We start from the raw sequence: 57671 nt of genomic DNA, 5'->3' as shown, positions 1-57671 counted from the left end.
ACAGCACGGCCAGCGCGCCCAGATACGCGACGCCCAGCCAGAGCAGGGGCGCCGAGAGCAGGGCGGCCAGCTGCCACCGCCGGCGTCCTAACCCTTGATCGTCGTCCACGCCTGGGTCCAGGCCGCGTAGTCCTTGCAGGTGACATCCGTACGCCCGTCGACGCACTGGGCGAGCGGGGTGGTCCAGTACCAGACCTGGTCGAAGTAGGCCTCGTCCTCGGCGTGGAACGTCTGGCAGTGGTTCTTGTCCGCGGTCTGCGCGCACGAGAGCTTGTTGGCCGGCGCCTCGCCGAACCACTCGGCCACCCCGGCGTTGGCCTTGGGCGAGATGATGTGGTTCATCCACAGGTAGCCGCAGTTCGGGTGCTTGGCCTTGGACGAGATCATCCAGGTGTCGGACCAGCCGGTCGCGCCCTCGGTGGGCAGAATCGCCTCGACCGGGGCCTTGTCGGCCGTGGCCAGGTTGGCGATGACCTGCCAGGTGGTGCCGAGCACGGAGTCGCCGCTCTTGAAGGCCTGCACCTCTTTGGTGTAGTCCGACCAGTACTCGCCGATGAGCTTGTTCTGCTCGGTGAGCAGGTCGGTGGCCGCCTTGAACTGCGTGTCGTCCAGCGCGTACGGGTTCTTGATGTTCAGATCCGGCTTGGTCTTCATGAGATAGAGCGCCGCGTCGGCGATGTAGATCGGCGAGTCGTACGCGGTGATCTTGCCCTTGTACGGCGAGTTCGGATCGAAGACCGCGCCCCAGGACGTCGGGGCCGGCTTCACCGTGTCGGTGCGGTACATGAGCAGGTTGGCCCCGCGGCCGTGCGGCACGCCGTACGCGACGTTGTCGACCGAGTTCCACTGCTTGTTCTTGAGCCCGTCGAAGACGTCCTTGTAGTTGGCGATCAGGTCGGTGTTGACCGGGGCCACGTCGCCGCCGTAGATCAGCCGCAGCGAGGCGTCGCCCGAGGCCGACACCACGTCGTACTCGCCGGTCTTCATCAGCGCGACCATCTCGTCCGAGGTTCCCGCGACCTTCGTGTTGACCTGGCAGCCGGTCTCTTTCTCGAAGCCGGACACCCAGTCGACCTTGGGGTCGGTCGAGCCGTCCTCGACGTACCCGGCCCAGGCGATCACGTTGACCGTGCCCTCGCCCGCGCCGATCGCCGCCAGTTTGTCGATCTTCGGGACGCTCAGGCCGCCGGGACCGGAACCGCTGCCGCTGCCGCCGTCGTCGCCACCGCACCCGGCGAGCGCGAGCACGCCCGCCGCCAGAACCGCTGTCAGAGATTTACGCCGCACGGTCTCCTCCGATCTCGATGACGTGTTCCTGCTGCCAGGTGAGCTGGACTCGGTCCCCCCGCTGGGCTTTGCCGGCACGGCGATTCTGTTCGACCACGACCATCCGGGCCCCGGCGTCGAGGTCGACGACGAAGCGCGTGACCGGGCCGGCGTAGATGACCTCGCTGACGGTGCCCGGCGCCCCCTCGGCCCCGATGGTGATCTTCTCCGGGCGTACCGAGAAGGTGCCGTCCCGGCCGACGACGGTGCGCGCGGCCGCGCCGGTGAGCAAGTTGGACGTACCGACGAAGCCGGCCACGAACGGGGACGCCGGACGCTCGTAGACCTCTTCCGGCGTACCGACCTGGGCGATGCGCCCGGCCTCGAACACGGCCACCCGGTCGCTCATGGTCAGCGCCTCGTCCTGGTCGTGGGTGACGAAGACGAAGGTGATGCCGACGTCGCGCTGGATCTGCTTGAGCTCCACCTGCATCTGCTCGCGCAGCTTGAGGTCGAGCGCGCCCAGCGGCTCGTCGAGCAGCAGCACCTTGGGCCGGTTGACCAGGGCCCGGGCCAGCGCCACCCGCTGCCGCTGACCACCGGACATGGCGCGGGGCCGGCGGGCGCCGAAGTCAGCCAACCGGACGGCGGCGAGGGCTTGCTCGGCACGCTCACGGCGTTGCTTGCGCGGCACCTTGCGCACCTTCAAGCCGTACTCGACGTTCTCGATCACGCTCAGGTGCGGGAACAGCGCGTAGTCCTGAAAGACCGTGTTGACATCCCGCTCGTACGGGGGAAGCTTGGTCACCTCACGGCCGCTCAACGACACCGTGCCGGCCGTCGGCCGGTCGAAGCCGGCGATCAGGCGGAGCACAGTGGTCTTGCCGGAACCGGACGGGCCCAGCATCGAGAAGAACTCGCCGTCGTCGATCTCGAGGTCGATCCCGGCCACCGCCTCGACCGCGCCGAAGCTCTTGCGCAGCCCGGAGAGGTGGATCGCGGGGGTCCTCATAGCAGGACCGTAGAGGCGGAACTGATCGTGGTAAATAGATCCCGGAGCCGATTCTGTACGCGGCCTGGGAGCGGGCGGGTCAGCCGGTGCTCAGCCGATGCGCGCGCGGGTCGATCGTCGTGGTGCCGGCGGCGGTGTGCAGCTCCAACTTGGAGCCCACCGGGTCGCCCTTGTCGCTGGGCCACCAGGCGCCCCAGATGCCGTGGCCGAGGCTAGCCGTGATGCGCAGGCCGTTGGTCAGCACCACGTCCACACCGGTCACGGCGGAGCCGCTCAGGCCGTACAGCTGCAACGGTTGCAGACCGGGGTTGCCGGCCGGTGGCTCCTCGAGGTCGCCGCCCAGCACCAGCACCTCGGTGGGCTTCGGCCGGGTGAACGGCTTGTCGCGGACGGTGGCCCACGAACCGTTCAGGCCGTCGTCGGCGTCCGGTTTGACGCCGGAGAGCGCGATCAGCGGATCGGTCGCGGTGCCGCTGCCGAGCGAGACGTCCACGCAGTACGTGAAACTGCCGCGGCGGTCGACCAGAACCTCGCGCTTGGCGGCGGCCTCGGGACGCGACGGGACGCCCTCGATGCCCACGCCTCCGACCCCGAGGTCGCTGCACTTCGACGACCACTGGTCGATGTCCTTCCTGGGCGCGGTCAGCGGCGGCGCGGCCTGCGGGATCGCGGTCCACGGGGCGTGTTCCGGCGGAGGCGCGGGATAGACGCTCAGCGCGACGCCGGCGGTGGCGACCACCGCGGCGGCGACGGCGATCAAGGTGCGACGGCGGCGAGGTGGCGGCGGCGAAGCGGCGGTTATCAGGGTGCGGCGGATGTCCTCGTGGCGCTGAGGGTCGAGGCGGGTGCGCAAGGAGGTCATGGCGTCTCCAGTTGCTGAGTCAGCAGGGTTTCCGCTCCCAGGCGGGCGCGGGCGCGAGCCAACCGGGATCGGACGGTGCCCACCGGCACGCCGAGCGCCACCGCGGCCTCGGCGTAGGTCAAGCCCTGCCAGACGCAGAGCACCAGGACGTCACGGTCGGCGGGTCGCAGGCGTTGCAGCGCTTCGCGCAGGTGGGCGAGCTCGCGCTCGTCGTCGAGGCGGTGCGCCACCTCGTCGGCGTGGTCGGGCGAGGGCGCCGGCGGGGGCAGCCGGTCGAGGGCGCGGCGGTGGCGCAGGGCCGTGCGCCACCGATTCTGCAGGGTGCGGCGAGCAATGCCGTACAGCCAGGGAAGGGCGTTGCCGTCGACCAGCTCGACGTCGCCGCGGCGGCGCCAGGCCTCCAGGAACACGATGGACACGAGGTCGTCGGCGGCGTCGAGCGAGCCGGACCGACGCGCGCAGAAGCCCCGCACCGCCTCGGCGTGCCGGTCGAAGAGCACGCCGAAGCATTCGGGCTCCCCCTCGCGGGCCCGCCGCCACAACTCGCCGTCGTCGCTCACGTCTCCTATATGACCGCGGAGCCGGCCGAGTTCCCCAGTTTTTCAGGCGGCCTCGCGGGGGAGGCGGACGGTGACCGTCGTGCCGTTCGACTCCTGGGAGGCCAGGGTGATCGAGCCGTGGTGGCGTTCGACGACCACGCGGCACAGGGCCAGGCCGAGGCCGGCGCCCGGGATGCCGGTGTGGCGGGCGTTGCCGGCCCGGTAGAGGCGGCGGAACAGGCGGGGCTGCTCGGCCGGGGCGACTCCGCTGCCGCTGTCGGTGACCGTGAGGACGGCGGCCTCGCCGTGGTCGTCGGAGAGGGTCACAGCGACGGTCGAGTCGGGGCGGCTGAACTTGATCGCGTTGCCCAGCAGGGCGTCGGCCACCTGGCGCAGGCGCACGGGGTCGCCGGGCACGATCAGTTCGTCGGGCAGGTCGGTCCGGATCTTGACGTCGCGGCCGGCCGCCTCGGCCGCGGCCGCGTCGACGGCCTCCTCGACCAGTTCGGTCAGGTCCACCGGCTCGACCGAGAGCTGGGCGTGGCCGGATTCCAGCGCGGCCAGATCGAGCAGCTTCTCGACCAGGTCGCGCAGCCGGGTGTTGTTGCGCTGCACCACGTCCAGCAGCTCGCGCACCTCGCCCAGCGTGACGTCGTCGCTCGACTCGGCGATCAGGTCGACGTACGCGCCGATCGAGGTCAGCGGCGTGCGCAGCTCGTGGCCGACCAGGGCGATGTACTCGTCGGTGGCGGCGGCCAGGTGCAGGGCCAGCACCTCGCTGCGGCGCTGCTCCAGGAACGCACCGATCAGCCCGGCCAGCCCGGTCAGCAGCACCCCGAGGGCGGCGTCGGGCTCCTGACGTTCGTACGCGAAAAAGGTCATCACCCCGACGACGCGGTCGCCGCTGCGGACCGGAACGGCGCCGGCCGACCGGAAGTCGCTGCCGGCCGAGATGCTCGGCAGCACCGGCGAGTCGGGGCCGTGCAGGTCGGGCACCCAGATCAGGTCGGCCCGCTGCCAGCACGAACCGGCCAGCCCGTCGCCGCGGGCCATGCTCACCGGCACCGGCAACGGGCGGGACTGCGGGTCGGCGTACACCCCGGCCGGGCGCAGCAGGTCGGTCACCTCGTCGACCAGCCACAACCGCAGGTACGGCCAGCCCAGCGTCACCCCGATCGCCTCGAGGATGCGGTCGGTGGCGTCCGAGGCGTGCGGATGGTCGGCGATGACCTTCAGGACCTCGTTCTCGCAGTGCTGGTACTGCCGGTTGCGGTGCTGCGTCGTCACGTCGTGCATCGCGGCGACCGCCCCGGTGATGCGGCCCGACTCGTCGCGGACGGGCCGGGCGTTCACCGCGAACCAGCGGGGGCGGCCGGCGTCGTCGTGCGCCAGCAGTTCGGCCTGCTCCACGTTCTCGCCGGCCAAGGCCCGAGACAGAGCCAATTCGTGCGTACGCAGTGGCGTGCCGTCCGGGTGAAGCAGGACGAACTTGCGGGTGGCGTCGCCGACCGGCACGTCGCCCACGCCGCGGCCGATGAACTCGTGCATCTTGCGGTTGGCCAGCACCACGCGCCCCGTGGTGTCGCAGGCGGCCACCCCGGCGTCCAGGCAGTCCAGCATCGCCTCGAAGGCGGCCAGGTGGTCGGCGGTGGGGGTGCCGATCGGCTCGGGCTCGTCGGCCGGCGGCGCGGTGCCCAGGTAGGTGCGCAGCGACTCGGTCAGCTCGGGCACGCCGAACGGCTTGCCGATCACCGCCAGCGCGCCCGTCGCGGCCAGCCGTGGGTCGCCCGGCAGCATGTACGCGGTGATGAGCACGACCGGCGTGCCGGCGATCTCGGGGTCGTGGCGGATCGCGTGGCACAGTTCGATGCCGTCCAGGTGCGGCATGTCGACGTCGGCCACGACCAGCGTGGGCCGGTGCTCGGCGATGGCCTTGAGCGCGGCCCGCCCGTCGCTGGTCACGACCACCTGGTGCCCGAGCCGGCGGACGACCTCCGCGATCACCCGCTGATGGTCAAGGTTGTCCTCCGCCACCACCACGCACGCCACAACTCAGGCTAGGACGGGAAAGTTGCCGCCCGGGGCCGGTTCGGCCGATCATCCCCGCATAGGGGTGATCTCCGACTCTTGACCCCGCCCCGGGCGAGTGTGGCCTGATCCACAGGGGTAGGTGAACAGGGTGCCGGATACAAAAGTCGGACTTCGGTCCGAGCGCGGGCCCGTCCTCGCCGCCGTGATGCTGTCGACCGCCCTGATCGCGATCGACTCCACGATCATCGCCACCGCGGTCCCCTCGATCGTCAAGGACATCGGCGGTTTCACCGAGTTCCCGTGGCTGTTCTCGGTCTATCTGCTGGCCCAGGCCGTGTCGGTGCCGATCTACGGCAAGCTCAACGACCTGTTCGGGCGCAAGCCGGTGGTGCTGTGGGGCATCGGGCTGTTCCTGCTCGGCTCGATCCTGTGCGGCCTGGCCTGGAACATGCTCTCGCTGATCATCTTCCGGGTGGTGCAGGGTCTGGGGGCCGGGGCCATCGCGCCGACCACGATCACGATCGTCGGCGACCTCTACACGGTGCGTGAGCGGGCCAAGGTGCAGGGCTACGTGGCCAGCGTGTGGGGCATCTCGTCGGTGGTCGGGCCGACGCTGGGCGGCGTGTTCAGCGAGTACGTGGACTGGCGCTGGATCTTCCTGATCAACATTCCGCTGTGCCTGCTGGCCGGCGGCATGATCGTGACCAAGTTCCAGGAGCGGGCCGAGCGTCAGCGGCCGGTGATCGACTACCGCGGGGCGGCGCTGCTCTCGGTCGGCCTCACGCTGGTGATCCTGGGCGTGCTCGAGGGCGGCCAGGCGTGGGCCTGGACCTCGCCGGCCAGCCTGCTCACGCTCGGCGGCGGGCTCGTCCTGCTGGTGATCTTCGGTTTCGCCGAGCGCGGCGCGCGCGAGCCGGTGCTGCCGCTGTGGGTGTTCCGGCGGCGGCTCCTGGTGACCAGCGGGCAGCTGGCGGTGGGGGTCGGGGCGATCCTGCTCGGGCTGAGCTCGTACGTGCCGATCTATGTGCAGGACGTTCTCGGGTACGGGCCACTGGTGGCCGGGTTCGCTCTGGCCGCACTGACGCTGGGCTGGCCGATCACGGCGAGCCAGGCCGGACGGGTGTACCTGCGGGTGGGCTTCCGGGTGACCGCGCTGATCGGCACGGCGCTCGTGACGGCCGGCACGGCGTTGCTGCTCCTGCTCGGCGAGGGGTCGTCGGTGTGGGCGGTGGGCGGCTACTGCCTGGTCATCGGGCTCGGCATGGGGCTGACGGCGGCGCCCACGCTGATCGCGGCGCAGTCGAGCGTCGGGTGGTCGGAGCGGGGCGTGGTGACCGCCAACAACATCTTCCTGCGGTCGCTGGGCAGCGCGCTGGGCGCGGCGGTGTTCGGGGCGATCGCCAACGCCATCATCGGCGGCGACTCGGTCGATCCCGGCCTGCTGACGACGGCGGTGCACCGGATCTTCATCGGAATGCTGCTGGTCGCGGTGGTGATGGTCGGGCTGGCGTCGTTGATCCCGCGCTCGGCCGACGCGGCTCTGGAGCCGGCCAGCTAAACAACATTCGCGTGGGCACGTTGGTGTAATCCGTTGCCATAGTGTGTGAGACACAGTATGGTGTTGGACATGACAACGGACGCGACACTAGCCAGCCACCTGCAGGAGCTGCGCCGCGGCACGGTGGTCGTCGCCAGCCTCACCGTGCTGCGCACGCCGGGCTACGGCTACTCGTTGCTGGAAACGCTGAGCGAGGCCGGCTTCGAGGTCGAGGCCAACACGCTCTATCCCCTGCTGCGCCGCCTCGAGTCGCAGGGCCTGCTGACCAGCGCCTGGAACACCGACGAGGCCCGGCCGCGAAAGTTCTACACCACCACCGATCAGGGCAACGCGGTCGCCGACGCCCTGCGCACCGAGTGGTCCCGTCTCGACGAGGCCATGACCGACCTCTCCGCCGACTCCGTCACGACCCCCGGGAGCGACAAATGACCACCCTCGTCGACCGTTACGTCTTCACCGCCCTGCGCCGCGTGCCCGAGCAGCAGCGCTCCGACATCGACCGCGAGCTGCGCGCCTCCATCGACGACGCGGTCGACGCCCGGGTCGAGGCGGGCGAGGCCCGCGACGCCGCGATCGAGCGCACGCTGCTCGAGCTGGGCGATCCCGACCGCCTGGCCGACAGCTACGCGGGCAGATCGAACTATCTGATCGGTCCCGAGCTGTACGGGGTGTGGCGCCGCTCGCTGCTGATGCTGCTCACCACGGTGCTGCCGATCGTGGTCGTGGTGGTCGCCGTCATCGAGGTCTTCCAGGACGACGCCACCGTGGGCACCGTCATCGGCGCGGCGATCGGTGCGATCCTGACCGTCGGCGTCCACATGTGCTTCTGGACGACACTCGGCTTCTGGATCGTCGAGCGCACCGGCGCCGGCAAGGACGACCTCAACGTCCCGTGGACCCTCGCCAAGCTCCCCCGTTACGAGGCGGGCGCCCTGTCGCGGGTCGAGCTGGGGGCCAACCTGCTCTGGCCGGTGCTGGTGACCGTCGCCCTGGTGCTCCAGCAGTTCACGTTCACCGACGTGCCCCTGCTCGACCCGGCCAACTGGACGTTCTGGTGGCCCGCGCTGATCGTGCTGTTCGCGCTCAAGGGTGTGTGGGCCGTATGGGTCTACCGCCTCGGCCGGTGGACCCGCCCGGTCGCCGTGGTGAACGCCGCCCTGTCCGCGGCCACCACCGCCGTCGTGGTCTACCTGCTCGCCGCCGACAAGTTCATCAACCCGGACTTCCCCGGCTTCGCCAACGCCGACGTCGACCTGCGCGGCTGGGTCTCGCTGGCCATCATCATCGCCTTCGTCCTGAGCGCGCTGTGGGACATCTTCGACGTGGCCCGCAAGGCCGAGCGGGCCCGCAAGGGCGTCCCGGCCCAGGTTCCCGGCTCCGGTAACACCTACAGCATCATCTGATTGGTTACGATCGCCCTCCTCGGCTGCCGGGGAGGGCGTCGTCGTGCGACCGGCCGGAGGCATCGTGGAGAAGACCGACTTCAAGAAAGAGCTCGACGTCTACCGCGCCCCCAAGGGCCGTTTCGAGATTGTGGACGTGCCCGAGCTGCGTTATCTGATGATCGACGGGCACGGCGACCCCAACACCAGCGCCTCGTTCGCGGGGGCGACCGAGGCGCTGTACCCGGTGGCGTACAAGCTGAAGTTCGCCAGCAAGCAGAAGCTGGGCCGCGACTACGTCGTCATGCCGCTGGAGGGCCTGTGGTGGGCCGACGACATGAAGGCCTTCACCAGCGCACGCGACAAGTCGCAATGGGACTGGACGCTGCTCATCATGACGCCCGACTGGATCGACGACGCCATGTTCGCCGAGGCCGTTGATCAGGTCGCGGCCAAGAGCGCGCCGGAGCGCCTGGCCGAGGTGCGCCTCGAGTCGCTGGCCGAGGGGCGATGCGTACAGACCCTGCACGTCGGTTCGTACGACGACGAGACCGAGACCCTGGCCCGGCTGCACGACGAATTCATCCCGGCCAACGGCCTCACGATGACCGGCCGGCACCACGAGATCTATCTCAGCGACCCGCGCAAGGTCGCCCCCGAGAAGCGGCGCACGATTCTCAGGCAGCCGGTTTCCGCTCGGTGACGGCCCGGCTCGCCCACGGACGCCGGCGCAGTCCGGGGTCTTGCAGGGGCGGCGGCTGAACGGCCTGATCGAGCTGGCCGATGTCGGCGCCGGGCGGGACGATCTCGTCGATCCGGTCCAGGACGTCGTCGGCAAGGGTGACGTCGAGGCCGTCGATCAGGGCGTCGAGGTGCTGCTCGGTGCGTACGCCGATCAGCGCGCTGGTGACGCCGGGATGGGCGACGGTGAAGGCCATGGCCAGGTGGCTCAGCGGCAGCCCGGCCTCAGCGGCCAGCGGGATCAGCTTCTCGACCACGTCGAGCCGGCTCTCGTCGCTCACGTGCCGCAGCAGGCCGCCCCGCTTCAGGTCGTTGCCCTGATCTTTCCGTACGCGACCGGTCAGCAGCCCCTGGCCGAGCGGGCCCCAGACGAGCGTGCCCATGCCGAAGCGCTGCAGGGTCGGCAGCACCTCACGCTCGATGCCCCGGTTGAGCAGCGAGTAGACCGGCTGCTCGGTGTGGAAGCGGGCCAGCCCGCGCCGCTCGGCAACCCATTGCGCGTCGACGATGCTCGCGGCAGTGCTGCCCGACGCGCCGATCGCGCGCACCTTGCCGCTGCTGATCAGGTCGGTCAGGGCGGCCAGCGTCTCTTCCACGTCGGTGGCCGGGTCGGGGCGGTGCAGCTGGTAGAGGTCGATGTAGTCCGTACGCAGGCGGCGCAGCGAGGCCTCGACAGCCGAGACGATCCAGCGCCGGGACGCGCCCTGCTGGTTGACGCCCGGGCCGGTGGGGCGGCCGAACTTGGTGGCCAGCACCACCTCGTCCCGCCGCCCGGCCAGGGCCCGGCCGACGACGTCCTCGGAATCGGCGTACGCGTCGGCGGTGTCGATGAAGTTGATGCCCGCGTCGAGGGCGCGGTGCAGCAGGCGGCCGGACTCCTCCGGAGTGTTGCCCATCGAGGTGGCGAACATCAGCGCGCCCAGGGCATAGGGGCTGACCTGGATGCCGGTGCGGCCGAGGGTGCGGTGGTGCATGGGATCTCCCTGCCCTACAGTTAAGCGGAAAGCTTTTCCGGAAGCATACGGAAAGCCTTTCCGCTTAAGCAAGAGGGGAAGTCAGTGACGCAGGATCAAGGGCCGCGCCGCCGTGCCGACGCCCAGCGCAACGTCCAGGCGCTGCTGGAGGCGGCCAATGCGGTCTTCGCCACCTCCGGGGTCGACGCGCCGGCCAAAGAGATCACCGACCGGGCCGGCGTCGGGGTCGGCACGATGTACCGGCACTTCCCCCAGCGCTCCCAGCTGGTCGTGGCCGTGGTCGAGAACAACATCGACGCCGTGGCCGACGCCGGTCCCGCGCTCAGCGCCCAGCACGAGCCGGCCGAGGCACTGACCGAGTGGATCCGGCGTTTTGCCGAGCTGCTGGCGACCAAGCGCGGGCTGGCCTCGGCGCTGCACTCCGGCGACCCGGCCTTCGAGGGCCTGCCCGCCTACTTCCTGCAGCGCCTCGGCCCCGCCCTGGCCGCCCTGCTCGAGGCGGCGGTCGCCGCGGGCACGATCCGCGACGACCTCGACGCCGAGGACCTGCTGCACGCCATCACCCAGCTGTGCCGCCCGGTCCCCGGCCTCCCGCCCGAGCACAACCAGCGCGTCCTGGCCGTCTTCCTCGACGGCCTGCGCGTCAGTCGCGCTTCAAGGTGAAGGTGAAGCTGCCGGTGACCTTGCCGGTCAGCCGCACCGCCGAGACGACCTTCCCGGCCTCGACCAGCCTTTCCACCTCGGCCCGGGGCAGGTCGCAGCCCTCGGCGATCAGCCGCAGCGGCCGCACCGGAATGCGGGCGGTGAAGCGGACCGCGACGTCAAGCACCTCGGCGTCCGGCGGCCCCGACCGGCCGGTGTCGAGGCGCCAGGCGTCGTCCCAGTCGAGGGCGACCCGGTTCCGGCGCCGCACGACCGCGTCCTGAAGCACCTCCGCGGCCAGCGCCGGATCGTTGCCGTGCAACCGATCGAGGAGGTCGGGTCGCACAGAACGGACTGTCACGCGCTCCAGAACGGAGAGCTTGACGGTCTCGTCGCAGCGGACGCAGAGCGCGAGCAGCCAGACGTCGAGCAGCTTGTGGTTGGCGTTGACACGAAATTCGCCGCCGGCCCGGAACCGCTCGGCCCCGCACGCGTGGCAGCGACGGACGACAAGCGGCAGGCGGGTAGGCAGAACTGTCCAGTTCTCGAGCACGAAGAAACACCGGTTCCTGTGAGAAATCCGCAGCCTGAAGAAGCGCATCACAAAGGCGCGACGCGCGAGCGACGAAAAAGCTCACAGGATGTACAAGGGACCGCCTCAACTGGATTGACCGGCACGTTAGCGCCGCCGAGCGAGGCCGTTCCACCGATTTACCGACGGAGCCGCCCGCCGGGGAGGCGTCATCGCATCCCCGGCGGGCGGTTGGTGATCAGACGCCGACCGGGACTCCGGGGGCCGCGGCGACCTCTTCGCGCTTGGCTCGGATCAGGACGAAGGCCAGGACTGCGGACAGGCCGATCAGGGCGGCGCTCACCCAGAAGGCGACCGTGTAGCCGTGGACGGTGGCCACCCCTTGCAGGGCCGGCAGCTGGTCGGGGTTGGTGATCTGGCTGCGGTGGTCGGTGATGTACGCGGCCACGGCCGAGGTGAAGATGGTGTTCAGCAGGGCCGTGCCCAGGGAGCCGCCGATCTGCTGAGTGGTGTTGATGAGAGCGCTGGCCACGCCGGCGTCGTGGTCGGCCACCCCGAACAGGGCGGTGCTGGACATGGGGCCGAAGGTGATGCCCATGCCGAGGCTCAGCACGATTTCGGCCGGCAGCACGTGGGTCCAGAAGCTGGTGTCGACGCCGATCCGGGTCAGCATCACCATGCCGATCGTGGCCAGCAGCAGGCCGCCGGTCATCAGGATGCGGGGGCCGAAACGGGTCTGGATCTGGGCCGCCACGCCCGCGCCGGCGATGATGCCGAACGTGAAGGGCAGGAAGGCGACGCCGCTCATCAGGGCCGAGTAGCCGAGGGTGAGCTGCATGTAGAACGTCAGGAACAGGAACATGCCGAACAGACCGGAGCCGATCAGCAGCGAGGCCAGGAAGGCGCCACCGCGGTTGCGGTCGAGCAGCACCCGCATGGGCAGCAGCGGATGCGAGCTGCGCAGCTCGATCACCACGAACGAGACGAGCAGCAGCACGGCGGCGACCAGCCAGGCGATCGTGACCGGTGAGCTCCAGCCGTCCTCGCTGGCCTTCGTGAACCCGTACACCAAAGCGACCAGACCCACAGTGGAGGTGAACGCTCCGGGCAGGTCGTAGCGGGTGTTGCCCTCGGCCCGGCTCTCGCCGACGAAACGGACGGCGGCGACGGCGGCCACGATCGCGATGGGCGCGCTGACCAGCAGGGTCCAGCGCCACGAGGCGTACTCGGTCAGCACACCGCCCAGCAGCAGGCCGACCGCGCCGCCACCGCCGGCGATGGCCCCGTACACGCCGAAGGCCCGCGCCCGCTCCCGGGCCTCGGTGAAGGTGACCGTGAGCAGCGACAAAGCCGCCGGCGCCATGAGCGCACCGAATGCGCCCTGCAAAGCTCGGGCCGCGAACAGCGTCTCGGCGTTGGTGGCCAGGCCGCCCAGCGCGGACGCGGCGGCGAAGCCGAGCAGGCCGATGATGAAGGCCCGCTTGCGGCCGGTGAAGTCGGCGATGCGGCCGCCGAGCAGCAGCAGGCCGCCGAAGGCCAGGGTGTACGCGGTCACCATCCACTGCCGGTTGGCGTCGCTGATGTTCAGGTCGGCCTGGGCGGTCGGCAGGGCGATGTTGACGATCGTGGCGTCGAGCACGATCAGCAGCTGGGAGACGGCGATGACGGCCAACGCCAGCCACCGGTTTCGCGACTTAGGCGATATATCCGGCGGAACGGAGGTAGCAGAAGTCGATGTGGACATGGAGATCCCCCAAGAGGCCTTGCTGGAAGTGAATTAGCGATTGAGCAGGGGCAGGATGATGTCGTCGACGAGGTGGTCGAGGAAGGCTTCATCAAGCGGCTCGCCCAGGGCGAACCGCCGCATGAAGATGACGGCCGGCACGATCTCGTCGATCAGCCCGACGTCGTAGCCGGGCTTCAGCTCACCGCGAGCCACGGCCCGCGCGCAGATGGCCTCCGCGAGCGGGATCTTGGACTCACGCATCTGGCGCAGCTGCGCCGCGAGCTCCTCATCGGTGTGCAGCGCCATGAACAGCCCGGCCAGGAGCGGACCCTCCTCGCTGCTGATCATCGTGGCGATGTCACAGAACCAGGCGCGCAGGTCGCCGCGGAGCGTCCCCGTGTCCGGCAGGGGCCCGTCGACGGCCTTGCACGCGCGGACGGCGTCGGTGACCAGCTCGGCCTTGGTCGGCCAGTGCCGGTACAGGGTCGCCTTGCTCGCCTGCGCCCGGGCGGCCACCGCGTCCACCCGGAGTCCCTGGTAGCCCGTCTCGCCGAGCAACTCGTAGGCCGCGCGCAGGATCGCCTGCTCACGGTCGCTGTCGAGGCGGCGGCCACGTGCGGCCGGCGAGGCGGATCGCGCCTGCTCAGCCATGGTGGCCCCCCGTGATGTCAGCTCTGCGAAACGAAACTGTTTCGTACACTACGCCTCCCGATCGCGATCTCCACAACCGATTGTGACGCAGAGAACGGCGCCGCCCCAGATGAGGCGACGCCGTTCGCGAGGCTGTCTAGAGGCGGGCGTCCAGCGTGAGCAGGCGGGTGATCTGAGTGGCGCCGAAGTTGTCGTCGCTGAGCAGGTGGATCCGGTAGCCGTGGCGGATCGGCACCAGGGCCATGGCCTCGTAGTTGTCCAGCAGCGGGTTGGGCTGGGGCTGCTTGGCGGTGGCGCCCAGGGTCGGGCAGTTCACCAGGTCGGCCACGAGCTTCTTGTCCCGGCCGGGGGCCTTCACCGCGTACAGCTTGACGGTGTTGCCCACGCCCGCGGTGAAGCCCGCCTCCATGACGAGAAGCGAGTTCTTCCCGTACGCGGCCACTTCCGGAACGCGGAGGCCGGTGTCCGCGCGGTAGAGGATCTGCCGGGTCAGCTTCCAGGCGCCGTGGCGGCCACGGTCGTACACGAGGAAGCGGTGGGCGGTCTCACCGGTGAGCACACCCTCCATGGCGGCGATGATGCGGTCGCCGTCCGGGGTGATGGTCAGGCCCTCCAGGGTGGCGTTGGCGGTGGCCTCACCGGCCGGGGCCGGGGCGAACCGGGCCGGCACCGGCAGCGAGGCCTTCTCGACGCCGTTGCGGCCGAAAATCCGGATCGCGGGCTCGGTCTCGGAGCTGACCACGAGGTCGCCGTTGGGCAGGATCACCAGGCCCTCGTTGTCGGCCGTGACACCGTCGTACGGGGTGCCGTCGGCCTTGCGCAGCACCAGCGGGGCGCCGACCAGCCGCGGGTGGGCCGGGTCGCGGAAGAACCAGACGCGGGACGGTTCGGCGTTGCGGTTGTCGACGACGGTCGCCCACGACTTCGTACGGCCGTCCCAGGCGAGCGCCGAGAGGCCGCCCACCGTGACGCCGTCGCGCACGGCCTTGTCGAGGGCGTCGCTGTAGGACACCGCGCGCACGCCAGGGGCGCACGACGACGCGGCGGAAGCGGCGGCGGGAGCGGCCGGCGCCACGATCGTGGCGGCCAGCAGCGAGAGGGCGATCAGGCGCTTCATGACGGTGCGGACTCCTTGCGGATCTTGGAGGAACCCCGGGCGACCGACCAGCCCTGCACCCACTTGGCGGTGGTGTCGCGCTTGGTGCGGTCGGCCAGGTGGTACCAGTCCATGCGGCAGCGGGCGGTGGTCACGTCGAGCACGCCGAAGCCGTGGCCGTCGGTCTCGACCCACTTGACGTGCGGGTTGGTGGCGCGGAGGAGCGAGGCGGCGAGCACGCTCAGCGGGCCGCCGGCGCTCGTGCCGAGGAAGTCGTTGATGTTGTCGCTCGTCACCGACGGAACAACGAACTCGGCGGCGGCCGGATTGGCCGTACCGGTGCTCTTGGTCGTCAGTTCGTTGGCCCACGAGGTGTGGATGTCGCCGGTGAGGAAGACGACGTCCTTCGTACGGCTGACACGCAGCGTGCCGACCAGGCGCTCACGGTCGGCGTTGTAGCCGTCCCACTGGTCGGCGTTGAGCACGAGCCCGTTCTGCGGCACACCGATCAGCTTCCCGAGCGGCCCGAGCAGCCAGGCCGGCAGGGCGCCGACGTCGAGGCGCGAGATCATCACCGGGTTGCCGACCAGCTTCCAGGCGGCGGTCGAGGTGGTCAGGCCGTCGAGCAGCCAGCTCATCTGGGCCGCGCCGGTGATCGTGCGGCCCAGGTCGTCGACGGTCGTGCCGCTCGCCTGTTCCGAGCGGTAGGTGCGCAGGTCGAGCATGGACAGCTCGAGCAGCGTGCCGTAGCGCAGCCGCCGGTAGATGTGCCCGTCCTCGGCCAGCCGGACCGGCATCCATTCCGCGTACGCCTGACGGGCCGCAGCCACCCGCGCGGCGAAGTCGCCCTCGGCGCCCGGGGTGTGGTTCTCGGCGCCCCCGCTCCACATGTCGTTGGCGACCTCGTGGTCGTCCCAGGTGATGATCCACGGCACCGAGGCGTGCAGCGCCTGCAGGTCAGGGTCGGTCTTGTACTGCGCGTGCCGGGTGCGGTAGTCGGCCAGCGTCAGCGTCTCGCCGGCCGGCTCGGTGGGCCGCACGACCTTGCCGCCCGCGTCAAACTGGCCCGAGCCGTACTCGTAGAGGTAGTCGCCGAGGTGCACGACCAGGTTGAGGTCGCCGCGGGCGGCCAGGTGCCGGTACGCCGCGAAGTAGCCGGCCTCCCAGTTGGCGCAGCTCACGACGCCCATCCGCAGCCGGGTGATGGCGTCGGTGGCGGCCGGCGCGGTCATCGTCCGCCCGGTCGCCGACCAGCCGCCGTCGAACCCGAAGCGGTACCAGTACGTCGTACCCGCGGCGAGACCAGCGATGTCGGCCTTCACCGTGTAGTCGCGCTCAGGGCCGGTGATCACGCGGCCGGACTGCAGCACGGCCGAGAACGACGCGTCGGCTGCGACCTGCCAGCTGACCGTGACCGGGCCGGTCTGCGAAGTGGTGACCCGCGTCCACAGCAGCACGCCGCCGGGAGTCGGATCGCCGGAGGCGACACCGTGCTGGAAGACAGTGGACGCGGCGGCCGCGGCAGGGGCGGCGACGGCGGCTCCGGCCACGCCGGCGCCGGCGAGAAGCAGGACCGACCGGCGGTCGATCCCGCTCGATGGGACAGTCATGCCCCTCGGTCTATCAGGGGCACGACCGCCTCAGTACGGGCTGCGCCGGATGTTCGGCTGCCCTTCATCCATCGGTAGCAGTCACTCGCTGATCGCGTCGATGAGGTCGCCGACCGGGCGGTCGGGCAGGGCGCGGGCCACGTCGGCGACCGCCACGATGCCGACCAGCTGGTGGCCGTCGATCACCGGGAGGCGGCGCACCTTGTGCTCGGACATGGTGCGCAGGATCTCGGTGGTGTCGTCGTCGGCGCCGATCGTCACCGGCTTGCCCTGGGCCAGCTCGGCGGCGGTGCAGGTGGCCGGGTCACGGCCCTGGGCGAGGGCCTTCACGACGATGTCGCGGTCGGTCAGCATGCCCTTGAGCCGGTTGTCCTCGCCGCAGATGGGCAGCGAGCCCACCCCGAGCTCGGCCATCTTGCGGGCGGCGTCGGCCAGGGACTCCTTCTCACCCACGCAGGTGGCGTCCGGGGTCATGATCTCGCGTGCGGTGGTCATGCGGATCTTCCTTTCCGTGTCGGGGGTATGACACCGCGTACCCGGCTCAGACCGTCGCAATCGTGCGGGCCACCTCGTTCACCAGCTCGCGGGCCAGGAAGCCGGTGCGGCCGTGCCGGGGAGTCAGCCGCTGGCCGCTCACCGCGTGCACGTACGCGCCCCAGCAGGCCGCCTGGGCCGGGTCGGCCCCGCGGCCCAGCAGCCCGGCGACGATCCCGGCCCGGGCGTCGCCGCTGCCCGAGGTGCCCAGCCCGGCGTCGCCGCTCTCCTCGACCCAGGCCCGGCCGTCGGGCGTGGCGATGTGGCCGTACAGCGAGACGACCGCCTTGTACTTGCCGGCCAGCTCGGCCGCCGCGGCCGCCAGGTCGTCGCCGGGGTCGCGGCCCAGCAGGTGTCCCGCCTCGACCACGTTCGGGGTGAGCACGGCCCGCCGCAGCTGCAGCAGGCCCGGGTCTTTGCTGAGCGCGCCCAGGGCGTACGCGTCGAGCACCACGCCGGTCTCGGGCCGGGCCGCGCCGAGCACGTCCCGCATGAGCTTGGTCGTCTCGTCGATGTCGTCCAGCCCCGGGCCGAGCGCGATCACGTCCGCCTGCTCGGCCAGCTCCAGCAGCTTGTCGGACTGCGACAACCCGACCACCTTGGCCTCGGGCACCGCGATGCTCAACTGCACTGCCGTCTCTTCCGCCACGGCCAGTTGCAGCCGTCCCGCGCCGGCCCGCAGCGCGGCCTCGCCGGCCAGCAGGACCGCGCCCGGGGTGAACTTGGAGCCGCCCACCACCAGCACCGTGCCCCGGGCCTCCTTGCTGCCCTCGGGGTCGGGCAGCGGCCAGTCGCGCAGCACCCGCAGAGTGATGACCCGTTCCTCAGACCGGCTCGTCATCGACGTCCTCCTGCTTGGTCGGCGGGGTGCCCTCGGCGTGCAGGTGCTCGACGGAGTTGAACAGCTCCGGCCGCAGCTCGCCGTCCTCGCGGCGCCAGCTGCTGATCGAGCAGTTGGCCACTGTCGTCTCGTGGGCGATCTCCATCAGCTCGGCCTCGCTCAGCCCTTCGGCCAGGTAGCGCACCAGCAACACGATCGCCTCGTGCCCCACCAGCACCACCCGGCCGCCCGGGTGGTCCTCCCGCAGCTCACGCAGCAGGGCGCGGAGCCGCAGCAGCACGTCGGCCCACGACTCGCCGCCGGGCGGGCGGTAGTAGAACTTGCCGTGCCGCGCGCGCCGGGCCGCCTCCCCCGGCAGCCGCTGCTGCACGCCGTACGCGGTCAGCAGGTCGAGAACGCCCAGCTCCCGGTCGCGCAGCCGCTCGTCGACGACCATCGGCACGTCCAAGCCGGCCAGCGCCAGCTCGGCGGTCTGCCGGGTGCGCAGGTACGGCGAGACGATGGCGACGTCCGGGGCGGCCTCGGCGAGCACAGTGCCGACCGCCTTGGCCTGCTCGCGCCCCAGATCGCTGAGCGGCACATCGGCATCCCGCTCGGGGATGTCGATCTCTTCGATGCCGGCCGTCTCGGCGTCCTGGGCGGTGACATTTCCGGTGCTCTGGCCGTGCCTCACCACGGCGAGCCACTGCAGCTGTTCCATGACCGATCCGTTTACCCCGGCGGCGGCCGGAAGAACGCTCATGAGGTCGGAAACCGCGCCGATCAGGAAAGGGTGAACGTCCGGCAGAAGCTGCTCGGCGGCTTCCTGACGGTGGCCGCCATGGTGGCGGTGACCGGCGCCGTCGTTCTGCACGCCGACGCCGAGACGACCAGCAAGGCGGCGATCACCGAGGCCGAGCAGGTGGCCCGGGGCATCGCCAAGGACGTCGCCTACGGCCTGGCCGTGGACACCCCCGACGAGAAGCCACCGGCGCTGATCGACCAGCCGGCCGCGCTCGCCGCCTACCTCGAACGCCTGAGCGAGCTGCAGGACCGCGACGTCGTCGTGGTCGACACGGGCAAACACATCCTGGCCGACGCCATCCCCGAGAACGTGGGCACGGTGTTCGACCACGACACCGGCAACGAGATCGGCCGGACCATCGCCGACGGCCGCTCGCGGGTGTTCGTCGAGACGAGTGACGACTATCCCGAGGGCATCCGGCAGGTCGTGGTGCCCGTGGTGGGCGCGGGCGGCACGATCCTGGGCGCGGTGGTGCTCGAGTACACGCCGCTCTACGAGCAGATGGAGGCGGCCACCGGGGACGCCGAGATCGTCATCCTGGTCGTCGGCGTGCTCTGCATCCTGTTCGTGCTGGCGCTGGGCGTGGTGACGGCCGAGTCGATCACCCGCCGGATCCGCGCGCTGACCGGCGCGGTCGAGAGCATCCGCGACGGCGACCTCTCGCAGCGGGTGGCGCTGGGCCGGCGCGACGAGATCTCGCGGCTGGGCGACGCGTTCAACGACATGGCCGTACGCCTGGAGCAGTCGGCCCGCGAGATCCTGGCCAAGGAGTACACCGACCGCATCCTGGCCAACGCGGGCGAGGGCATCTGCGGGGTGGACGCGCGCGGGCGGATCACGTTCGCCAACGAGGCGGCCGGGCGGATCACCGGGCTCGGCGTCGACGGCCTGCTCGAGCGGGAGGCGAGCGCACTGCTGCCGGAGGCGCACGAGGCGGCCGAGGTGACCCTGCAACGGCCGGACGGCAGTTCGGTGCGGGTCGCGTACACGGTCAGCCCGATCACCAAGGAGGACCGGCGAATCGGCGGCGTGGTGGTGCTGCGCGACGTGACCCGCCAGCGCGCCCTCGAGCACGACCTGCGCCACCAGGCCCTGCACGACGCGCTGACCGGGCTGCCCAACCGCAAGCTGCTGCTCGACCGGCTCGAGCACGCGATGGCCCGGGCCCGGGCGACCGGCGAGAACACCGCCGTCCTCTACCTCGACCTGGACGGGTTCAAGAAGGTCAACGACAGCCTCGGCCACAACTCCGGCGACCTGCTGCTGCGCACCGCGGCCGAGCGGCTGACGGCGGCCTTGCGCCCGCTCGACACGGTGGCCCGCCTCGGCGGCGACGAGTTCGCCGTACTGCTCGAGAACGCGGACCCGGCCGTCGCCACCGAGCTGGCCCAGGCCTGCATCGACACGCTGGCCGAGCCCTTCCTGCTGCACGGCCGGGAGGCGGCGGTGAGCGTGAGCATCGGCGTGGTGCCGGCCGCGCACCGCTACGGCGACGCGGACGAGGTGCTACGCAACGCCGACGTCGCCATGTACGCCGCCAAGGCCCGCGGCAAAGCCTGCTACCAGGTGTTCGAGACCAGGATGCACGAGCAGCTGCTGGATCGGCTGGACAGCGAGTCCCGGCTGCGCGACGCGGTGCACCGGGGCGAGCTGCGGGTCGACCTGCAACCGGTGGTCGAGGTGGCAACCCGGCGCACCCGCGGCGTCGAGGCGCTGGTGCGCTGGGCCGATCCCGAGCGGGGACTCCAGCCGCCGGGGGCCTTCATCCCGCTGGCCGAGGAGACCGGGCTGATCACCGAGATCGACCGCTGGATGCTGAACGAGGCCTGCCGGCTCGTCCGCGAATGGCAGCGGACGGCGCCCGAGTCCGCGCCGGCCTGGGTGAGCGTCAACCTGTCGGCGGCCAACCTGGAGGTGCCGGATCTGACCGACCGGGTGGCCTACGCGCTGGCGAGCACCGGCCTGCCGCCGGAAAGCCTGGTGCTGGAGCTGACCGAGACGGTCCTCATGCGGGACCTGGCCGTCACGGCGACCCGGCTCGAGGAACTGCGCGAGCTCGGCGTACGCATCGCGATCGACGACTTCGGCACCGGGTACTCGTCGCTGGGCTATCTGCGCGACATCCCGGTCGACGTGCTCAAGGTCGACCGGTCCTTCATCACCGGGCTGGCCGGCAATGAACGTCAGCAGCAACTGGTGAGCGCCGTGCTGCAGCTCGGGCACACTCTCGGCCTCAAGGTGGTGGCCGAAGGGGTCGAGACCGAGGAGCAGCTGGCTTTGCTGGCCGCCATGGACTGCCGGTACGCGCAGGGCTATCACCTGGGGAGGCCGGAGCCGGCCGCGGATCTGATGCGACGATCCGCGGCCGTTTCCGTCATCTAGCTCTGCACGAACACCGCCGTGGTGCGGGGCGGCACGGTGAAGGTGCCAGTTCCTTTCGCGTACGAGGATGTGCGGACCAGTGGATCGGCGGAGTTCCGCTGCACCGGGTGGAGGGCGACCGCCTTACCGGCCAGCGCCGGGACGGTCTGGGTGGTGGCCGCCGAGGTGCCGTTGAAGATCACGGTCACCGACTTCCAGGTGCGGTCGATTCCCCGTCCGTCCAGGGTCATCGTGACGACCCCCGGGGTCTCGGCCGCACCGGAGAGCGGGAACGCCATCCTCTTCTGCACCTCGGCGGCGGTCGGCAGGCCGAAGACCGGCGACGAGCCGCGGATCTTCAGCAGTTCCTGATACCGGGCGTCGGACAGGGCGACCGCCTCGCACGACGGCACCAGCGCGGGATCAGCGAGTAGCGGCCGCGCAAAAACCCACTTGTCCGCGTTGTCCGCGGCGGGTGGCAGACCACGACCGAAGCCGTTGCCCTGGGCGCAGTCCCACTGGATCTCGTTGAACCAGTCACCCGAGTTGAACGAGTTGCGATCCAGCGACTTCGAGCGCAGCCGTTCCGAGCCGGTGGCAAGGAACCCGGCGCCTTGCCCGAGAGCCGTGGTGGCCAGGGCGACCGACTGGGCCCGGGCCCGCTCGGTCGCGTTCAGAGAAGCGGGCAGCTTGAACGCCATCGCGTCGTACAGGATCTCGTTGTCGTGCGCGTCGACGTAAGTGATGGCCTCCCCCGGCGCCGCGGTGTAGCCGGCCGGCGAGCCGTTGTAGTCGACCTGATCCCCGGTGACGACGGTCCCGGCCGAGTTCGTGAAGCGGAACGACTTGAGGTTGCCGCTCAGCCCGACCTTGATCAGGTCCTGGTAGTGCAGCAGCCGCGCGCGCTGTTCCGCTTCGGTTCCGTTCACCGGGTCGCCGTTGGGCGCCGACAGCAGGCCGGTGGCGAAGCCCTGCACCCGCGGGTTCTCGTCGAACGGCCCGCCCCCGCGCACGGCGTCGCGCAACCGGTCGTTGAAGGTGGCGATGCCGGTGCCGGCCATGTTGGCCTGGGTCGCCTGCTCGAAGCGGGCGTTGCCGGCCACCTCGCCGAAGTCCCAGCCCTCGCCGTACAGGTTGATGCTCTTGCCGTCGACCCCGTCCTTCTTCACCGTCAGGCGGTCGAGCGCCGCCCGCACGGCCAGGATGTTGGCCTTGGGGTGGTGGCCCATCAGGTCGAAGCGGAAACCGTCCACCTTGTACTGCCGGGCCCACGTGACGATCGAGTCGACGACGAGCTTGCCCATCATCGCGTTCTCGGTGGCCGTGTTGGCGCAGCAGGTGGAGTTGGCGACAGTGCCGTCGGCCAGCAGCCGCTGGTAGTAGCCGGGCACGATCTGGTCGAGCACCGAGTTCGGGTCGGTGCCGGCGGCCGAGGTGTGGTTGTAGACGACGTCCATCACCACGCGGAGCCCGGCCCGGTTGATGCCGGCCACCATCCGGCGGAATTCCTTCGTACGGGCATCGGGGTCGACCGCGTAGCCGCCCTCGGGAACCGTGTAGTGCAGAGGGTCGTAGCCCCAGTTGTAACCGTCGGTGGCGGCCACTTCGGCGATGCACTTCTGCTGTTCCTCGCTGTCCGGCGGCAGCGACGGCAGATCACACGGCGGCTGCTTCTGGTCGGCCCGCCGCTCGGGAATGGTCGCGAAGTCGAACACCGGCAACAGATGCAGGTGGGTCGTTCCGGCCTTCGCCAGGGCTTCGAGGTGCTGCCGGCCCGCGCCGTTGCCCTCGAACGCGAGATAGGTGCCGCGGCGATCGGCCGGGACCGTGCTGTCGGCGATCGAGAAGTCGCGTACCGACAGCTCGGAGATCTGGATTTTCGCCGAGGGCACGGCGGCCGGCTTGCGCAACGACTTCCAGCCGGTGGGCGCGAGCGCCGGGTCGGTCAGGTCGACGATCCGGCTCAGTTTGGAGTCGGTCGAGAGTCCCAGCGCGTACGGGTCGGTGACGGCGGCCGTGACGATGCGCCCGGCCGCCGGCTGCCACGCCGTGACGCCGTACTTGTAGAACTTGCCTTTCCACGATGTCGGGCCGCGGACCGACCAGACGCCGGTGCGGTCGTCGCGGCTCATGGCCACGGTGCGCGGGCTCGAGGCGGCCGTGTCGAACAGTTGCAGCTCAACCTTCTGCGCGGTGGGCGCCCACACCGACAGCGTGGTGCCGACCGGGCCCAGCTTGACGCCGGCCGCCGCGGTCGCGTACAGGTCGTCGAGCACGCCCGCAGTCTGCACGCCCGTCGCGGCCAGGAGCTTGCCGTCCGCGTCGCGCTCGGTCAGGACGATCTGGCCGCGCAGGATCCGCTTGGCGTCGGCGCCCTTCGGCAGGCGGAAGGCGTCGTACTGCCACAGGTGCGGGAAGCGGGCGCGCTGCGCGTCGGTGAGGCCGCCGCTCGAAGTCAGAGGCAATTTCTCGTACGTTCCGGTCAGCTCGCCGCCGGCGATGCCGATGCCTCCGGGCGCGTACGCGAGCTCGTACCGCTTGCCGTCGGTGCCGCCGCCGGCCGGCCAGGCGATCGTGCCCCGGTCGAGCCACACGGCCGTCGACTTGGTGAGGTCGATGACGCCTCCGCTTCCGGTCTTCTTCACGACGGGCGCCAGGCGGGGCGAAACGCCGGCCAGCAACCAGATCTCGTGCCCGCCCTCGGCGAAGGTGAGCCGCTGATCGTCCGGCAGGTCCTTCTCATATCCCTTGTGGACGATGTAGTTGAGCGCTGTCGCCCCGGCCGCGAGCGGCACCTCGAAGACGGCGCCGAACGAGTCGGTGCGGACCGGTGTCAGCGGCGACGCCCAGTCGGTCGGATTGGCCGCGCCGCCCCAGACGTGCAGACCCCAGCCCGAGTAGTCGCCGTCGGCGCGCCGGTAATGGATGACCGCCTTGCTCTGGTCCTGCTCGACCGCAGGCGGCGTCGTGGTGACGGCCGGATCGCCTTGCTTGAGCCAGATCTCGCCGTTCTGCGACGGGTCGAAGGCGCGGTCGGCCTCGACGTCCTTCACGCCGTCCTTGCTCACGACGATGAAGCCGACGTTCTTGGCGCCCGGCTTGAGTTTCACGTACGCGAACCGGCCGTACGCGTCCTCGCCGGCGAACGGCTGACCGGCGGGCCAGGTCGTGGTCATCGACGGGTCGACGTCGCCGAAGACGTAGAGCCCGTAGTCGTCGTAGCCGCCGGCCGGCCGCTGATAGTGCACCACCGCGTAGTCGGGGCTGGTCGTGGTGACCGGCGTGCCGACCCTGATGCTGGTGCTCGCCGAGGCGAGGCGGCCCTTGCTGTCGCGTACGACGGCCTTGTAGCGCACTGTCGTGCCGCCCGGCAGCCCGGTGAGGTCGTGATAGGCGCTCTTGCCCCGCCCGACCAGCTGCCAGGGCCCGTCGCCGACCTGCGCCGCGAAGGTGACCGTGGCCAGCGGGTCGCCCGTGGTCTCGGCGGCGAGCTTCGTACGCGTGGCCACGGTGGCCGTGCCGGGCTCGGTGAACTTGACGGTCGGCGCGGCTCCTTCACCGGGGATGGCCTTGTTCGCCTTGAACGCAACCGCCGACAGGGGCGGCACGGTGATCGTGAGTTTGCCTTCGGCCTTCGCTGAGGCGGTTGTGCCGTAGATGCCGGTGAAGGTGGCGCCCGGCGACCACGTGTCGATGGTGACGGTCTGGTCGGTGGTGGCGCTGTTGGCCGCCACCACGTATTCGACGCGCTGCTTGGGGTCGATGCGTGAGGCGGCGAAGACGCCCGGGCCCGCGGCCGCGTGCCGGGTCACCTGGACGCCGCCGCGCAGCGCCGGGTTCGCCTTGCGCAGCGCGCCGAGCGAGGCGATCGTGCGGTAGATCGGGTGCGCGGTGTTGTAGTTGTCGACCGCGTGGGTGCGGTCGGTGCCGATCAGGTCGTCGTCGAGGTAGTCGGCGGTCTTCGACGCGAACATGTCCTGGCGGGCGTCCTTGTCGCCGCCCGGACCGGTGAAGCCCTGCTCGTCGCCGGAGTAGACGACGGGCTGGCCGCGGGTGAGGAACATCAGCTCGTGCGCGAGCTGGTCTCGTTTCAGGGCGTCGTCACCCGTGCCGTCACTCTCGAGGAACGAGCCGATGCGGCCCATGTCGTGGTTGCCGAGGAAGGTCGGGAGGCGGCCGGCGTTCGTGTCGCGGGCGGTGTAGAGGTCGTCCTTCGCATACAGGTCAGCCAGGGCCTGGGCCGAGCCGCCGGTCACGAAGCCCTTGGCCGCCTCCTGGAACGAGAAGTCGAGCGTGGCGGGCAGGCCGCCCCGGCGTACATAAGTGCTCTCGACCTCTTGGTCGGCGCTGTAGACCTCGCCGAACATGAAGAAGTCGGGCTTGCCGGCCTTCTTGGCGGCCTTCTCGATGCCGGCGCTGAACTGCGGCCAGAAGTCGAGGTTCACGTGCTTGACGGTGTCGAGGCGGTAGCCGTCGATGCCGGTGGTGGCGATCCAGTAGGCGTAGACGTCGGTCAGGCCCCGCACGACCTCGGGACGTTCGGTCCACAGGTCGTCGAGGCCGTAGAAGTCGCCGTACTCGCTGTTCTCGCCGGCGAACGTGGAGTTGCCGCGGTTGTGGTACATCGTGGGGTCGTTCAGCCACGCGGGTTTCTTCACCGTCTTGTCGGCCGCGGACGGGAAGACCGGTGTGTACGGGAACGACTTGGCCGAGACCTTCGGGAACTCACCCTTGCGGTCGTCGAACGGTCGGCCCTGGGCGTCCTTGTAGGGCTTGGTGGCCTTGTCGATGTAGTCGTATTTCGCCTCGGCGTAACGGATCACGTCGGCCGTGTGGTTGGCGATGATGTCGAGGTAGACCTTGAGCCCGCGCTTGTGGGCGAGCTGCACCAGCTTCTTGAGTTCGGCGTTCGTGCCGAAGTGCGGGTCGACCTGGGTGAAGTCGGTGATCCAGTAGCCGTGGTAGCCGGCCGAGACGTCGTCGCCGGTGCCCTGCACGGGCCGGTTCTTGAAGACCGGGGCGAGCCAGATCGCGGTGGTGCCGAGGCCCTGGATGTAGTCGAGCTTGTCGATGACGCCGGCCAGGTCGCCGCCGTGATAGAAGCCCTTGTCGGTGGGGTCGAGGCCGGTGGCGAGCCGGTCGCCGGTCAGGCCGCCCTTGTCGTTGGCCTTGTCGCCGTTGGCGAAGCGGTCGGGCAGCACGAAATAGAACTGCTCGTTGTCGGCGGGCTCGTCGGTGCCCCACCGGGCGATGACGGCGTCGCTGTTCTTGTCGGCAGCCTGCGCCGGTACGGCCGTCAGGAACGGCAGTGCCAGGGTTACGGCGGCGGCCAGCAACCGCCGCTGGAGAGAGACCACTATGTCCCCTTCTACGGGAGAGCCCAGACCATGACGGCCGGGCCAGATCCATCGATGACGGTGGAACCATCGGATTCAATGTGCAGCGGTTGCGCGCCGCCGTAAAGGTTCTCGAGGGTTGCGCCCGGCACGAGGCCCTTAAGGGCGATTTGTCCGGCCGAGCGGGTGGCCACGACGAGGACGGCTTGCTCGGCGCTCTCCCGCAGGAAAACGAGAGCGTCGCCGTCGGCGTACACCCAGCGCAAGCCGCCCCTGCGCAAAGCGGGCGAGGACCGGCGCAGGGCGATCAGGTCGCGATACCGGCCGAGCGTGGTGGTGTCCCAGGTGTCGGGGCGGTTCCACGGCATCGGTACGCGGGCCGACTCGTTGCCGCCGCCTGTGAGCCCGAGCTCGTCGCCCGCGAACACCATCGGCGTGCCCGGCAGCGTGAACAGCAAGCCGGCGGCCACGTGCTGCCGCTCGGCGTCGCCCACGACCGTCCGGATCCTCGCCGTGTCGTGCGATCCCAGCAGCAGCCACGACGCCTCCCACGAACGCCACGACATCTGCGACGCGAAGGCGGACATGGTCGCCACCACGGACTCGGCGCCCAGCCGCGGCAGTTCCTCGGGCCGGCCCAGGAAGCCGTCGAACGGCACGGACTCGGCGCGCAGCCAGCACCACACCGGGCGGGTGAACCCGGCGTAGTTCATGGTGCCGTGCCAGCCGTCCCGGTCGAGGTCGCCGGTGGCGTCGTGGCCGTGCTCGGCGATCAGCAAGCCGTCCGGGCGGGCGTCGCGCACGGCCCGGCCGAGCAGGGCGGCCACCTCGTGGTTCCAGTCGTCGGCGCCGAAGCGGGCCGTCATGTTGGCCACGTCGATCCGCCAGCCCGACAACCCGTACGGCTCGGACAGCCACTTGCCGACGATGCCGCGGAACTCCTGGCGCAGCTCGGGGCTCGACCAGTTCAGCTTGGGCAGCGAGGGCACGTCGAGCCACGAGACGTGCCCGCCGTCCGGCTTGGTGTAGTAGAAGTCGGGTCGCTCGGCGAACCACGGGTGGGTGTCGCCGGTGTGGTTGGTGGTGAGGTCGCCGATCACCCGGATGCCGCGCTCGCGGGCGGCCGACGTGAGCCGTTCGAGCGCGCGGTCGCCGCCGAGCAGCGGGTCGACCCGGTCGAAGCCGGACGCGTCGTACCGGTGGTTGGAACGGGCCGGGAAGAACGGGGTCAGATAGACGGTGTCGGCGCCCAGGGCGGTCACGTGGTCGAGGCGCCGCGCGATGCCGTCCAGGTCGCCGCCGTAGACGACCCGCGTGGCGTCGGGGCCGGGCGCCACTGGCTCGTCCCACGACGGCGGCCGGATCGCCCAGTCCGGGAACTCCCGCTGGTCGGCGGCGGCGCTTCGGGCGTACCGGTCGGGAAAGATCTGATAAACCACGGCGTCACGGGCCCAGGCCGGTGCGCCCGGCCGGGCGACGAGCTGGAAGTCGGTGCTGTCGGGCACGTCGTACGCGGTGAGCCCGAACGCCGTCAGCCAGCGCACGCCGCTCGTGGTGCCGAGCAGGAAACGGTAGCGGGTAACGGGATTGTGTGCTTCGAGCTCACCTCGCCACCACGTGTCCGTTCCCTTCCGGCGGTCGACCTGCAGAGAGGTGAAGACCGGCTCGCCATCGCGCACCCAGCGCATGTGCACGCGGGACACCCCGGTGCCGCGGGGCACCCGGACGAAGACGCTGACCGTGTCACCGAGCTCGGGGGCGGGATTGCTGACGTACAGCTCGCTGCCGTCGTGATGCGGGCGCCGGATCATCCCTTCACCGCCCCCGCCGTCAGCCCGTCGGTTATGTAGCGCTGCAACAGCTGGAAGACCAGGACCGTGGGGATGGCGGTGAGCAGCGTGCCGGCGCAGAACATGCCGAAGTTGGCGTTGCGCTCGCCGGCCACCAACCCGTACAGGCCGACCGGCAGCGTCTTCGAGCCGGCGTCGGTGAGAAAGACGTTGGCGATCAGGAATTCGTTGATCGTGCCGATGAACGCGAGCAGGGCGGTGACCGCGAGAATCGGCGCCACCAAAGGCAACAGAATGCGGAAGAACACCTGAGCGTGCGAAGCGCCGTCCACTGTGGCCGACTCGTCGAGCTCACGCGGCAGCGTGTCGAAGAAACCCTTCATCAGCCACGTGTTCACGCCCAGCGCGCCGCCGAGGTACAGCAGGATCAGGCCCCAGGACGTGTTGAAGCCGATGGCCGGCCACAGATCGGTGACCGTCGAGAAAATCAGGAAGATGGCCACGATCGCCAGGAACTGCGGGAACATCTGGATCAGCAGCACCGACAGCAGACCGACCCGGCGCCCGCGGAAACGGCGGCGGCTGAAGGCGTACGCGGCCAGGGCCGAGATGAAGACCGAGGCGATCGACGACACCGAGGCGATCACCACCGAATTGAGGAACCAGCGGCCGAAAGCCGTGTTCCCGAACAGATTCGTGAAGTTGGCCAACGAGGCGCCGGTCGGCACGAGCTCGCTCGATGAGAGAGTGCCGAGCGGGTTGAGCGCGGCCGAGAAGACGAACACGATCGGCACCATCGCGAACGCCAGTACGAGCACGCCCACCAGATGCCGCCACCCCACCTGCTGAATCCACCGGGTCACGCGTGCACCTCCTCCAAATGACGAGTCCGCCGGAAACTGATCGCGGATACGACCGCCACGATCAGGAAGATGAAGATGGAGATGGCGGCCGCGTAGCCGTACTGCGCTCCCCCGCCGCCGAAAGCGATCCGGTACGTGTAGGTGATGAGCAGATCGGTGGCGCCGTTGGCCGGGTTGTCGGCCGGGAAGGGCGCGCCCTCGGTGGTCAGATAGATCGCGTTGAAGTTGTTGAAATTGAACGCGAACGACGAGATGAGCAGCGGCGTCAGCGCGACCATGAGCAGCGGCAGGGTGATCCGGCGGAAGCCGCCCCACGCACTCGCGCCGTCGATCCGGGACGCCTCGGAAAGTTCGCGCGGGATGGCCTGCAGAGCGCCGGTGGCCACCAGGAACATGTACGGATAGCCGAGCCACAGCTGCACGAGAATGACGGCGAGACGGGCCGAGGCGCTGCCGCCGAACCAGTCGACGTCGCTGCCGAACAGGTTGTTGATGAGGCCGAAGTCGGTGTTGAACATGTCCCGCCACACCAGCAGCATCGCGAACGACGGCATGGCGTACGGAAGGACCAGCAGCACACGATAGGCGGTGCGGCCGCGAACACGTGGCGAGTGAAGCGCCATCGCGAGCAACAGCCCGAGGACGAAGGTGCCGCCGGTTGAGGCCAGCGCGAAGGCGAAGTTCCACACCAACGTACGAAGGAAAGGGGTGGCAATGGCGGAATCGGTGAGCACACGCGTGAAGTTGCTGAGGCCGACGCTCACCCTCCAGCCCTGAGCCAGCCGATCGCCGTCGGCCGCCACGAAGGCGCCCACCTTCTCGTTTGCTGTCCACGTCTGGCCGGTCGTGGTGTCGCGGATGCAATCGCAGCGCTCGTCGAAGGCCCGGCCGGCTTTTCCTTCGTACGCGCGGGAAAGCCCGGACGAACGGATCGCGCCGCCTTTCGTGGGGACGGCCAACGCGGTGATTTCGGCGCTGCGCCGGCTGGCCTGACCGGCGTTGAGAATCGTGTAGCCGCTCGCGGCGGTGATTCGGCCCGTGCTGCCGACAGTGACCTCGCCCGCGGGCAAGCCCTTCAGGCCGTCGGCGTTGCCGGCCGAGACCTGGCGGGTGGCCGGATCGGTGACCAGGAAGACCAACGGGCCGGTGGCCGGATCGCCCGTCGTCGCCACCGTCAACGCGTACTGCTGGGAACCCGGGACCTGCGTGACCGAAGCAGTCTGAATGGCCACGACGGCCTCCTGCTTGCTACCGCGGTGACCGTCGCCGAAGTTGGTGAAGGCCGTGCTCGCCGTGTAAAGCACGGGAAACACCTGGAAAAGAATGAGCAGGATCGTGCCGGGGGCCAGGTATTTGAGCGGGACGTGGCGCGGGGTCAGATAGAGATAGAGCAGGGCGGCCGTGGTGACGACGAGAATCGCCAGGCCGATCCAGATCTCGTTTTCGATCAGGGGGAAGGCGGCCCAGACCGCGATGGCGATGGTCAGGCCCAGCAGTAAGGCCTTCGCCACCTGACCGACGACCGACTTCGCCGGCTCGGGCGGGGCCGGGCGGGCCTGCCGCGTGGCAGGCCCGCCGAGCATCGTGGCGGTCATTACTTGATCGCGGCGGAGATCGTCTTGCCGGCGGCCGTGATCGTCTTGACCGGGTCGGCACCGCCGACGATGGCGGCCTCGGCCTTGCCGAACGGGTCCCAGATCGCGGCCATCTCGGGGACGGCGGGCAGCGGCAGGCCGTCCTTGCCCGCGGTCACGAACTTCTCGAGGTCGGCGTCCTTGCCCTTCACCTGGTCGAAGGCGGCGGTCAGGGCCGGCGGGCGCGGCTCGGCCTCGTACAGGGCGACGGCCAGTTCGGGCGTGGTCACGTAGTTGGTGACGAACTCCTGGGCCAGCGCCTTGTTCTTGCCCTTCGAGGCGACATAGAACGTCTGCACGCCGAGGAAGGGGCGTGCCGGCTGACCACCGGCGAACCCGGGGACGGGGCTGATGTCGTACTTGATGTTGGCCTTCTTGACGTCGGTGATCGCCCACGGGCCGGAGACCAGGAACGCGCACTTCTTGGCGGTGAAGGTGGCGATCGAGTTCTCCGGAGTGATCGAGCGCTTCAGGGCCTTGTCGCCCTTCTCGCCCAGCGTGGCGATCTTCTGGAACGCCTTGACCGATCCGGGCTTGCCGACGCCCAGGTCCTTCGGGTCGTAGTCACCGTTGGCGCTCGTGCCGAAGAGGTAGCCGCCGGCGCTCGAGTACAGCGGGTACAGGTGGTAGGCGTCGCCGTTCTGGCCGACCTGCAGGCAGAGCTTCTCGGGGGTCTTCGCCTTGGTGGCCTCGGTGATCAAGTCTTCGATGGTGGCAGGGGCCTTCGGGGCGAGGTCGGTGTTGCGGATGAGGGCCAGATTCTCCATCGCGTACGGGACCCCGTACGTCTGGCCGTTGAAGGTGACCGCCTTGAGCGCGTTGGGGTTGAGGCCATTCGTCTGGTCGGGCGACAGCTGCACGGGGTCGACGGCGCCGTTCTGCACGAGGTTGCCGATCCAGTCGTGCGCGCCGACCATCACGTCGGGGCCGCTGCCCTGCTGGGACGCGGTGACGAAGGTGGTCTGCTGGTCCTTGCTGATGGCCTGCACCTTGACGGTGACGCCGTTCTCGGCGCCGAACTTGTCGGCGAAGGGCTTGAGGGCGGCCGAGCGCTTGTCGTCGGCCCAGATGACCAGCTCACCGTTGGTCTTAGGCTCGGCCTTCTCGCCGGCGCTCGGGCTGTCGCTGCTCCCGCAGCCGGAGAGCGCCAAGGCGCATGTCAGGGCAGCGGCCAGGGATGCGGCTGTCTTGTTCATGTCGTCTTCTTCCATGTTCTTTCAGTGGCGGCAGGACAGATTGCCGGAAAGTCGCATCGTCAACTGCGAATAAGCACAGCGTGGAGGGCGGTCGTGGGACATCGACCTGTGTCATGCTTGTTGCGGGGACGTTAGCAAGTACTTGCAATTAATGGAAGAGCTTGCAGGAACTCCTCCGAAACGCCGCACCACTAGAGTTGGCGGCATGCGTGCACGGATGGCCGACATCGCCCGTCAGGCCCAGGTCAGTGAGGCGACGGTCTCGCGTGTCATCAACGACCGCCCCGGGGTGTCCCAAGAGACCCGCCAGGCGGTGCTCACGGCGCTCGACGTGCTGGGCTACGAGCGGCCGGAAAGGTTGCGCAAGCGCAGCGCCGGCCTGGTCGGCCTGGTCGTGCCCGAACTGGACAACCCGATCTTCCCGGCCTTCGCCCAGGTGATCGAGTCGACGCTGGCCCAGCAGGGCTACACGCCGGTGCTGTGCACCCAGTCGCCGGGCGGCGTGACCGAGGACGAGTACGTCGAGATGCTGCTGGACAGGCAGGTTTCGGGGATCATCTTCGTGGCCGGCCTGTCGGCCGACACGACGGCCGACCACGCCCGCTACCAGCGCCTGCTGGACAGGCCACTGCCGATAGTGCTGATGAACGGCTACGCCGAGGGCATCGAGGCGCCGTTCGTGTCGTGCGACGAGCGCCTGGCCGGCGACATGGCGGTCACGCACCTGGTGGCGCTGGGGCACCGCCGCATCGGCATGATCTCGGGGCCCAACCGGTTCATCGCGGTGCAGCGCAAGTTGGCCGGCTACCGCCAAGCGATGAAGCGCGAGCTGGGCATCGGCGACGCCCACCTGGACGACTACGTGTCGCTCACGCTGTTCGGTGTCGAAGGAGGCGAGGTGGCGGCCGACCGCCTCCTCTCGATGGGCGCGACGGCCCTGGTCTGCGGCTCGGACCTGATGGCGCTGGGCGCGATCCGAGCCGTCCGCCGGCGTGGCTTGTCGGTGCCGGGGGACGTGTCGGTGATCGGGTTCGACGATTCGCCGCTCATCGCCTTCACGGATCCGCCGCTGACCACGCTGCGCCAGCCCGTGACGGCGATGGCGGTGGCGGCGGTTCGGTCGCTGATGGACGAGATCAACGGGCATGGGGCGCCGCACTCGGAGTACCTGTTCCGGCCTGAGCTGGTCGTCCGCGACTCGACCGCCAAGGCACCGCGTCAGCAGGGCCGACCGGTCGACACCCCGGCCGCCTGACCCTCGCCGCGCAAGTTCTTGCAGATTCTGCAGAAAGACGCGGGCCTTTTCTGTGCCTCCGCCCCGAGTCTTGCTCGGCATCGCGACGTTGGCGTGCCGGCGCTGTCCCGTCGCCTGGATGCGAGACCCCGACGATGGTCGCTCCTCCTCCGACCTGGCGGCTGAGTGGGCGGGGCTTTCTTACGCTGGGACGGCCGGGCCCGAGGGTGAGCACGCCAGGCTGAAAACCGTCACCATGCCTTGCGTGCTCACCCTCGGGCCCGGCCTTGCCGGGCTTCACCTTGCTGTCGCGTTGTGGTCGGCGCTTCTCTGATTGCATGGTTTCGCTGCGTAGACCCGTGCGGGTTCGTGGTCTGGCTGCCGCGCTGTGGACGAAGCTGGGCGGCTCTCTCACCCGGGCGGACCTGGGTGGTGGGTCGCGCGTTCGCACCGTGCCGGTCGCGCTGGCCGTCTCTGACGGCTGTAACAGCCGGCGTCGCCTCACCTCCGTCGACCACGGCGGCGAATTGCACGGTCACGCCCGTGGACTTCGGTCAGCCTGCCACCAGCGGTTGTCCTCCTCAACACGCCTCGGCGTTGCCCGCGCCAGCCCTCAACACACTTCGGCGTTGACCGCCCACGATCCCCACGCCGAACCAGCTGAACAAACGCGTGCCCCGCAGCCTTCGCTCTCGCCTGCAGCGCCGAGCCCCTCGCACGTGTACACAAGAAACGCAGCCCACCGCCACTCACGCCCACCAAATATCATCGCCGCGCAGCAACCGGGCACCGGCGACACTCCCGGCCTGCACGAATGCGCAGCTTCGGCCACTCGCGCGCGGTCATCGCGTCGCCGCAAACCAAGTAACGCAGCGGTTCTGCGCGAGCGCTTGGGTTAGGAGTGTGCGCCTGTCAGGCGGGCTGTGGCTTTTTGCTTCAGGGTGTAGGTCTGTTTGGCGGCGTCTCGCAGGGTGGCCACCAGAGGGGAACGGGAACGGCGGGCCCAAGGGACGGGGACCTCGGTGGTGCCGTATTTGGATTTGTAGGCGTTGCCGCCTACGAAGTCGAACTCGGTTACCCCGTGGGATTTGGCCCAGCGTAGGGCGTACCAGATGAGCAGTTCGTTGGGGCGGTGATGTTGGTGTTCGCGGTAGCTGGCGCCGCCCCAGAAATACATCGTGCGGTGGTACCAAGGCAGGACGGCTGTCGCTATGCAGCGGCCCTCGGGGTCGCGGGCTCTCAGCAGCAGCAGGTGGCCGGCCGGTTCGAGGTGGCGGATCAAAGTGCGGACGCGCTCGATCGAATAGGTTGGCACCAGGTTCTGTTTGGCGAAAACGTCGCGTAACTGGTCGTAGAAATCGGCGGCGAATGTCGGGTCGGCGACAACCTCCTCAATGGTTACTCCGGTCTTTGTCGCCTTTCGGATATTGCGGCGGCAGGCGCTGGCCATTCCATTGAACAGCGCGTCCTCGGCGGGGGTCAGATCGATCACGGCGGTGGGGGCGTCGGACCAGCGCAGGCCCAGGCCGCCCAGGTCGGCGGGGGTCAGGCCGCGGTCGCGGATCTCGAGGTGGGCGCAGCCCAAATCCTTGAAGGCGAACGGCATCAGCGCCTCCAAAGCGGCACGGCGGGGCACCGCCGGATCGAGCGTGAAACCGACGTACGACGTGGTCCAGCCGGCCATCGGGCTGCCGAGAATGCGCAGGCCGAAGCGTTTCGTGAGCAGGCCGGTGAAGTGGCCGACGGTGCGCTCGCCGTCGGTCACACGGGCGAGAACGGGCTCGGCTCGCTGGGCCTCGGCGACGAAGCGCAGCCACGGTTCGGTGTGGAAGATCAGGCGATCGTCGTAGGTGGCGCGCTCGGCCCAGAGCTCGGCGGTGGGCTCCACGCGGTGCAGTCGCAGCATCGTCATCCCTCGCCTGCGTCAGGCAGCGGAACGGCCGGCCGGAGCTCCGGCCGGGGCGGCGGAACTCGCCGCGAGTGAAGGAGGAAAGGCGATGATGCGCCGCCGGTAACGCATTCCGCAAGGGCCCCGAAATTGATGTGAAGAAGTTTCGCGTACCTAATGACAATTGCTACTGACGTGGGCCGCCCCGGTTTTGTCAGGGTCGTTGCAGGACCGCGACACGGAGGGTGCCCATGCAGTCCCCGACTCTGATCAGGAAGCGCCTGAACGAGCTCGAGCTGCGCAGCAAGCTCCGCGCCCGGCCTCGCGTGCAGGGCCGGATATTGGCGCCGACGGGCGTTTTCCGCCGGCTGCCGCGCACGCCGGGACTGTTCTTCCCGTTCTATCACGACGTCCTTCCCGCGTACGCGAACGACTTGCGCCGCCACCTGCTGACGTTCCGCCGGCACGGCCGGCTCGTCGGCTGGGACGACGCGCTCGCCATCCTGGCCGGGCGGCAACCGCTGCACGGTCCTGTCTTTTGTCTTTCGTTCGACGACGGGCATGCCAGCTGGCGTGATGTGGTCGTGCCGACGCTGCGCGAACTGGGCGTGCCGGCGATGTTCTTCGTGACCACCGATCTGATCGGGCGGCCGGACAACCTGACCTGGGACGACTGTCGGGCGATGGCCGCGGCCGGCTTCGCGTTCGGCTCGCACACGGTGACTCATCGGCGCCTGGCCGATCAGAGCGACGACGAGGCCCGGCGCGAACTGGTCGATTCCAAGAACGAGATCGAGGCCGAGCTCGGGGTCGAGGTGCGTGACTTCGCGGCCCCGTACGGGCATCCGGCCGTCGACTACGGCCGGCGCGACGTCGAGATGGCCCAGGCCGCCGGTTATCGCAGCTTCGCGAGCACTTTGCGCCCGGCGATGCACGCCGGCGACAACCCGCTGGCCATCAACCGGCAGGGCCTGCACCCGGCCTGGCCGCTCTGGGCGGTAAGGACGCGCGTTCATGACTGACACGACCAACAGCGCGCAACGAATGCGCACAGCTGTCCGGGGACGCGCGTTCATGACGGAGACGGACAACAACGCGCATAAAACGCGCACAACGGGGATCAAGGACGCGCGCTCATGACCGAGGCGAACAGCAACGTGCAGCACGCGCGCACAAACTGCGGCCAGAAACGCGCAGTCACGAGCGCGACGAACCACAGCGCGCAGCACTCGCGTACGGGCTACGGCCAAGAACGCGCGGTTATGAGCGAGGCGGACAACAGCGTGCAGCAAACGTGCAGAACTGCGGGCAGGAGCGCGCGGCCATGACGGAGACGCGCATTTGGTTGTCGCCGCCGGACGTCGGGGAGCTTGAGCGCAAGTTGCTGCTCGAGGCGTTCGACTCCAACTGGGTCGCGCCGGTCGGGCCTGACCTTGACGCGTTCGAGGCGCAGGTGGCCGAGATCGTCGGCGTACGGCATGCGGTGGCCCTCAGCAGCGGAACCGCCGCCCTGCACCTCGCCCTGGTCGCCGCTGGGGTGCGACAGGGCGACACCGTACTCGTGCCGTCTTTTACTTTCGCCGCCACCGCGAACGCCGTCATGTATCTGGGCGCCCGGCCGGTCTTCCTCGACAGCACCGCCGAAAGCTGGAACGTCGACCCGGCCCTGGTCACCGAGGAGCTGAGGCGGCGGTGCGCCAAAGGGCGGCCGCCGCGCGCGGTGATCGCCGTGGACATGTATGGACAGTGCGCGGACTACGAACCGCTGATCGACGCGTGCGACCGGTACGGGGTCGCGTTGATTGAAGACGCAGCCGAGGCGCTCGGGGCGTCGTACAGGAAAAAGTCTGCAGGGTCTTTCGGGCTGGCCGGCGTGCTCTCGTTCAACGGCAACAAGATCATCACCACCGGCGGGGGCGGCATGCTCGTCACCGACGACGACGGCGTGGCCCGCAAGGCGCGGCACCTGTCGACCCAGGCCCGGGAGCCGTTCCCGCACTATGAGCACCGCTCGGTCGGCTACAACTACCGGCTCAGCAATTTGCTCGCCGCGGTCGGCCGGGGACAGCTGCAACGGCTCGACGCGATGATCGCGGCGCGTCGCGAGACCGGCCGCTACTACCGGGCCGAACTGGGCGACCTGCCGGGCGTGACGTTCATGCCGATCGCCGGATACGGCGAGGCCAACTCGTGGCTGACCTGCCTACTGATCGATGCTGAGCGTTTCGGCGCCGGCCGCGATCAGGTGATCGAGCGGCTCGCTGCCCACGACATCGAGGCGCGGCCGACCTGGAAGCCGATGCACCTGCAGCCGGTCTTCCGCGACTGCGTGATGCGCGGCGGCGACGTCTGCGCCGATCTGTTCCGCCGGGGGCTGTGCCTGCCGAGCGGATCCGCTCTCACCGAGCACGACCGGGAACGCGTCGTGGCCGCCGTGCGCGCGGTCGCCGGAACAAAGGGGTAGCCACGGCATGCACATCGTCTACATCCACCAGTACTACTGCAACCCGGGCATGGCCGGGGGCATTCGCTCGTACGAGCAAGCCCGGCGCCTGGTCGAGCGGGGGCACACGGTCGACGTCATCACCACCGACATCACCGGCGATCACGGCAAGCTCGGCTGGCGGCAGACGGTCGACGACGGCGTACGCGTGCACTGGTTCTCGATTCCGTACAACAACTCGATGTCGTATGCGCGCAGAATTCGCGCGTTCGCTCAGTTCATGGTCGTCGCGACGACAAAGGCTGCATCACTCAAGGCCGACCTGGTCTTCGCCACCAGCACGCCGCTGACCGTCGCCGTGCCCGGAGTGCTCGCGGCGAAGCGGCGGCGGGTGCCGTTCGTGTTCGAGGTGCGCGATCTGTGGCCCGAAGTGCCGATCGAGATGGGCGCGCTGCGCAATCCGCTGCTGCGGGGGGCGGCCGGCGCGCTGGCCAACTTCGCCTACCGCAACGCGAAAGAGGTCGTCGCGCTCTCCCCCGGCATGGCCGCCGGTGTCGTCGCGCGCCGGCCGTCGACCCGGACGACCGTCATCCCCAACGCGGCCGACATGGCGATGTTCGACGTCGCGCCCGAGAAGGTGCAAACGTTCAGGAACGAACATGAGTGGCTGCGCGACCGACCATTGATCGTCTATACCGGAGCGCTGGGTGCGGTCAACGGCGTCGAATATCTGGTACGGGCGGCCAAGCGGATGCGCGAACTCGACCCCGACATTCGCGTGCTCATCGTGGGTCACGGCAAGGAGTGGGAGCCGACGAAGGCGCTGGCGGCCCGGCTGGGCTTGCTCGACGACACCGTACGCATGTGGGACAAGGTGCCGAAGGCCGACCTGCCCGTGATCCTGGGCGCAGCGACGATGTCGACCAGTTTCGTGCGGCCGATTCGCGCACTGTGGGACAACTCCGCGAACAAGTTCTTCGACGCGCTCGCCGCCGGCCGGCCCATAGCCATCAACTACGGCGGCTGGCAGGCCGACCTGCTCGACCAGACCGGCGCCGGCCTCGTCCTGGACCCGACCGACACTGACGACGCCGCCGAACAGTTCGTCAAGCACTGCCGCGACGACGCTTGGCTGGCCCAGGCCCGCTCCGCCGCCCACAAACTCGCCGTCGAGCAGTTCTCCCGCGACCTGCTGTTCGACCGCTTCGCCGAAGTCCTCGACCGAGCCGCCGCCAGGAACAACCGGACTGCGGCCACGAATAACCGGGCTGCGGCCGAGAGCAGGAGCTGAGCGTGGAACTGCGCGAATACGTTCGGGCCTGTCGGCGTCGATGGCTTTGGATCTTGCTGCCGGTGTTGCTGGCTGTGGGGGCGGCGGCCGGGCTGTCGATGACCCGTGAGCCTGCTTATCGGTCGTCGATGATTTTGTTTGTCACTACCGGGTCTGGGGATCCGGACGCTAAGGCGAGCCGGCTCAACTCGTACATTGCGTTGCTGACCGGGCCTCGGGTGGCGCAGAGCGTGGCGGGCAAGCTGGGTGATCCGGGCTCGGCCGATGAGGTGCGGAAGAGTCTGTCGGCTGAGGTGCAGGCCGGGACCGATCTGCTTGTTGTCACGGCTAAGGATCCGTCGGCTGAGCGCAGCCGGACTATGGTCACCAGCGCCACCTCGTCTTTGGTGGCGTTGGCCAAGAAGCTGGATCCGCCGGTTGCGTCCAGTGATGGGCCTCCGCCGCAGATCACGGTGGCTCAGGAGGCCGTCACTACGCAGGAGCCGGGCACGCTCGTGCGGGATGTGGGCTTCTCGGCCGTGCTGGGGTTGCTCATCGGCGCGGTTGCGGTGGCGGTGCGGGAGGCTACGCGTAAGACGATCGGGGAAGAGGACGATCTGCGCCGGCTCGGGATCGGGACGGTCGGGGTCATCTCGCTCAACGGGCGGTGGGCTCGGTCGGGGCAGGCGGATTCGGCTCTGGCTGAGGGGTTTCGGCGGCTGCGAAGTTTGCTGCCGGAGACGCCGAGCCTGCGGAACGGCAGCGCCCGTGGCACTTCGCTGATGTTGACGGCGGCCAACTCCAAGGAAGGCACGACCGCGGTTGCGTGCGGTTTGGCCATTGCCATCGCGGAGACCGGGGCCAAGGTGCTGCTGGTCGACGCCAACCTGCGGTCACCGGGAGTGGGGCGCTACCTGGCCATGGACGGCGGGCCGGGGCTGGCCGACGTGCTGGCTGGGCAGGCTCGGGTGAGCGATGTGCTGCGGGATCCGCTGGATGGGCGGCTGACGGTGCTGCCGCCGGGTGAGAAGCGGTTCGACCCGGGTCAGGTGCTGGCCTCCCCGACGCTGGCGGCGACCGTGCACGAACTGACCTCCCGCTTCGATGTGGTGCTGGTGGACGCGCCGCCGCTGCACGGGGTGGCCGACGCCGCGGTGCTGGGCAAGGTGACCGACGGGGCCCTGCTGGTGGTGCGGGCCAACCGCACTCGTACGGCTGATGTGCAGCGCTCGACCGACCTGCTGGAACGGATCGGCACGCGGCTCGTCGGGGCCGTCCTCAACGCGCTGCCGCGCCGCCTGCCCGACGAGCCGGCCCCGGCGAAGACGCGTCGAGCCGCCCCGCTGGACAACGACGGCCTGGTCACCACGCTGCTGGGCCGGCGGGACGAGCCGGAGGAGACGGCCCCGCCGCCGGCCAACCCGATGAGCGGCCGCGCCGTGGTGAAGCAGCGCAAACCCACGGCGGGCGACTTCCAGTCCCACCAACCCGCCGACGGCGGCACTACGCAGAGGATCGCTTTCACCCCCGTCGACGGCATCACGACGCAGAAAATCATCCCGGTCAGGGCGCCCGCCAGCGGATTCACCACCCGCAACGCCCGGACAGCCGACCACGACGCCGTTCCGGCCAAGCCGCTCAACGGCAACGAGACCGTGGCTCCTCAACCGCCCCGGACCATCAGCAGCCAACTCTTTCCGGGAAAGGCGGATCGAACGTCCGACGACGCGACCGAGAGGCCGGCCAAACCGCTCAACGGCACCGCAGTCGTCCCAGGGAAGGCCCGCGTAGCGGAAAAGCCGGCGGACGCCGACGCGCCTGAAAAGCAAGAAAAGCAAGAAAAGCAAGAGAAGCAGGACGAGGATGAGTGAGCTCCAGGCGGAACGCCCCGCCGTCGAGGCTGTCGCCGAGAAGCGACGCCCCGGCGCGGCCGCCTGGATCGGTGGGCAGCTGCGGGAGTCGTACGTCCAGCTCTTCGCCTCACAGCTGCTGACCGGGGGCGTGGCCTTCGTCGCCAACATCCTCATGGTGCGGGCACTCGCCCCGGCCCACCGCGGCGAGGTGGCGCTGATGCTGCAGGTGGTCTATCTGGCCACCCAGTTCATGCTGCTCGGGACCGAACGTAGCTTCGTCGCCAGCTACCACGAGATCACCCCGGCGGCGGCCGTGAAGGCGTACGCGAAGCTTCTGATTGTTCCTTGCGCGGTTGGTGTCGCGCTGGCCGCCGGCTTCGAGGTCTTCGCGCCCGAGCACTACAACCCGGGCCTGCTGGTGATCGGGCTGATCACGCTCTACACGCTGGTCGAGGTGGCCGGGCTGGCCACGCGCTCGATCGCGATCGCGGCCGGGCGGGTCGGCGACTTCCTCGTCTGCCGCGTCGTGGAGGCGTTGCTGCTGCTCGGTCTGCTGGTCGTTCTCTATGCGGCCGACACGACCACGCCCGCGCTGTGGATCGTCGCGTACCTCATCGCCGGGCTCCTGCCCACGGCCGTCTACATCGTGCTGTGGCTGCGTCGGCCGGCTCCACCGGGCGACGAGACACCCGACCACAACCGCCTCGTACGCCGGGAAGGTCTGGCTCTTTTCCCCGCCGCCATCTCGAACATGGCGATGCTGCGCTCGGACCGCCTGGCCCTGCCGGCGCTCGCCTCGACGTCGGCGCTCGGCCTCTACACCGCCGTGGCCACGATGACCGAGCTTCTGGCGTGGCCGATTCGCGCGTACGCCGATGCGCGGCTGGGCAAATGGCGCCGGGCTCACCAGGACGGGGCACTGCCGACCCGTCCGATCCTGCTCGGAGTGTTCGTTTACTGCGCGGTTGTGGCGCCTATTGCCGCCGGCGGCCTGTACCTGTTCATCGTTCCGGTCTTCGGCGCCGATTACGCCCCGGCCAAGGCGGTCGTGGTGCCGCTGGTCGCGGCGGCCGGCCTGTACGCGATCTCCCGCGTCACCCTCGGCCTGCTGATCGCCAAGGGGCGCGGCAGCCTGGTCTCGGCGGCCGAGATCACCGGCTTCGTGGTCAGCTTCGTCGCGTACATCACGCTCATTCCGCCGTTCGGCATCCTGGGCGCCGCCTACGGTTCGCTCATCGGCTACGGCTCGTGCCTGCTGTTCGCACTAGCCGCCAACCACCTGTCACCTGAGCGAAGCGCCGCCAACCACCTGTCGCCGGAACGAGAGGCTGACCGGGAATGAGCTGGCTGCGCACGCCGCGGGTCTTTCTGGCGCCCGGCCTGATCCTGATCGTGGTGGCGATCGGCGGCCGGTTCACGCTCGACCGGGCCGGCTACCCCGATCTGGCCTGGGTCGATCTGCGCGTGGTGGGCCTGCTGGTGGCGCTGGCCGTCCTGATCGTCGACGTGGCCCGACGCCCGCACCCGTCTCTGCAGACCAGGAAGGAGGGCTGGCTCGTCGCCACGATGCTGTTCTTCCTGTTCCAGATCGCCTCGGCCCTGTGGGCGCCGCCGGCCTCGCGGGTCGGGCCGCAGACCCTCGATCTGGTCTTGATGGGCGCGCTGGTCGTCGCTTTTTACGTGTACGCCGTGGGGGACCCCGACGCGGTCGTGCGTACAGCGTTTCTGCTGTTCTACATCGCCGCGATCATCTTCGCGCTGGCCGCCCTGTTCATCAACGGCCCGGGCGAGCAGGGGCGCTACTCGGCGTTCGGCGGCGGCCCGAATGTGTTCGTGCGCATCGAAATCCTCGGCATCATCAGCGCGGTGGCGCTGGCCCTGTTCACCCGCCGCTTGCTGCCGCTGCTCGCCACGCCGCTGTTCGGCCTGGCCGCCGTACTGTCCGGATCGAGGGCCGGACTGCTGGCCGGCGCCGCCGTCGGAGCGGTCGCGCTGTTCAAGATCCGCCGCAAGCTGCACCCCGGGGCGATCGCCGGCGCGCTCGCCTTCGTCACCGTCGCCGTGGCCACGATCTGGGCCTTCGCGCCGCCCGCGTTCACCAACCTGTTCCAGGAACGCTTCGTCGAGCAGACGGTGCAGGACCGTTATCTCTCCGACCGCACCGACATCTGGGCCGCGGCATGGCGGCTCGCCGTCGAGCATCCCCTGGCCGGGGCCGGGCTGGACGGCTTCTACGGGCTGATCGGCGTCAACCAGATCGTCGAGTACCCGCACAACTATGTGCTCGGGGTGGCGGCCGAGGGCGGCCTGATCGGGATCGGACTGCTCGCCGCGGCCATCCTTCTGTGGACCACGACCGTACGCGGTGGCGGCCACCGCCCCCAGCTGACCGGCCTGGCCGTCGCGGCCGCCGTCTTCGTCGGGCTCAGCAGCCTGTTCTCCGGCGACTACTACGACTCGCGCCTGGCCTGGATGTTCGCCGCGATGGCGGCCGCCGCGGCCACGGTGCCGGCCCGCGTCCGCGAGGAGGTGCCGGTATGACCGCGCGCATCAGTCGGCGCGTGCTGCTGCTGGCGGCGGTCGGATCGGTGGCCGCCTGCACCACGCCGAAGGAGGACACGACCGCGGCGTTGAGCCCGCTGCCGGCCGAGCCCGAGACGAGGATGACGGCGGCCGAGCTCAAGCCGGTCAGCTACTGGGCGGGCGTCTATCTGCGCGGCTGGAACTACACGGCCGAGGTCGGGCTGCCGCTGAGCCGGTCGGCCGACAGCTGGGACCACTACGAACTCTCGTACACGGTCGACGCTTGCGTAGCCATGTTCCGGGCCACCGGCGAACGCCGCTATCTCGACCGCGCCTTGCAATTCGTCGAGAACGTCGTGGCCTCGGCCAGCACGATGCGCGGCGGCTTTCTGGGCTGGACCTCGGCCCAGGAGGAAGGCGACGAGGTTCCGCTTTACGAGAGCTATTTCTGGCGGTACGGAACGGCTCTGCTCGTGGCGATGCGGGAAAACCCTTCCGTGTACGCGAACCCGAGCTACCGAAGCCGGTACGACCGCCTGCTGTCGTTCGCCGAGAAGCACATCTTCGAGAAATGGCATTCGCGCGGCCCCGAGGACACGATCTATCGGGAACGCACGCACATGACGGCGCACTGGGCGCTCATCGCTTCGAACCTGTCCCGCGTGACGACCGACGCCGGCCGCAAACAGCGGTACCTCACGGTTGTCGCCGACGTCGACCAGCACGTGCCCGGGCACGGCGGCGGGCTGCGCCAGCAGATGCGCCGCAACCCGGTCGAGCCCACCGCCTACTTCTGGAGCGACGTCTGGGGTTCGGCCGCGCGACCGGGTCAGGACGTCAGCCACGGCAACGGAGTCATGGCGTACGTGGTGGAGGCCCGCGACCGCGGCACCACCTGGACCAAGGCCGACCTCGCGGCCTTCTCACGCCTGCTGACCCGGGTCGTGTGGCCGGGCGGCACCACGTACAAGGCCTATGTGGACGGCAGCGGCAACGACAACGGGTGGTTCTCGGACGGGTTCGTCAAGCTCGGCCGGTCCGACCCCGGCGTACAGCAAAGGTTGGAAAGCCACCGCGTTGTCAACGATCAATTTGCCGCCAACATGGCCCTCAACGCCTTCATCTTAGGAGCCAGAAAATGACCGCAGCGCTCGTGGGACCGGCGGCCCGGGAATGGAAGGAGGCCCTGCACCGCGCCCGGCACGACACCTATCACCTGCCCGGTTACGTGACGCTGGACGCGGCGCTGTACTCCGGGTCGCCCGCCGCCTTCTGGTATTCCGACGGCAACCGCCAACTGCTTCTGCCCCTGATTCTGCGCGAGATCCCGGGCACGGGTCTGCGGGACGCCATTTCCCCGTACGGCTATCCGGGCCCGATCAGCGACGCGATGCCCGGCGACCGCGACTTCTGGGAGCGCGCCTGCGCGGCCATGCTCGAGACGCTGCGCGACGGGGGCATCGTCACCGCGTTCGTCCGCATGCACCCGCTGCTGCCGGCGCCGCTGCCGCTGCTGGCCCGCTTCGGCACGATGGTGCACCACGGCGAGACCGTCTCGATGGACCTGACGGTGAGCCTGGACGAGATGTGGAAGCAGACCCGCAGCGACCACCGCAACCACATCAACCGTGCGCGGCGGGCCGGCACCGAGGTGGTCTTCGACGACTGGGACCGGCTCGACGAGTGGGTCGAGGTCTACCACGACAACATGCGGCGGGTCGGGGCGTCCGGCTACTACTTCTTCAGCCGCGAGCACCTGGCCGCCATGCACGACACGATGGGCGACCGCATGCACTTGGCCGTGGCGCTCGAGGACGGCGAAGTGGTCGGGGGCAACACGTTCTTCGAGCACGACGGCATCGCCACCGGGTACGTCTCATCGACGCGACGGGCGCCCAAGCGGTACGCCGACGAACTGCTCTACGACGAGGTGCGGCGCTGGTGCAAGGCCCGCGGCGACACGGTCTTCCACCTCGGCGGGGGCAAGGGCGGCGAGCAGGACTCGCTGTTCTCGTACAAGGCCGGGTTCTCGCCACGCCGGCATCCGTTCCACACCTGGCGCGTGGTGAGCGATCGGATGGCGTACGACGATCTGGTCTCAGCCGCCGGCCGTGACACCGCCGAGTCCGGCACCTTCCCGCCCTACCGTTAGGAGCACGCCATGCGGATCACTTGTGTCGGCGGCGGGCCCGCCGGACTGTACTTCGCGGTGCTGGCGAAGCTCGCCGACCCCGCGCACGAGGTCACCGTGCTGGAACGCAATCCGCGCGGGGTCACCTACGGGTGGGGGGTCGTGTTCTGGGACGACCTGCTCGACGACCTTTTCTCGTACGATCCGGTGAGCGCCCGCCAGATCTGGGACGCAGCCTGTCAATGGGACGAGTACGAGGTCCGGGCCACCGGCAAGTCGGTGACCCACCTCGCGGGTTACGGCTTCAGCCTGGGGCGGCACAAGCTGCTGTCGATCCTGGAGGCGCGGGCGCTTTCCTTGGGCGTGGACGTGCGATGGTCCGCTTCCGAGGCAGACATTTCGGGCGCAGACCTGATCGTGGCGGCCGACGGTGCGGGCAGTGCAGTGCGATCGCTTGATGCCGGACACTTCGGAACTTCCGTCGCCTATGGCGGCAACAAATACATCTGGCTGGGCACGTCGCACGTCTTCCGCACCTTCACGTTCGGGTTCGAGCGCACCCACGCCGGCTGGATCTGGTTCCACGCCTACCCGTTCGACTCTTCGACGAGCACGTTCATCGTCGAGTGCACCCCAGCCACCTGGGCCGGCCTCGAACTCGACCGGCTCGACGCGGCGGCCGGCTGCGCCCGGCTCGAGACCATCTTCGCCGCCCACCTGGACGGGCAGCGGCTGGTCGACCACCGGGCCGACTCCGGCGGCACCGGGTGGATGAACTTCCGCCGGGTCACCAACGAGCGCTGGGACAACGGCAACGTGGTGCTGATGGGCGACGCCGCCCACACCACGCACTTCGCCATCGGATCGGGCACCAAGCTCGCGATGCAGGACGCGATGGCGCTGGCCGACGCGCTGGCCGCCGGTGGTGAGCTGGCGCCCGCCCTGGAGAAGTACGAGCACCGACGCCGGGCCGCCCTCGCTCCGCTGCAACGGGCGGCGCTGGCCAGCAGCGAATGGTTCGAGCGGATGCCCGACTACGCCGCCCTGCCGTCGATCCGTTTCTCGTACGCGCTTTCCGACCGCCGCGGTGAGTATCCACTGTGGCGCTACCTGCTGCACCGTGCTACGCAACAGGCGGTGCCTCGCGCCCTGCTCCGCTGGGCGCTGAGCGCACGCCGATGGACGAGGGCCCGCCGCCGCCCCGGCGTCGCCCCGACCGCGCCGGCCGCCCGGGCGGCGCCATTACCGACAGGAGGTTGACTATGGCCGATGCCGCACTGCTGTCACCCCAGGACCCGGCATGGACGGAGGCACTGAGCCGGGTCCGGCACGACATCTACCACGTTCCCGAGTACGTGCGGCTCGACGCCGGCCTGACCGGCGGAACTCCGGTGGCCTTCCGATACTCCGAGGCGGGACGCGTCCTGCTGGTCCCCCTGCTGCTGAGGCCGGTTCCCGACACCGACCTGCAGGACGCGACCTCCCCGTACGGATATCCGGGCCCCGTCGGCAGCGATGGCGCGGCCTTCTGGTCGCGCGCGGCCGGAGCGATGAGCGAGTTGCTGTGCACGGAGGGCGTGGTGACGGTGTTCGCCCGCCTGCACCCGCTGCTGCCCCTGTTCCCGTCCGCCCTGGAATCGGCGGGGACGCTGGTGAATCACGGCGACACGGTGTCGATCGACCTGACGCTCAGCCTGGACGAGATCTGGTCGCAGACGCACCGCAGCCACCGCAACCAGATCAACAAGGCCAAGCGGGCCGGCGTGCGGATCGTGTTCGACGACTGGTCGCTGTTCGACGCGTGGATCGATACGTACCACGCCACCATGCAGCGGGTCCGAGCATCTGAGTTTTACTTCTTCAGCAACGATTTCTTCGGGAGGTTGCGCACCGCCCTGCGCGACCACGCCCACCTCGCGGTCGCCGTTCTCGACGGCCGGGTGCTCGGGGGAAACCTCTTCTTCGAGTACGGCGGAATGATGCACACCCATCTGCAGTCCACCGCCGAGGCGCCGATCCACTACGCCGACAAACTGCTGTACCACGAGGTCCGTACGTGGGGACACGCGCGGGGCAACAAGGTGTACCACCTCGGTGGCGGTGTCGGAGGCTCGGCCGATTCGCTGTTCCGCTACAAGTCCCAGTTCGCCGCCGGCCGCCAGCCGTTCCACACCTGGCGGGTCGTGACCGACGTGCGAGCGTTCGAAAAACTGGCCGGTACGCCGACACCCGAGTCACTGACCGGCCGCTTCCCGCCCTACCGCTAGTCCGGCCGCTGCTTCAGCGGTTCCCATCGCCCGCCGGCTCCGCCCCGAGCCGGCGGGCGCTCCCGGCGGCCATGATGGACGGATGGACACACAAGCCCGGCCACCGCAGGTGTACGTCGTGCTGCGCGAGGTCGGCGCGGACACCTGGCAGGTCATCGGCGAGGTCCCCCGCCATCCCGGTCTGCCGGCCCGCCGCAGCCGCGCCAAGGCCATCGAGGAAGCTCTCGGCCGCCTACCGACCGGCGATGAACGCTTCGCCGTGCTGCCCCGAAGCGAGTGGCGCCTGGCCCACGACTGGTGACGTATGGTCGGCGCATGTCGGCCTGGATCACCCGCTTCCCTTCCCCGGCGTCACCAGGGCTGCGCGTCGCGGTCAAGGACGCCATCGACGTGGCCGGGGTCGTCACCACCGCCGGTTCGGCCGTGGTCCGGGACCGGGCCGCGGCGGCCAAGGCGGACGCCGAGTGCCTGGCCGGGGTTAGAGCGGCCGCGGCGACCATCGTCGGCAAGACCACGCTCACCGAGATGTGTGTCAGCCCGGTGGGTGACAATGCGATTTTCGGTACGCCGGTGAACCCTCTCGCACCATTGCTGATTCCCGGCGGATCGTCGAGCGGATCGGCGGTCGCGGTGGCCACCGGCGAGGCGGACGTGGGACTGGGCACCGACACCGGCGGTTCGGTGCGGATCCCGGCCGCCTGCTGCGGGATCGCCGGGCTGAAGACGACGTGGGGCCGGGTGCCGCTGGGCGGGGTGTGGCCGCTGGCGCCCAGCCTGGACGTCGTGGGGCCGCTGGCCCGGGACGTGGCCGGGGTCGTCGACGGCATGCGGCTGCTCGATCCCGCGTGGGGCTCGCTGCCGGCGCCGGCCCGGGTGGTCGGGCGGCTGCGCGTCGAGGGCGTCGACAGCGCGGTCGAGGACGCCGTCGACAGCGCCCTGGACGAGGCCGGGCTCACCGTCCGCGAGGTGCGGCTGCCGGGTTGGGACGACACCTACGAGCCCCTCGACGCGATCATCCTGGGCGAGCTGTGGCAGGCGCACCACGCCCTGCTCGACGCCGACGGGCTGAGCGACTTCGTCGCCGGCGCCCTGCACGCGGCCCGCGACGTCTCACCGCAGCGCCTGGCCAAGGCATTGACCGCTCGTACGGCGTGGCAGGCGGAGGTGACTTCGGCGCTCACTCTCGTGGACGTGCTGGCCCTGCCGACCCTGGTGGCCTCTCCCCCGCCGTTGACCGACTTCGCGCGCTTCCCGCTGACCCAGCTGACCGCGCCGTTCAACCTGGCCGGCGTGCCTGCTCTGGCCCTGCCGGTGCCGTCGCCCGGCCCGGCGCCGGTCAGCCTGCAGCTGGTGGGGCCAATGAACGGCGAGGAACTGCTGTGCGCGACCGGCCTCGCCTTGGAAGGCGTACTTCAGCCGGCGGCGCGCTCGTAGTCGTCTTTCAGCCGGCGCGCTCGTAGTCGTCGCGGAGGATGCCCATGAGGATTTCGTCGTGGAAGGCGCCCCGGTGGAAGGTGGCGGCCCGGCGGCGGCCCTCCTGGACGAAGCCGGCCTTCTCGTAGACCCGGCGGGCCCGCGGGTTGAACGACCACACCTGCAGCTCGACCTTGTTGACGGCCATCTCGTCGAACGCGTACCGCACGGCCACCTTGACCGCGTCGGAGCCGTAGCCGCGGCTGGTGTGCGGCGCGCCGAGAATGATGGCCAGCGTGGCGATGCGGGTGCGTGGCTTGATGCCGAACAGGGCCACATGGCCGACCAGCTCGCCCTCGTGCGTCTCGACGCTGAGACCGACGCCGGTCTCGGGCTTGTTGAGGCTCCAGTTGCGGAACATCTCGACCGTGCCCGCCTCCGGCGTCGGAAGCACCGTGTACTGCTGCAGAACCATGGTGTCGGGGTCGTTCCACCACTCGACCAGCCGCGGAAGGTCGTCGTCCCGCAGCGCCCGCAACCGCACCAGGTCACCTTCCAGCACCGACTTGCCGTAGCCGTCCAACTCAGACATCGAGGGCTCCCTCCGCGTGGCCGCCCCCGATCTTCACACACCCGCCCGCACGGCGTCCGACACGGCCTCCACCATCCGATGCACCTCGCCCGCCCCGCACCGGTGGTCAACCGGCAACGTGAGAATGCGCCCAGCCCACGCCGCCGCTTCGTCATCCCCGCTCCAGAAGGCCTCGCGATCCTGCCGCCAGTGCACGGGCGCGAAGATCCCACCCGCCGCCAGCCGAGCCAGCAGCCGGTCTCGCTCGCTCTCGGAGTCACAGAACACCTGCACCCGAAACGGTGCCCCACCACGCCCGCTCAACGTCGCGCACAAAACGTCAGGCGAACTGTCGAGTGAAGCGTGAAGCAGCGTTTCCAAGGCGCGGACGTTGCGGGTGCCGGCGGCGCGAATGCCCGCGATGTCGAGGAGTGGAAGCACGGCAGCGGTGAAGGCACTGGGCGGAGCGTCACTGCCCAGCAACGTCTGCTCGCCCTGCTGCTGAAGCGCGCGAAACTTCTCCTTGGGGATCGGGTAGCCGTCGAGCCAGGCCGCTTTGAGCAGCATGGCCGCCAGCTTCAGGTGGCTGCCCTCGTTGGCAGGCCCCGACGGCACCGGCACTTCAAGACCCTGCGGCGACCACAGAACTGCTCCGTCAGGAACCGGCAGTGTCTTCCGGAGCGAGGCCACGGCGTAGGCGGCCGTGCTGCTCTCGGCCCACGGCCCGAACGGATCGTGCGAGTGATCCTCGAGCACCGTCACGTCCGGATGCGCGGCGATCCACTCCCGCCAAGCCGCGCCGTCCTCGCGCCCGAACAGGTTCTGCGCCAGCACGACGTCCCCAGGATCGGCCCGCAGCGTCTCCCACCGCGGACCGCGCCCATCCGGCAGATGCCGGTACCACGCCAACGGCATGTCCTTGCCGAGCGCCTCGGCCACACCCATGCAGAAGAACGACGGAACGTGCAGCCGCCCCGGCCGCCCGAGCCGCCGCAAGAGCGCGCTCATAGCTCCGCATCCGGTAGCGAACAGCCGATGCCCGCCGGCAAAGCCCATGCGGCCGCCCTGCTCCCCATTGAGCAGAACGGCCGGGTCCCAGTGAAACTCCGACCCGATCTCCCGCCGCGCAAGCCGAACCATCTCGCCTCGCGCGGGTGTGGCGGTTTCAGGCCGCACGTTGCGCGTCCTGTGCACGTTCGGGTTCGCGCGGGGTGGGGACTGTCAGGGGGACGGTGTCGGCGGGGCGGGATCGGTCGATGTTCAAGGTGTCGACGTGGACGGGGGGCTCGCCTCGGTGGAGGTCGGTGAAGGTGCGGGCGATGATGCGCAGGTCGAGCAGCGGCGACCAGTTGTCGACGTACCAGCGGTCGAGGATGAAGCGTTGCGGCCAGTCGATGTCGTCGCGGCCGTTGACCTGGGCCCAGCCGGTGATGCCGGGCTTCACCTCCAGGCGGCGGGCGTCCTCAGCCGAATAGTTCGCCACCTGCGGCAGCACGTCGGGGCGGGGGCCGACCAGCAGCATCTGGCCGGCCAGCACGTTGAGCAGCTGGGGCAGCTCGTCGAGCGACGTCCGGCGCAGGAAGCGGCCGCACCGGGTGATGCGCGGGTCGTTCTCGACCAAGCCGAACGGGTCGTCGATGCCCAGCTGCGCGCTCAAGGCGACAGAGTTGTGCACCATCGAGCGGAACTTGAGCATCTTGAACGGCTTACCGCGCAACCCTGCGCGGTCTTGCGCAAACAGGACACCAGGGCCGTCGGCGATCCGGATCCACAGCGCCACCCCCAGGATCACCGGCGACAACAGCACCAGCGCGACGGCGGCCACCAACTGCTGCAGGAAACCCCAGAGAAGTCTCACATCGTCTCCACGTTCGGTCCGGTCAGGCGGCGGCGGGTGTCCAGCACGTACGAGGAATGGGCCGTGACCTGGTCGAGGTCGAACCGGTCGTGATCGGCCAGCAGCACCACCGCGTCGGCCGCGGCGAGCTCTTCGGAAGTGAGCGACACGCGCACGACACGCCGGTCGACTTGCGCGTCCTCGACGACATGGGGGTCGGCCGCGCGCACTTCCGCGCCCATGTCGAGCAGCAGGGACGCGACGCGGCGGGCCGGCGACTCGCGAGCGTCGCCGCTGTTCTTCTTGTAGGCCAGGCCGAGCAGCAAGATCGTGGAGCCGTTGACCGGTTTCCGCCGCTCGTTCAGGGCCGCCACCAGACGCCGTACGACGTAATCGGGCATGTGGTTGTTGATGTCGTTGGCCAGCTCGACGAAGCGGAAGCTCTGCCCGAGCGTGCGCTGCACCCGCCACGACAGGTAGGACGGGTCGATCGGCAGGCAGTGGCCGCCCACGCCGGGCCCGGGCACGAACCGCAGATAGCCGAACGGCTTGGAGGACGCGGCGTCGATCGCCTCCCACACGTCGATGCCCAGGTCGTGCGCGAACACGGCCAGTTCGTTGACGAGCGCGATGTTCACGTGCCGGAAGGTGTTCTCGAGCAGCTTGGCCAGTTCGGCCACGGCCGGGTCGGACACCGGCACCGTCTTGTCGACCACCGACGAGTAGAAGGCGTCGATCCGTTCCAGAGACGCCGGGTTGACCCCGGACACCACCTTGGGCGTCGTCGCCAGCGACCATTCGCGGTTGCCCGGGTCGATGCGCTCGGGGCTGTAGCCCAGGTAGAAGTCGGCGCCGGCGATCAGCCCGGAGCCCTCCTCGAGCAGCGGCGCCACCAGATCGGTCGTCGTGCCCGGGTACGTGGTCGACTCGAGCGCCACTGTCGCGCCCGGTCGCAGGTAGCGAGCGAGGGTGCGCGCCGACTCCTCGATGTATTCCAGGTCAGGCGTACCTTCGCGCAGTGGTGTCGGCACGGCGATGACCGCTACGTCGAAACCCGCGCACGAACGTGCATCGGACGACGGTTGGAAAGAGCCGGCATCGAGCAGTTCGCGCAGTTCGGCCGACGAGATGTCGTCCACGTAGGACTCGCCCGCGGCGAGCCGTTTGACTCGTTCGTCGTCGACGTCGAAGCCGACGACGCTGTGCCCGACCTGGGCCGCGCGGACGGCCAGCGGCAGCCCCACGTAGCCCTGACCGACGATGACAACCCGCATGGCCGCTCCTCAGCTGGCTTTCAAGTACGGACGGGCGACGGACAGCGCCGGGCTCTCGGCCAGCCAGCGCATGACGGCGATCAGCTCTTGCCGCTGGGCCGTCGGGATGAGCAGGGAGAGCGCGGCCCCGTCGAGCGGCGGCACCGGCACCTGCGAGATGAGCGGATGGTTCGGGCGGCGGTCGGGCTCGTGCGCGCCGAACAGGCTCTCGTGCATCTTCTCGCCGGGCCGCAGACCCGTGTAGACGATGGAGATGTGCCGGTCGGCCGCGTCGGCCAGGCGGCGGGCCACGTCGGCGATGCGCACCGGCTCGCCCATGTCGAGCACCAGCACCTCGCCCGCGCTGTCGAGCGCGCCGGCCTGCACGACCAGGCGTACCGCCTCTTGCACGGTCATGAAGTAGCGCGACACCTCGGGGTCGGTGACGGTGATCGGGCCGCCCGATTCGACCTGGGCGGCGAAGGCGGTGAGCACCGACCCGCGGCTGCCGAGCACGTTGCCGAAGCGGACGCTGCAGAACGTGCCGTCGCCGGACTCGTCGGCCGCGGCGGTCAGCCGCTCGGTGATGCGCTTGGAGTAGCCGAGCACGCTGCCCGGGTCGGCCGCCTTGTCGGTCGAGATGTTGACCAGCCGTTCGACGCCGTGCCGGAGCGCGGTCTGCAGGATCTGGTACGTACCGATGATGTTGGTCTTGAGGGCTTCGGACGGGTGCATCTCGAGCAGCGGCAGGTGTTTGAGGGCGGCCGCGTGAAAAACGACCTGCGGGCGGTGCTCGGCGAAGACCTCGTCGAGGCGCTGCTGGTCGCGGATGTCGGCCACGACCAGGTTGCGGTCGTCGAGCAGGCCCCGGCCGTCCATCGAGAGCTGGACGGCGTGCAGGCCGGACTCGTCGCGGTCGAGCATGACCAGGGCGGCCGGGTCGAAACGGCTCAGCTGGCGGCACAACTCGGAGCCGATCGACCCGCCCGCCCCGGTGACCAGGACCCGGCGCCCGGTGAGGTAGCCGGCGATGGCCCGCAGGTCGATGCCGATCTCGCGCCGGCCGAGCAGGTCGGCGTGGCTGACCGGGCGGATGTCGCCCACGCTGACCGTGCGCCCGAACAGTTCGACCACCGGCGGCACGACCTTCACCTCGACGCCGGCCGGGGCGGCCAGGTCGGTCAGCTCGCGCACCAGGTCGGCGCCCGCGCTGGGGATGGCGATGAGCACGATGTCGGCTTCGTAGCGGCGCACCACGTCGGCCAGCGCGCGGCGGGTGCCGGCCACCGGCACGCCCATGATCTGCAGGGTGCGCTTGGCCGGGTCGTCGTCGAGCAGGGCGACCGGCACGTACGGGCTGGCCGGGTCGCGCAGCATGGCCCGGACGACCTGGGTCGCGCCTTCCCCGGCGCCCATCACCACGACCCGGCCGCCCTGGGCCGGTGAGGGCCGCAGCCGTTGGTCGCGGGTCAGCCGTACGGAATACCGCACCCCCGCGGCGAGAACGAGCGCGATCAGGCCGGACGCGATGATGGCCGACCGCGGCACGAGCCGGCCGAACAGCGTGTCGAGCACGAACAGAACCGGTGTGGTGATCGCCGCGGTCTTGGCCAGCGCCGCGATCTCCTCGAAGCAGCCGTACGCCCATCGGCCGGTGTAGAGGCCGAAGCGCAGCCCGACCAGGGTGTGGACGACAGCCCCGGCCGCCGCGAGCACCAGCACGCCGCTCAGCGACACCTGGGCGACGTCACCGTCGTGGCGCAGCACCGCGGCGATCAGCAGCGCGAGGGCGAGCGCGAGCGCGTCGACGCCGGCCCGGGCGGAGCGGCCGAACAGGATCGAATGGGTCCATCGCACGCCCGGCCATCGAGCCCCCGCGTCGTCGGCGCCCTCGGGCGGCGCCGCACTCCTCAGCTGCATGCTTTCCTCCTTGCGCGCGACACCCCACGATTCCTGCACGAGCCGAGGAATGGGCATCAGGAAAGTGGCGAGATATGTTTGTTCCGCCTGCGGCATCGAGCGTGCCAGGAGGGCCGAAATGAATACAGTGCCTATTGTCACGCGGCTTGTGAGAACTTCTCATATTTGCTGTGACATGCTCGCTGAGCAGCGCTATCGTGCTGCCAAAAACATGAACTTCCCTCTTGTTACGCATGACATTTGCAACTGTCGGGCGACGGACAATATCTGCGAGCGTCCATTTCAGAGCGCGCAATCGCATCGGGCGACAATGACACCGCGGGAGTGAAAGAATGGCGCGGGTGCTGCATGTGATCAGCGCCCGGGCCGGCGACGGCGCCGAGAACCAGCTGCGCCTGCTGATCCGCCATCTGCCGCAGCGCAGCGAGGTGGTCACGCTGTCCCCGCCCGGGCCGGTGCTGGCCGCCCTGCGGGCCGACGGCACGGTGGTGCATCAGCTGATCAGCGCGCGCGACTTCGACCCGGGCGCCGTGCGCAAGCTGCGCCGGCTCGCTCGCCGCGGCCGCTTCGACGTGGTCCACACCCACCTGTTCCGCGCGAGCGCGCAGGGGCGGCTGGCGGGGTGGCTGGCCGGCGTCGCGCGGATCGTCGCCACCGAGTACCACCTCGACGACGTCCGGCGGGCCGGCCCGATCTACCGGGCCGGCGAGCGCTTCGGCCAGGTCACCATCGCGGTGTCCACGGCGGTCGCCGACCGGCTGCGCCGCCGGGGCGTGCCCGAGGGCCGGCTGGCCGTGGTGCCCAAGGGCCTCGACCCGGGCGAGTTCCGGTTCGATCCCGCACTGCGCGCGGCGGCCCGGGCCCGGCTGCGCATCGCGCCGGAGACCCCGGTGATCGGCGGGCTGGGCCGGCTGGAACCCGATCAGCGGTTCGACGTGCTGATCCGGGCCGTCGGCGAGGTGCCGGGCGCGGTGCTGCTGCTCGTCGGGGACGGCTCGGCCCGGCACGCGCTGGAGAAGCTGGCCGCCATCGAGGGGGTCGCCGACCGGGTGCGCTTCGCCGGACCGGTGCGGCACGCCCGCGAGATGCTGTGCGCCATGGACGTGTTCGCATCACCCGGTCGCGAGACGTTCGGCCTGGCCGTGCTCGAGGCGATCGCGGCCGGGCTGCCCGCGCTCTATGCCGCTTGCGTCCCGCTGGACGGTGTCGCCGTCGACGGAGCCCGGCGGCTCACCGCGCACGACCCGGAATCGTTGCCGCGCGGACTCCGGGCCGAGGTGCTGTGCCTGGCCGAGCGGGCGGGCGGCCGGCTCGCGGCACGCTCGGCCGGCGACCGGTACGACGCCGGGCGGATGGCCGCCCAGGTGGGTGCGCTCTACGACCGTACGGTCAATTCGGTCTGACGCCGCCGGCGCAGCACCCGCTGCAGCAGCACCCAGCCCAGCCACGCGCCCAGCGTGTTGGCGATCAGGTCATTCGTGTCGGCCCAGCGGGTGCCGTGCAGGAACAACAGCATCAGCAGCTGGGTCGTCTCGATGCCCAGGCTGATCAGGAAGCCGGTCAGCACCACCCGCTTGCGGTCACGCACCCCGAACGCGACCCGCAGCGCGGCGGCCAGCGGCACCAGCATCAGGACGTTCAGGATGAAATCGTCGACCCGCATGGTCACGTACGGAATCCAGAGGATCCGATACAACTCGGGCGCACCGGCCTCGGGCCCCCAGGCCAGCCGCAACGGCAGCATGGTGGCCCCGAGCACCGCCACCGCGTACCACCCGGCGAGCCACAGCGGGATCAACTTTTCCCGCCGCAACTCGCCCCGGCGCCGCAACACCAAGGCGGCCACCCCCATGAGCACCAGCCCGAGCGGGATCAGGACCGGCAGCGCGGGTACATCGAGTTGACCGGATGGCACCGGACCAACAGTACGTCGTACCCCTACCGGAGCCAGCCGTCCTTACGGGCGATGCGAATGGCGTCCAGGCGGTTGCGCGCGCCGGTCTTGGCGATGATGGCCGACAGATAGTTGCGGACCGTGCCGCCGGAGAGGAAGAGCCGCTTGGCGATCTCTTTCACCGGCTCACCCTCGGCGGCCAGCCCCAGCACCTCGAGCTCGCGCGTGCTCAGCCCCTTGTCGGCGAGCAGGGAGGCGGTCTGCAGGCGGGCCGACATCACCCTCTCGCCACCGGCGAGCCGGCGGACCGAGTCGGCCAGCAGCGCCGCCGAGGCGTCCTTGTCCAGGAAGTTGAGCAGACCGGACCGGTGGCGCGGCGGAAGCATGCCCCGCTTGCTGGGATCGCAGAGCAGAAGCATCGCGCACGACGGGTTCGTCGAGCGCACCGCGTGGGCGACCGGCAGCACCTGGCTCACCATGTACTGCGTGTCTATCACGATCACGCCGGGCCACATCTCGGCCGCGACCCGGGGCAGGTCGAGCCCGAAGGGCAGCGTGCCGATGAAATGCATGTCAGGACTGGACTCGAGCAAGGCACGGACCGGGACACCGAAGTATCCCTCGTCTCTGGCCACCGCAACCCGGATCACCACATCACCTCGCCGATGGACGCCAGCACCCGTGCCCGGATCGTCGACCCGCCAGACACCGGCGGAAAGCACTTTCCTGTGTACCCCTGCGTGTCTATTCGGAGCATCCACGACCTCGGATGGGTCGCAGCCGCGAAAATCTTCGGCAATCTTCGAACCAGCCAGCTCACGGCGAGTCTGTGCCACCCGGCCGCCGCATCCTGGCGCCTCCCCACCGTAACGTCTTCGTCACATAACGGATACCGGCCTGTCCGATCAAACGACCCAAGTACACCGGTTCTCCTGAGCGGCCACGGCTTCAGGACTGCTGTCCACAGCGGACTCAACCTTTTCGCCACCCAGAGGCGTTGAGCGCAGCATGTCGACACACTCACCGGCGGACGACGGCTTCCGCGCGTTCGTCGAGCAGCAGTGGGGGCCGCTCGTGCGCGTCGCCTACCTGCTGACCGGCGACCGGGGCCACGCCGAGGACTTGGTCCAGGCGGCCCTGGAGAAGACGCATCGCAAGTGGGGCCGCGTCTCGCGGATGGAGGCGCCGGTCGCCTACGTGCGCAAGGCGATGG

At 69.8% G+C, this 57671-nt stretch carries 49 protein-coding genes (2 of these 49 running past the window's edge); 21 read left to right on the top strand and 28 right to left on the bottom strand.

Features of this window, described 5'->3' with window-relative positions; all coding sequences use genetic code 11:
• The 6 genes from OWR29_RS30860 to OWR29_RS30835 form a co-directional block, all read right to left on the bottom strand.
• Positions 1–109: the start of an ABC transporter permease gene (locus OWR29_RS30860; RefSeq protein ID WP_267566874.1), read on the bottom strand. Its footprint begins 731 nt before the window's first position; 109 of the gene's 840 nt are visible here — the first part of the coding sequence; it begins with the start codon at positions 107–109; its stop codon lies beyond the left edge, outside the window.
• Positions 88–1287, bottom strand: a complete 1200-nt coding sequence (locus OWR29_RS30855; RefSeq protein WP_267566873.1) for an ABC transporter substrate-binding protein — start codon at positions 1285–1287, stop codon at positions 88–90. Before OWR29_RS30855 ends, OWR29_RS30860 begins: the two co-directional genes overlap by 22 nt.
• The gene (locus OWR29_RS30850) at positions 1277–2278 is read right to left on the bottom strand and encodes an ABC transporter ATP-binding protein (RefSeq protein ID WP_267566872.1); all 1002 of its coding nucleotides are present in this window, start codon (positions 2276–2278) and stop codon (positions 1277–1279) included. The genes OWR29_RS30855 and OWR29_RS30850 overlap by 11 nt, the downstream gene beginning before the upstream one ends.
• A gap of 79 nt (positions 2279–2357) precedes the next feature.
• Positions 2358–3140 (bottom strand): hypothetical protein, encoded by a 783-nt coding sequence (locus tag OWR29_RS30845; RefSeq protein ID WP_267566871.1) that lies wholly within the window; start codon positions 3138–3140, stop codon positions 2358–2360.
• Positions 3137–3700, bottom strand: a complete 564-nt coding sequence (locus OWR29_RS30840) for an RNA polymerase sigma factor (RefSeq protein WP_267566870.1) — start codon at positions 3698–3700, stop codon at positions 3137–3139. The genes OWR29_RS30845 and OWR29_RS30840 overlap by 4 nt, the downstream gene beginning before the upstream one ends.
• Before the next feature lie 42 nt (positions 3701–3742).
• Positions 3743–5713 (bottom strand): ATP-binding protein, encoded by a 1971-nt coding sequence (locus tag OWR29_RS30835; protein ID WP_267566909.1) that lies wholly within the window; start codon positions 5711–5713, stop codon positions 3743–3745.
• A gap of 202 nt (positions 5714–5915) precedes the next feature.
• On the opposite strand from OWR29_RS30835, the gene OWR29_RS30830 reads away from it, so the two are divergent.
• The 4 genes from OWR29_RS30830 (at position 5916) to OWR29_RS30815 (ending at position 9353) form a co-directional block, all read left to right on the top strand.
• The gene (locus OWR29_RS30830) at positions 5916–7268 is read left to right on the top strand and encodes an MFS transporter (RefSeq protein ID WP_267566908.1); all 1353 of its coding nucleotides are present in this window, start codon (positions 5916–5918) and stop codon (positions 7266–7268) included.
• Between the two features lie 69 nt (positions 7269–7337).
• A complete protein-coding gene (locus OWR29_RS30825) occupies positions 7338–7697 on the top strand; it encodes a PadR family transcriptional regulator (protein WP_267566869.1) in 360 nt (119 codons plus the stop codon).
• On the top strand, positions 7694–8671 hold the full coding sequence (locus tag OWR29_RS30820; RefSeq protein WP_267566868.1) for a permease prefix domain 1-containing protein: 978 nt from the start codon (positions 7694–7696) through the stop codon (positions 8669–8671). Before OWR29_RS30825 ends, OWR29_RS30820 begins: the two co-directional genes overlap by 4 nt.
• A gap of 64 nt (positions 8672–8735) precedes the next feature.
• Complete coding sequence (locus OWR29_RS30815; protein WP_267566867.1) at positions 8736–9353, top strand: GyrI-like domain-containing protein; 618 nt, start codon at positions 8736–8738, stop codon at positions 9351–9353.
• On the opposite strand, the gene OWR29_RS30810 is transcribed toward OWR29_RS30815, so the two are convergent.
• Positions 9328–10365, bottom strand: coding sequence for an aldo/keto reductase (locus tag OWR29_RS30810; RefSeq protein ID WP_267566866.1), 1038 nt, complete (start codon positions 10363–10365; stop codon positions 9328–9330). The genes OWR29_RS30815 and OWR29_RS30810 overlap by 26 nt on opposite strands.
• 84 nt (positions 10366–10449) lie before the next feature.
• Between OWR29_RS30810 and OWR29_RS30805 the strand changes: the two genes are divergently transcribed.
• Positions 10450–11028 (top strand): TetR/AcrR family transcriptional regulator, encoded by a 579-nt coding sequence (locus OWR29_RS30805; RefSeq protein WP_267566865.1) that lies wholly within the window; start codon positions 10450–10452, stop codon positions 11026–11028.
• Here the strand turns inward: OWR29_RS30805 and OWR29_RS30800 are convergent.
• The 8 genes from OWR29_RS30800 to OWR29_RS30765 all read right to left on the bottom strand — a co-directional run bounded on the left by OWR29_RS30800 (position 11009) and on the right by OWR29_RS30765 (position 18697).
• Positions 11009–11560: a DUF1062 domain-containing protein gene (locus tag OWR29_RS30800; protein ID WP_267566864.1), complete on the bottom strand. Its 552-nt coding sequence runs from the start codon at positions 11558–11560 to the stop codon at positions 11009–11011. The two genes, OWR29_RS30805 and OWR29_RS30800, sit on opposite strands and share 20 nt — an antisense overlap.
• Before the next feature lie 217 nt (positions 11561–11777).
• Entirely contained in the window at positions 11778–13283 is a 1506-nt protein-coding gene (locus tag OWR29_RS30795; RefSeq protein ID WP_438872675.1) for an MFS transporter, read from the bottom strand.
• Between the two features lie 33 nt (positions 13284–13316).
• Entirely contained in the window at positions 13317–13916 is a 600-nt protein-coding gene (locus OWR29_RS30790) for a TetR/AcrR family transcriptional regulator (protein WP_267566862.1), read from the bottom strand.
• 136 nt (positions 13917–14052) lie between these two features.
• The gene (locus tag OWR29_RS30785) at positions 14053–15033 is read right to left on the bottom strand and encodes an esterase-like activity of phytase family protein (protein WP_267566861.1); all 981 of its coding nucleotides are present in this window, start codon (positions 15031–15033) and stop codon (positions 14053–14055) included.
• The gene (locus OWR29_RS30780) at positions 15030–16622 is read right to left on the bottom strand and encodes an alkaline phosphatase D family protein (protein WP_267566860.1); all 1593 of its coding nucleotides are present in this window, start codon (positions 16620–16622) and stop codon (positions 15030–15032) included. Before OWR29_RS30780 ends, OWR29_RS30785 begins: the two co-directional genes overlap by 4 nt.
• 81 nt (positions 16623–16703) lie before the next feature.
• The gene (locus OWR29_RS30775; protein WP_267566859.1) at positions 16704–17117 is read right to left on the bottom strand and encodes a CBS domain-containing protein; all 414 of its coding nucleotides are present in this window, start codon (positions 17115–17117) and stop codon (positions 16704–16706) included.
• Positions 17118–17163: 46 nt separating this feature from the next.
• Positions 17164–17997 (bottom strand): NAD(P)H-hydrate dehydratase, encoded by an 834-nt coding sequence (locus tag OWR29_RS30770; protein ID WP_267566858.1) that lies wholly within the window; start codon positions 17995–17997, stop codon positions 17164–17166.
• Positions 17981–18697, bottom strand: a complete 717-nt coding sequence (locus OWR29_RS30765) for a histidine phosphatase family protein (protein ID WP_267566857.1) — start codon at positions 18695–18697, stop codon at positions 17981–17983. Before OWR29_RS30765 ends, OWR29_RS30770 begins: the two co-directional genes overlap by 17 nt.
• A 72-nt stretch (positions 18698–18769) precedes the next feature.
• Between OWR29_RS30765 and OWR29_RS30760 the strand changes: the two genes are divergently transcribed.
• Positions 18770–21163: a putative bifunctional diguanylate cyclase/phosphodiesterase gene (locus tag OWR29_RS30760; protein WP_267566856.1), complete on the top strand. Its 2394-nt coding sequence runs from the start codon at positions 18770–18772 to the stop codon at positions 21161–21163.
• On the opposite strand, the gene pulA is transcribed toward OWR29_RS30760, so the two are convergent.
• The 5 genes from pulA to OWR29_RS30735 form a co-directional block, all read right to left on the bottom strand.
• Positions 21160–26499, bottom strand: a complete 5340-nt coding sequence (gene pulA / locus OWR29_RS30755) for a pullulanase-type alpha-1,6-glucosidase (RefSeq protein ID WP_267566855.1) — start codon at positions 26497–26499, stop codon at positions 21160–21162. The two genes, OWR29_RS30760 and pulA, sit on opposite strands and share 4 nt — an antisense overlap.
• An 11-nt stretch (positions 26500–26510) precedes the next feature.
• Entirely contained in the window at positions 26511–28289 is a 1779-nt protein-coding gene (locus OWR29_RS30750) for a glycoside hydrolase family 13 protein (protein ID WP_267566854.1), read from the bottom strand.
• Positions 28286–29065, bottom strand: a complete 780-nt coding sequence (locus OWR29_RS30745) for a sugar ABC transporter permease (protein WP_438872677.1) — start codon at positions 29063–29065, stop codon at positions 28286–28288. Before OWR29_RS30745 ends, OWR29_RS30750 begins: the two co-directional genes overlap by 4 nt.
• A gap of 62 nt (positions 29066–29127) precedes the next feature.
• Entirely contained in the window at positions 29128–30726 is a 1599-nt protein-coding gene (locus OWR29_RS30740; protein ID WP_267566852.1) for an ABC transporter permease subunit, read from the bottom strand.
• Positions 30726–31961 (bottom strand): sugar ABC transporter substrate-binding protein, encoded by a 1236-nt coding sequence (locus OWR29_RS30735; RefSeq protein ID WP_267566851.1) that lies wholly within the window; start codon positions 31959–31961, stop codon positions 30726–30728. The genes OWR29_RS30740 and OWR29_RS30735 overlap by 1 nt, the downstream gene beginning before the upstream one ends.
• A gap of 205 nt (positions 31962–32166) precedes the next feature.
• Here OWR29_RS30735 and OWR29_RS30730 point away from each other — a divergent pair, with 205 nt between their 5' ends.
• Positions 32167–33216, top strand: a complete 1050-nt coding sequence (locus tag OWR29_RS30730) for a LacI family DNA-binding transcriptional regulator (protein WP_267566850.1) — start codon at positions 32167–32169, stop codon at positions 33214–33216.
• A gap of 874 nt (positions 33217–34090) precedes the next feature.
• Here OWR29_RS30730 and OWR29_RS30725 read toward each other — a convergent pair.
• Positions 34091–35107 carry a lipid II:glycine glycyltransferase FemX gene (locus OWR29_RS30725; protein ID WP_267566849.1) on the bottom strand — a complete coding sequence of 339 codons (1017 nt, stop codon included), beginning with the start codon at positions 35105–35107 and terminating at the stop codon, positions 34091–34093.
• 227 nt (positions 35108–35334) lie between these two features.
• Between OWR29_RS30725 and OWR29_RS30720 the strand changes: the two genes are divergently transcribed.
• From OWR29_RS30720 to OWR29_RS30665, 12 genes are all read left to right on the top strand, one after another.
• Positions 35335–36105 (top strand): polysaccharide deacetylase family protein, encoded by a 771-nt coding sequence (locus OWR29_RS30720; RefSeq protein ID WP_267566848.1) that lies wholly within the window; start codon positions 35335–35337, stop codon positions 36103–36105.
• 302 nt (positions 36106–36407) lie between these two features.
• Complete coding sequence (locus OWR29_RS30715) at positions 36408–37547, top strand: aminotransferase class I/II-fold pyridoxal phosphate-dependent enzyme (RefSeq protein ID WP_267566847.1); 1140 nt, start codon at positions 36408–36410, stop codon at positions 37545–37547.
• Between the two features lie 7 nt (positions 37548–37554).
• Positions 37555–38817 carry a glycosyltransferase family 4 protein gene (locus tag OWR29_RS30710; protein WP_267566846.1) on the top strand — a complete coding sequence of 421 codons (1263 nt, stop codon included), beginning with the start codon at positions 37555–37557 and terminating at the stop codon, positions 38815–38817.
• Between the two features lie 2 nt (positions 38818–38819).
• Positions 38820–40667, top strand: coding sequence for a tyrosine-protein kinase domain-containing protein (locus OWR29_RS30705; RefSeq protein ID WP_324291282.1), 1848 nt, complete (start codon positions 38820–38822; stop codon positions 40665–40667).
• Positions 40660–41991: a lipopolysaccharide biosynthesis protein gene (locus OWR29_RS30700; RefSeq protein ID WP_267566844.1), complete on the top strand. Its 1332-nt coding sequence runs from the start codon at positions 40660–40662 to the stop codon at positions 41989–41991. Before OWR29_RS30705 ends, OWR29_RS30700 begins: the two co-directional genes overlap by 8 nt.
• Positions 41988–43190 carry an O-antigen ligase family protein gene (locus OWR29_RS30695; RefSeq protein WP_267566843.1) on the top strand — a complete coding sequence of 401 codons (1203 nt, stop codon included), beginning with the start codon at positions 41988–41990 and terminating at the stop codon, positions 43188–43190. Before OWR29_RS30700 ends, OWR29_RS30695 begins: the two co-directional genes overlap by 4 nt.
• Positions 43187–44314, top strand: a complete 1128-nt coding sequence (locus OWR29_RS30690; protein ID WP_267566842.1) for a hypothetical protein — start codon at positions 43187–43189, stop codon at positions 44312–44314. The genes OWR29_RS30695 and OWR29_RS30690 overlap by 4 nt, the downstream gene beginning before the upstream one ends.
• Positions 44311–45324, top strand: a complete 1014-nt coding sequence (locus OWR29_RS30685; RefSeq protein WP_267566841.1) for a GNAT family N-acetyltransferase — start codon at positions 44311–44313, stop codon at positions 45322–45324. The genes OWR29_RS30690 and OWR29_RS30685 overlap by 4 nt, the downstream gene beginning before the upstream one ends.
• Positions 45325–45333: 9 nt before the next feature.
• The gene (locus tag OWR29_RS30680; RefSeq protein ID WP_267566840.1) at positions 45334–46563 is read left to right on the top strand and encodes an FAD-dependent monooxygenase; all 1230 of its coding nucleotides are present in this window, start codon (positions 45334–45336) and stop codon (positions 46561–46563) included.
• Between the two features lie 2 nt (positions 46564–46565).
• Positions 46566–47570 carry a GNAT family N-acetyltransferase gene (locus OWR29_RS30675; protein WP_267566839.1) on the top strand — a complete coding sequence of 335 codons (1005 nt, stop codon included), beginning with the start codon at positions 46566–46568 and terminating at the stop codon, positions 47568–47570.
• 82 nt (positions 47571–47652) lie between these two features.
• Positions 47653–47871, top strand: a complete 219-nt coding sequence (locus OWR29_RS30670) for a hypothetical protein (RefSeq protein ID WP_267566838.1) — start codon at positions 47653–47655, stop codon at positions 47869–47871.
• Positions 47872–47885: 14 nt separating this feature from the next.
• Positions 47886–49004: an amidase gene (locus OWR29_RS30665; RefSeq protein WP_267566837.1), complete on the top strand. Its 1119-nt coding sequence runs from the start codon at positions 47886–47888 to the stop codon at positions 49002–49004.
• A 7-nt stretch (positions 49005–49011) separates the two neighbouring features.
• On the opposite strand, the gene OWR29_RS30660 is transcribed toward OWR29_RS30665, so the two are convergent.
• The 5 genes from OWR29_RS30660 to OWR29_RS30640 all read right to left on the bottom strand — a co-directional run bounded on the left by OWR29_RS30660 (position 49012) and on the right by OWR29_RS30640 (position 54564).
• On the bottom strand, positions 49012–49575 hold the full coding sequence (locus OWR29_RS30660) for a GNAT family N-acetyltransferase (RefSeq protein ID WP_267566836.1): 564 nt from the start codon (positions 49573–49575) through the stop codon (positions 49012–49014).
• 33 nt (positions 49576–49608) lie between these two features.
• Positions 49609–50562 (bottom strand): aspartate aminotransferase family protein, encoded by a 954-nt coding sequence (locus OWR29_RS30655; protein ID WP_267566835.1) that lies wholly within the window; start codon positions 50560–50562, stop codon positions 49609–49611.
• A gap of 157 nt (positions 50563–50719) precedes the next feature.
• Entirely contained in the window at positions 50720–51412 is a 693-nt protein-coding gene (locus OWR29_RS30650) for a sugar transferase (RefSeq protein ID WP_267566834.1), read from the bottom strand.
• A complete protein-coding gene (locus tag OWR29_RS30645) occupies positions 51409–52665 on the bottom strand; it encodes a nucleotide sugar dehydrogenase (protein ID WP_267566833.1) in 1257 nt (418 codons plus the stop codon). Before OWR29_RS30645 ends, OWR29_RS30650 begins: the two co-directional genes overlap by 4 nt.
• Before the next feature lie 9 nt (positions 52666–52674).
• Positions 52675–54564: a nucleoside-diphosphate sugar epimerase/dehydratase gene (locus OWR29_RS30640; protein ID WP_267566832.1), complete on the bottom strand. Its 1890-nt coding sequence runs from the start codon at positions 54562–54564 to the stop codon at positions 52675–52677.
• Positions 54565–54896: 332 nt separating this feature from the next.
• Here OWR29_RS30640 and OWR29_RS30635 point away from each other — a divergent pair, with 332 nt between their 5' ends.
• Complete coding sequence (locus OWR29_RS30635; RefSeq protein WP_267566831.1) at positions 54897–55967, top strand: glycosyltransferase; 1071 nt, start codon at positions 54897–54899, stop codon at positions 55965–55967.
• Here OWR29_RS30635 and OWR29_RS30630 read toward each other — a convergent pair.
• Both OWR29_RS30630 and OWR29_RS30625 read right to left on the bottom strand, forming a co-directional pair.
• Positions 55940–56479, bottom strand: a complete 540-nt coding sequence (locus tag OWR29_RS30630; protein ID WP_267566830.1) for a VanZ family protein — start codon at positions 56477–56479, stop codon at positions 55940–55942. The genes OWR29_RS30635 and OWR29_RS30630 overlap by 28 nt on opposite strands.
• Positions 56480–56502: 23 nt before the next feature.
• On the bottom strand, positions 56503–57030 hold the full coding sequence (locus OWR29_RS30625) for a response regulator transcription factor (RefSeq protein WP_267566829.1): 528 nt from the start codon (positions 57028–57030) through the stop codon (positions 56503–56505).
• 436 nt (positions 57031–57466) lie between these two features.
• Between OWR29_RS30625 and OWR29_RS30620 the strand changes: the two genes are divergently transcribed.
• On the top strand, positions 57467–57671 hold the start of the coding sequence (locus OWR29_RS30620; protein ID WP_267566828.1) for a SigE family RNA polymerase sigma factor. The gene runs 317 nt beyond the window's last position; the window shows 205 of its 522 coding nt (coding positions 1–205); the start codon lies at positions 57467–57469; its stop codon lies off the right edge, out of view.

Origin of the sequence: Paractinoplanes pyxinae (genome assembly GCF_026626335.1) — a bacterium.
Lineage (GTDB): Bacteria > Actinomycetota > Actinomycetes > Mycobacteriales > Micromonosporaceae > Actinoplanes > Actinoplanes pyxinae.
The sequence above is the reverse complement of the archived record's forward strand: the minus strand, read 5'-3'. Positions and strand labels throughout refer to the sequence as shown.

Coding starts and splice junctions, on each gene's coding strand:
- OWR29_RS30850 (WP_267566872.1), bottom strand. CDS start 2,278: ATGAGGACCCCCGCGATCCACCTCTCCGGGCTGCGCAAGAGCTTCGGC.
- OWR29_RS30845 (WP_267566871.1), bottom strand. CDS start 3,140: ATGACCTCCTTGCGCACCCGCCTCGACCCTCAGCGCCACGAGGACATC.
- OWR29_RS30830 (WP_267566908.1), top strand. CDS start 5,916: ATGCTGTCGACCGCCCTGATCGCGATCGACTCCACGATCATCGCCACC.
- OWR29_RS30825 (WP_267566869.1), top strand. CDS start 7,338: ATGACAACGGACGCGACACTAGCCAGCCACCTGCAGGAGCTGCGCCGC.
- OWR29_RS30820 (WP_267566868.1), top strand. CDS start 7,694: ATGACCACCCTCGTCGACCGTTACGTCTTCACCGCCCTGCGCCGCGTG.
- OWR29_RS30810 (WP_267566866.1), bottom strand. CDS start 10,365: ATGCACCACCGCACCCTCGGCCGCACCGGCATCCAGGTCAGCCCCTAT.
- OWR29_RS30795 (WP_438872675.1), bottom strand. CDS start 13,283: ATGTCCACATCGACTTCTGCTACCTCCGTTCCGCCGGATATATCGCCT.
- OWR29_RS30790 (WP_267566862.1), bottom strand. CDS start 13,916: ATGGCTGAGCAGGCGCGATCCGCCTCGCCGGCCGCACGTGGCCGCCGC.
- OWR29_RS30785 (WP_267566861.1), bottom strand. CDS start 15,033: ATGAAGCGCCTGATCGCCCTCTCGCTGCTGGCCGCCACGATCGTGGCG.
- OWR29_RS30780 (WP_267566860.1), bottom strand. CDS start 16,622: ATGACTGTCCCATCGAGCGGGATCGACCGCCGGTCGGTCCTGCTTCTC.
- OWR29_RS30775 (WP_267566859.1), bottom strand. CDS start 17,117: ATGACCACCGCACGCGAGATCATGACCCCGGACGCCACCTGCGTGGGT.
- OWR29_RS30770 (WP_267566858.1), bottom strand. CDS start 17,997: ATGACGAGCCGGTCTGAGGAACGGGTCATCACTCTGCGGGTGCTGCGC.
- OWR29_RS30765 (WP_267566857.1), bottom strand. CDS start 18,697: ATGGAACAGCTGCAGTGGCTCGCCGTGGTGAGGCACGGCCAGAGCACC.
- OWR29_RS30750 (WP_267566854.1), bottom strand. CDS start 28,289: ATGATCCGGCGCCCGCATCACGACGGCAGCGAGCTGTACGTCAGCAAT.
- OWR29_RS30745 (WP_438872677.1), bottom strand. CDS start 29,065: ATGGTGCCGATCGTGTTCGTCTTCTCGGCCGCGCTCAACCCGCTCGGC.
- OWR29_RS30740 (WP_267566852.1), bottom strand. CDS start 30,726: ATGACCGCCACGATGCTCGGCGGGCCTGCCACGCGGCAGGCCCGCCCG.
- OWR29_RS30735 (WP_267566851.1), bottom strand. CDS start 31,961: ATGAACAAGACAGCCGCATCCCTGGCCGCTGCCCTGACATGCGCCTTG.
- OWR29_RS30730 (WP_267566850.1), top strand. CDS start 32,167: ATGCGTGCACGGATGGCCGACATCGCCCGTCAGGCCCAGGTCAGTGAG.
- OWR29_RS30725 (WP_267566849.1), bottom strand. CDS start 35,107: ATGACGATGCTGCGACTGCACCGCGTGGAGCCCACCGCCGAGCTCTGG.
- OWR29_RS30720 (WP_267566848.1), top strand. CDS start 35,335: ATGCAGTCCCCGACTCTGATCAGGAAGCGCCTGAACGAGCTCGAGCTG.
- OWR29_RS30715 (WP_267566847.1), top strand. CDS start 36,408: ATGACGGAGACGCGCATTTGGTTGTCGCCGCCGGACGTCGGGGAGCTT.
- OWR29_RS30710 (WP_267566846.1), top strand. CDS start 37,555: ATGCACATCGTCTACATCCACCAGTACTACTGCAACCCGGGCATGGCC.
- OWR29_RS30700 (WP_267566844.1), top strand. CDS start 40,660: ATGAGTGAGCTCCAGGCGGAACGCCCCGCCGTCGAGGCTGTCGCCGAG.
- OWR29_RS30695 (WP_267566843.1), top strand. CDS start 41,988: ATGAGCTGGCTGCGCACGCCGCGGGTCTTTCTGGCGCCCGGCCTGATC.
- OWR29_RS30690 (WP_267566842.1), top strand. CDS start 43,187: ATGACCGCGCGCATCAGTCGGCGCGTGCTGCTGCTGGCGGCGGTCGGA.
- OWR29_RS30685 (WP_267566841.1), top strand. CDS start 44,311: ATGACCGCAGCGCTCGTGGGACCGGCGGCCCGGGAATGGAAGGAGGCC.
- OWR29_RS30680 (WP_267566840.1), top strand. CDS start 45,334: ATGCGGATCACTTGTGTCGGCGGCGGGCCCGCCGGACTGTACTTCGCG.
- OWR29_RS30675 (WP_267566839.1), top strand. CDS start 46,566: ATGGCCGATGCCGCACTGCTGTCACCCCAGGACCCGGCATGGACGGAG.
- OWR29_RS30670 (WP_267566838.1), top strand. CDS start 47,653: ATGGACACACAAGCCCGGCCACCGCAGGTGTACGTCGTGCTGCGCGAG.
- OWR29_RS30665 (WP_267566837.1), top strand. CDS start 47,886: ATGTCGGCCTGGATCACCCGCTTCCCTTCCCCGGCGTCACCAGGGCTG.
- OWR29_RS30660 (WP_267566836.1), bottom strand. CDS start 49,575: ATGTCTGAGTTGGACGGCTACGGCAAGTCGGTGCTGGAAGGTGACCTG.
- OWR29_RS30655 (WP_267566835.1), bottom strand. CDS start 50,562: ATGAGCGCGCTCTTGCGGCGGCTCGGGCGGCCGGGGCGGCTGCACGTT.
- OWR29_RS30645 (WP_267566833.1), bottom strand. CDS start 52,665: ATGCGGGTTGTCATCGTCGGTCAGGGCTACGTGGGGCTGCCGCTGGCC.
- OWR29_RS30640 (WP_267566832.1), bottom strand. CDS start 54,564: ATGCAGCTGAGGAGTGCGGCGCCGCCCGAGGGCGCCGACGACGCGGGG.
- OWR29_RS30635 (WP_267566831.1), top strand. CDS start 54,897: ATGGCGCGGGTGCTGCATGTGATCAGCGCCCGGGCCGGCGACGGCGCC.
- OWR29_RS30625 (WP_267566829.1), bottom strand. CDS start 57,030: ATGCATTTCATCGGCACGCTGCCCTTCGGGCTCGACCTGCCCCGGGTC.